At 70.4% G+C, this 57671-nt stretch carries 46 protein-coding genes (2 of these 46 only partly in view); 26 read left to right on the top strand and 20 right to left on the bottom strand.

Annotated elements, in window-relative coordinates; all coding sequences use genetic code 11:
* Together agmC and NR810_RS12410 are read right to left on the bottom strand one after the other, a co-directional pair.
* A protein-coding gene (agmC, locus tag NR810_RS12405) for an adventurous gliding motility protein AgmC (RefSeq protein ID WP_257451725.1) crosses the window boundary here: on the bottom strand, positions 1 to 784 show its start. 989 nt of this gene lie to the left of the window's left edge; only the first 784 of its 1773 coding nucleotides appear in the window; it begins with the start codon at positions 782 to 784; its stop codon lies off the left edge, out of view.
* A gap of 82 nt (positions 785 to 866) precedes the next feature.
* Positions 867 to 1637, bottom strand: coding sequence for a hypothetical protein (locus tag NR810_RS12410; protein ID WP_257451726.1), 771 nt, complete (start codon positions 1635 to 1637; stop codon positions 867 to 869).
* Positions 1638 to 1847: 210 nt separating this feature from the next.
* On the opposite strand from NR810_RS12410, the gene NR810_RS12415 reads away from it, so the two are divergent.
* The 3 genes from NR810_RS12415 to NR810_RS12425 all read left to right on the top strand — a co-directional run bounded on the left by NR810_RS12415 (position 1848) and on the right by NR810_RS12425 (position 8615).
* Positions 1848 to 5585: a serine/threonine-protein kinase gene (locus tag NR810_RS12415; protein ID WP_326522499.1), complete on the top strand. Its 3738-nt coding sequence runs from the start codon at positions 1848 to 1850 to the stop codon at positions 5583 to 5585.
* 162 nt (positions 5586 to 5747) lie between these two features.
* Positions 5748 to 7190: a hypothetical protein gene (locus NR810_RS12420; RefSeq protein ID WP_257451733.1), complete on the top strand. Its 1443-nt coding sequence runs from the start codon at positions 5748 to 5750 to the stop codon at positions 7188 to 7190.
* Positions 7191 to 7208: 18 nt separating this feature from the next.
* Positions 7209 to 8615, top strand: a complete 1407-nt coding sequence (locus NR810_RS12425) for a serine/threonine-protein kinase (protein WP_257451734.1) — start codon at positions 7209 to 7211, stop codon at positions 8613 to 8615.
* A 3-nt stretch (positions 8616 to 8618) separates the two neighbouring features.
* Here NR810_RS12425 and NR810_RS12430 read toward each other — a convergent pair whose 3' ends face one another.
* Positions 8619 to 9998 (bottom strand): sigma 54-interacting transcriptional regulator, encoded by a 1380-nt coding sequence (locus tag NR810_RS12430; RefSeq protein ID WP_257451744.1) that lies wholly within the window; start codon positions 9996 to 9998, stop codon positions 8619 to 8621.
* 116 nt (positions 9999 to 10114) lie between these two features.
* Entirely contained in the window at positions 10115 to 10960 is an 846-nt protein-coding gene (locus NR810_RS12435; protein ID WP_257451747.1) for a hypothetical protein, read from the bottom strand.
* Positions 10961 to 11332: 372 nt separating this feature from the next.
* Between NR810_RS12435 and NR810_RS12440 the strand changes: the two genes are divergently transcribed.
* On the top strand, positions 11333 to 11668 hold the full coding sequence (locus NR810_RS12440; protein ID WP_257451749.1) for a TerB family tellurite resistance protein: 336 nt from the start codon (positions 11333 to 11335) through the stop codon (positions 11666 to 11668).
* Positions 11669 to 11683: 15 nt separating this feature from the next.
* On the opposite strand, the gene NR810_RS12445 is transcribed toward NR810_RS12440, so the two are convergent.
* Positions 11684 to 12841 (bottom strand): dienelactone hydrolase family protein, encoded by a 1158-nt coding sequence (locus NR810_RS12445; protein WP_257451751.1) that lies wholly within the window; start codon positions 12839 to 12841, stop codon positions 11684 to 11686.
* 124 nt (positions 12842 to 12965) lie between these two features.
* Positions 12966 to 13661, bottom strand: coding sequence for a DUF4476 domain-containing protein (locus NR810_RS12450; protein WP_257451753.1), 696 nt, complete (start codon positions 13659 to 13661; stop codon positions 12966 to 12968).
* A gap of 121 nt (positions 13662 to 13782) precedes the next feature.
* On the opposite strand from NR810_RS12450, the gene NR810_RS12455 reads away from it, so the two are divergent.
* The 4 genes from NR810_RS12455 (at position 13783) to NR810_RS12470 (ending at position 15514) form a co-directional block, all read left to right on the top strand.
* On the top strand, positions 13783 to 14250 hold the full coding sequence (locus tag NR810_RS12455) for a ribosomal maturation YjgA family protein (protein ID WP_257451754.1): 468 nt from the start codon (positions 13783 to 13785) through the stop codon (positions 14248 to 14250).
* Positions 14251 to 14482: 232 nt separating this feature from the next.
* Positions 14483 to 14689, top strand: a complete 207-nt coding sequence (locus tag NR810_RS12460) for a cold-shock protein (protein WP_043411966.1) — start codon at positions 14483 to 14485, stop codon at positions 14687 to 14689.
* A 90-nt stretch (positions 14690 to 14779) separates the two neighbouring features.
* The gene (locus tag NR810_RS12465) at positions 14780 to 14962 is read left to right on the top strand and encodes a hypothetical protein (RefSeq protein ID WP_257451758.1); all 183 of its coding nucleotides are present in this window, start codon (positions 14780 to 14782) and stop codon (positions 14960 to 14962) included.
* A gap of 303 nt (positions 14963 to 15265) precedes the next feature.
* On the top strand, positions 15266 to 15514 hold the full coding sequence (locus NR810_RS12470; RefSeq protein ID WP_257451760.1) for a hypothetical protein: 249 nt from the start codon (positions 15266 to 15268) through the stop codon (positions 15512 to 15514).
* Between the two features lie 36 nt (positions 15515 to 15550).
* On the opposite strand, the gene NR810_RS12475 is transcribed toward NR810_RS12470, so the two are convergent.
* From NR810_RS12475 to NR810_RS12505, 7 genes are all read right to left on the bottom strand, one after another.
* The gene (locus NR810_RS12475) at positions 15551 to 15973 is read right to left on the bottom strand and encodes a hypothetical protein (RefSeq protein ID WP_257451762.1); all 423 of its coding nucleotides are present in this window, start codon (positions 15971 to 15973) and stop codon (positions 15551 to 15553) included.
* Positions 15974 to 16152: 179 nt separating this feature from the next.
* Complete coding sequence (locus NR810_RS12480; RefSeq protein WP_257451764.1) at positions 16153 to 16785, bottom strand: RNA polymerase sigma factor; 633 nt, start codon at positions 16783 to 16785, stop codon at positions 16153 to 16155.
* 45 nt (positions 16786 to 16830) lie between these two features.
* Complete coding sequence (locus tag NR810_RS12485) at positions 16831 to 20808, bottom strand: protein kinase domain-containing protein (RefSeq protein ID WP_257451775.1); 3978 nt, start codon at positions 20806 to 20808, stop codon at positions 16831 to 16833.
* Positions 20809 to 20927: 119 nt separating this feature from the next.
* Entirely contained in the window at positions 20928 to 22409 is a 1482-nt protein-coding gene (locus NR810_RS12490; RefSeq protein ID WP_257451788.1) for a Dyp-type peroxidase, read from the bottom strand.
* Positions 22410 to 22438: 29 nt separating this feature from the next.
* On the bottom strand, positions 22439 to 23773 hold the full coding sequence (locus tag NR810_RS12495) for a hypothetical protein (RefSeq protein WP_257451791.1): 1335 nt from the start codon (positions 23771 to 23773) through the stop codon (positions 22439 to 22441).
* Between the two features lie 217 nt (positions 23774 to 23990).
* Positions 23991 to 24515, bottom strand: coding sequence for a WbuC family cupin fold metalloprotein (locus tag NR810_RS12500; protein ID WP_257451794.1), 525 nt, complete (start codon positions 24513 to 24515; stop codon positions 23991 to 23993).
* A 40-nt stretch (positions 24516 to 24555) separates the two neighbouring features.
* The gene (locus tag NR810_RS12505) at positions 24556 to 28590 is read right to left on the bottom strand and encodes a protein kinase domain-containing protein (protein ID WP_257451810.1); all 4035 of its coding nucleotides are present in this window, start codon (positions 28588 to 28590) and stop codon (positions 24556 to 24558) included.
* 313 nt (positions 28591 to 28903) lie between these two features.
* Between NR810_RS12505 and NR810_RS12510 the strand changes: the two genes are divergently transcribed.
* From NR810_RS12510 to NR810_RS12535, 6 genes are all read left to right on the top strand, one after another.
* Complete coding sequence (locus NR810_RS12510) at positions 28904 to 29359, top strand: response regulator (protein WP_257451812.1); 456 nt, start codon at positions 28904 to 28906, stop codon at positions 29357 to 29359.
* Positions 29360 to 29454: 95 nt separating this feature from the next.
* Positions 29455 to 30012 carry an RNA polymerase sigma factor gene (locus NR810_RS12515; RefSeq protein ID WP_257451813.1) on the top strand — a complete coding sequence of 186 codons (558 nt, stop codon included), beginning with the start codon at positions 29455 to 29457 and terminating at the stop codon, positions 30010 to 30012.
* 99 nt (positions 30013 to 30111) lie between these two features.
* The gene (locus NR810_RS12520) at positions 30112 to 32148 is read left to right on the top strand and encodes a sensor histidine kinase (RefSeq protein ID WP_257451815.1); all 2037 of its coding nucleotides are present in this window, start codon (positions 30112 to 30114) and stop codon (positions 32146 to 32148) included.
* 202 nt (positions 32149 to 32350) lie between these two features.
* Positions 32351 to 32911 carry a hypothetical protein gene (locus NR810_RS12525; RefSeq protein WP_257451817.1) on the top strand — a complete coding sequence of 187 codons (561 nt, stop codon included), beginning with the start codon at positions 32351 to 32353 and terminating at the stop codon, positions 32909 to 32911.
* A gap of 183 nt (positions 32912 to 33094) precedes the next feature.
* Positions 33095 to 34384 carry an SGNH/GDSL hydrolase family protein gene (locus NR810_RS12530; RefSeq protein WP_257451819.1) on the top strand — a complete coding sequence of 430 codons (1290 nt, stop codon included), beginning with the start codon at positions 33095 to 33097 and terminating at the stop codon, positions 34382 to 34384.
* Positions 34385 to 34514: 130 nt separating this feature from the next.
* Positions 34515 to 36077 (top strand): phytoene desaturase family protein, encoded by a 1563-nt coding sequence (locus NR810_RS12535; protein ID WP_257451821.1) that lies wholly within the window; start codon positions 34515 to 34517, stop codon positions 36075 to 36077.
* Here NR810_RS12535 and NR810_RS12540 read toward each other — a convergent pair.
* From NR810_RS12540 to NR810_RS12550, 3 genes are read right to left on the bottom strand one after another with little or no spacing between them, the layout of a single operon-like run.
* Positions 36008 to 37417 carry a deoxyribodipyrimidine photo-lyase gene (locus NR810_RS12540; RefSeq protein ID WP_257451823.1) on the bottom strand — a complete coding sequence of 470 codons (1410 nt, stop codon included), beginning with the start codon at positions 37415 to 37417 and terminating at the stop codon, positions 36008 to 36010. The two genes, NR810_RS12535 and NR810_RS12540, sit on opposite strands and share 70 nt — an antisense overlap.
* A gap of 3 nt (positions 37418 to 37420) precedes the next feature.
* Positions 37421 to 38293, bottom strand: a complete 873-nt coding sequence (locus tag NR810_RS12545) for a hypothetical protein (RefSeq protein WP_257451825.1) — start codon at positions 38291 to 38293, stop codon at positions 37421 to 37423.
* Positions 38294 to 38304: 11 nt separating this feature from the next.
* Positions 38305 to 39501 carry a HEAT repeat domain-containing protein gene (locus tag NR810_RS12550; protein WP_257451827.1) on the bottom strand — a complete coding sequence of 399 codons (1197 nt, stop codon included), beginning with the start codon at positions 39499 to 39501 and terminating at the stop codon, positions 38305 to 38307.
* A gap of 215 nt (positions 39502 to 39716) precedes the next feature.
* On the opposite strand from NR810_RS12550, the gene NR810_RS12555 reads away from it, so the two are divergent.
* Entirely contained in the window at positions 39717 to 40607 is an 891-nt protein-coding gene (locus tag NR810_RS12555; RefSeq protein ID WP_257451828.1) for a YeiH family protein, read from the top strand.
* Between the two features lie 7 nt (positions 40608 to 40614).
* On the opposite strand, the gene NR810_RS12560 is transcribed toward NR810_RS12555, so the two are convergent.
* On the bottom strand, positions 40615 to 41484 hold the full coding sequence (locus NR810_RS12560; protein WP_407653769.1) for a LysR substrate-binding domain-containing protein: 870 nt from the start codon (positions 41482 to 41484) through the stop codon (positions 40615 to 40617).
* Between the two features lie 55 nt (positions 41485 to 41539).
* Positions 41540 to 44272: a bifunctional acetate--CoA ligase family protein/GNAT family N-acetyltransferase gene (locus tag NR810_RS12565; protein ID WP_257451830.1), complete on the bottom strand. Its 2733-nt coding sequence runs from the start codon at positions 44270 to 44272 to the stop codon at positions 41540 to 41542.
* Positions 44273 to 44414: 142 nt separating this feature from the next.
* On the opposite strand from NR810_RS12565, the gene sitA6 reads away from it, so the two are divergent.
* Together sitA6 and sitI6 are read left to right on the top strand one after the other, a co-directional pair.
* A complete protein-coding gene (gene sitA6, locus NR810_RS12570; protein WP_257451832.1) occupies positions 44415 to 45086 on the top strand; it encodes a SitA6 family polymorphic toxin lipoprotein in 672 nt (223 codons plus the stop codon).
* A gap of 9 nt (positions 45087 to 45095) precedes the next feature.
* Positions 45096 to 45812 (top strand): SitI6 family double-CXXCG motif immunity protein, encoded by a 717-nt coding sequence (gene sitI6 / locus NR810_RS12575; RefSeq protein WP_257451834.1) that lies wholly within the window; start codon positions 45096 to 45098, stop codon positions 45810 to 45812.
* Positions 45813 to 45833: 21 nt separating this feature from the next.
* On the opposite strand, the gene NR810_RS12580 is transcribed toward sitI6, so the two are convergent.
* Positions 45834 to 46469 (bottom strand): NAD(P)-dependent oxidoreductase, encoded by a 636-nt coding sequence (locus NR810_RS12580; RefSeq protein WP_257451837.1) that lies wholly within the window; start codon positions 46467 to 46469, stop codon positions 45834 to 45836.
* A 213-nt stretch (positions 46470 to 46682) separates the two neighbouring features.
* On the opposite strand from NR810_RS12580, the gene NR810_RS12585 reads away from it, so the two are divergent.
* The 7 genes from NR810_RS12585 (at position 46683) to rsgA (ending at position 54309) form a co-directional block, all read left to right on the top strand.
* Positions 46683 to 47171 (top strand): hypothetical protein, encoded by a 489-nt coding sequence (locus tag NR810_RS12585; protein ID WP_257451840.1) that lies wholly within the window; start codon positions 46683 to 46685, stop codon positions 47169 to 47171.
* A 157-nt stretch (positions 47172 to 47328) separates the two neighbouring features.
* Positions 47329 to 47736, top strand: a complete 408-nt coding sequence (locus tag NR810_RS12590; RefSeq protein WP_257451843.1) for a hypothetical protein — start codon at positions 47329 to 47331, stop codon at positions 47734 to 47736.
* Positions 47737 to 47783: 47 nt separating this feature from the next.
* Entirely contained in the window at positions 47784 to 48563 is a 780-nt protein-coding gene (locus NR810_RS12595) for an SDR family oxidoreductase (RefSeq protein ID WP_257451845.1), read from the top strand.
* A gap of 100 nt (positions 48564 to 48663) precedes the next feature.
* Positions 48664 to 50157: a GDSL-type esterase/lipase family protein gene (locus NR810_RS12600; protein ID WP_257451847.1), complete on the top strand. Its 1494-nt coding sequence runs from the start codon at positions 48664 to 48666 to the stop codon at positions 50155 to 50157.
* Positions 50154 to 52109 carry a serine hydrolase domain-containing protein gene (locus tag NR810_RS12605; protein ID WP_257451850.1) on the top strand — a complete coding sequence of 652 codons (1956 nt, stop codon included), beginning with the start codon at positions 50154 to 50156 and terminating at the stop codon, positions 52107 to 52109. The genes NR810_RS12600 and NR810_RS12605 overlap by 4 nt, the downstream gene beginning before the upstream one ends.
* Before the next feature lie 126 nt (positions 52110 to 52235).
* Entirely contained in the window at positions 52236 to 52940 is a 705-nt protein-coding gene (locus NR810_RS12610; protein ID WP_257451852.1) for a hypothetical protein, read from the top strand.
* A gap of 286 nt (positions 52941 to 53226) precedes the next feature.
* Complete coding sequence (gene rsgA / locus NR810_RS12615) at positions 53227 to 54309, top strand: ribosome small subunit-dependent GTPase A (protein WP_257451862.1); 1083 nt, start codon at positions 53227 to 53229, stop codon at positions 54307 to 54309.
* A gap of 49 nt (positions 54310 to 54358) precedes the next feature.
* Here the strand turns inward: rsgA and NR810_RS12620 are convergent, their stop codons facing one another.
* Entirely contained in the window at positions 54359 to 54865 is a 507-nt protein-coding gene (locus NR810_RS12620) for an ABA4-like family protein (protein WP_257451864.1), read from the bottom strand.
* Between the two features lie 492 nt (positions 54866 to 55357).
* On the opposite strand from NR810_RS12620, the gene NR810_RS12625 reads away from it, so the two are divergent.
* Both NR810_RS12625 and NR810_RS12630 read left to right on the top strand, forming a co-directional pair.
* Positions 55358 to 56554 (top strand): major royal jelly family protein, encoded by a 1197-nt coding sequence (locus tag NR810_RS12625; protein ID WP_257451867.1) that lies wholly within the window; start codon positions 55358 to 55360, stop codon positions 56552 to 56554.
* A gap of 201 nt (positions 56555 to 56755) precedes the next feature.
* On the top strand, positions 56756 to 57671 hold the 5' end (the start) of the coding sequence (locus NR810_RS12630; RefSeq protein WP_257451870.1) for a molybdopterin oxidoreductase family protein. The gene runs 1343 nt beyond the window's last position; 916 of the gene's 2259 nt are visible here — the first part of the coding sequence; it begins with the start codon at positions 56756 to 56758; the stop codon falls past the right edge of the window.

The following is a 57671-nucleotide window of genomic DNA, read 5'->3' on the forward strand; positions in this document are numbered from 1 at the left end:
CCGCGTCGTGGCAGTTGCCGCCGCCTCCTCCGTTGGCGAACCGGGCGTACCCGTGCGAGAGCGCATCGAAGGGGATGCTGACGAACCCCTCGCCCTTGCGCGCACCGCCCCCCCTCGTCGCCGGCCCGTCCTGCTCCGCGCAGTCGTAGAGATACAGGGCCACGTCCTTCTCGGCCTCGCCGCCGCGGAAGCCCGTGCCCTCCGCGTCCAGTGAGCCCTGGTTGAAGACGGTCTCGCTGGCGAGGAAGGCCAACACCCCGCCGCTGCGCCCGTTCCAGGGCGGAGCCCGCAGCGAGCCGGTGCTCGAGACGCGCACATCCGTGTGCTCGGGCACGCGCACCACCTGGGACGGAAGGGTGAAGTCATTCACGAGCGGCGCGGAGAGGCGCAGCATCCCGGTCGAGACACCCGCCAGGCGCGCCAGTTCCCAGCGGCCCGTGCGCGAGCCCTCCAGGTCGAGCGCGTCCACGCGCGACTGCTCGAGCGACAACCGCTCCCCCACCTGCAGCACGAGCACCAGCTCGCCCGCGGCGAAGGCCGACGCGTCCTCCACGCTCAGCTCGGTGGCGCCCACCGGCGACATGGCGGCGAGCGCCGTGGAGGCATTGATGACGATACCCGGGTCCCTCACCTGCAGCGAGCCATGCTGGCCATTGCCCAGGCCGAAGACATCCTTCTCGGCGAGGACCGCGCCCGGCAGCAGCACGAGCCCCACGGACAGGAGCCCGAGCAGGGCCCTCCGTGGATTCTCCGGGACGAAGCGACGCGAGGCGGCAGGCGACACGGGACTCCTCCAGTCTCCACCGCTCGTCATAGGAGGGAACGAGGGAGGACGGCAACCCACGCGGCCCGTGCGGCCTCCGACCTCAGAACCGGCCCTGCGCGAGCGAGAACACGGGCATCATGCGGCCCGGGCGCGAGACGTCCGAGGTGATGACGGGAAGCGGCGCCCCCAGGGAGACGCGCTTCCCGTCGACGTTGAGGAGCGCGGGAGAGGGAGCCCTGGACGCGAAGGCACGATCCGGCTCCTTGGTGAGGTTGATGAAGACGGTCTGCACCAGGGCGACGAGCAACCAGCTGGCGACGTGGGTGGGCCAGAGGACGAGCTCGAGGCCCCCGTTGCGGTGCGGCCGGCTGTACTGCACGGCCCAGAAGACACCGTAGGTGGCGACACCGGAGAGCCACGTCCAGATGAAGCTGTGGGAGTAGTCGAGCTCCGTGGCGGCGATGAGCCAGATGGGGATGGTGCTGAGGAGCGGGAGGACGGCGCCGTTGAGGAGGATCATCGCGTGTGTGCCCGCGCCCAGGACGAAGTCCACGCCCTCTCCGCCGGTGAAGGCGGAGGTGAGGACGGTGGCGCCGAAGAGGGCGACGACCTCCACGGCCCACATGCCGGTGCCCACGAGGAGCTGCGTGCCAAAGCCGGTGAAGAACTCACCCAGGGGCCGCAGGAGCGAGAAGGACGAGTGCCGGGCGGGGACTCCGGGCACGTGCTCATGCGAGAGCAGCCCGTAGCCCGAGGGCGCGGCGAGCGTCGGCGCGAGCAGGCCGAGCGCACGAGGCTCCCGGGCCTCGAGCCGGGGAGCGTCCACCGGGGAGAACTGTAGGACGGAGAGGACGAGCAGCGTGGTGAGCATGGTGGCTCCGGGATGAAGGCGCCGGGAAGGCGCGAGGTGGAAGTATGCCGCGCCACCGGGAATCAACGCTTCTGCTAACCTCCCACCCCGGCGGCTCCCCACCGCCCTCCCATGCGCTGCCCGGTCTGCCATCGTCGCCTCGCTCCTGGCGCCGCCTGCCCCGTGCACGCGGAGCGGCCCCGGCCCTCCCTGGAGCCCGAGCCCCTCCCCGTGCCCGGGCTGCCCGGCTTCCACTCCCTGGCGCTCATCGGCTCCGGGGGTTTCTCCCGCGTCTTCTCCGCCCGCCGCGACGAGGACGGACGCGAGGTGGCCCTGAAGGTGGCTCGCGGCCCCTTCGGCCCTCGCTTCGCCCGCGAGGCCTCCGCCCTGCGCCGCGTGGGCCCTCCCATCGTCCCCGACGTCCTCCACGAAGGCGCCCTCGACGCCCAGCCCTACCTCGTCCTCGAGCGCCTGCGCGGCCAGACACTCGCCGCCTGGATGGCCGCGCTCCCCGGCTCTGGCGCCGCTCCCCTCTCGCACGTGCACGAGCTGCTCGCCGGACTGTGCGGCGCCCTGGAGCGCGTGCATGGCGCGGGGCTCGTCCACCGCGACCTCAAGCCCGAGAACGTCTTCCTCCGCGAGGGCGGCGCGCTCAGCCTGCTCGACTTCGGCCTCGCGCGCTTCCTCGATGACTCCGACCCCGGCGAGCCCGAGGCCTCCGTCAGCCTCACCCGCACCGGCCAGCGGCTCGGGACCGCCGTCTACATGGCTCCCGAGCAGTGCCTCGAATCCCGTGACGTGGATGCGCGCACGGACCTCTACGCGCTCGGCGTCCTCCTCTTCGAGCTGCTCACCGGCGCACCGCCCTTCACCGGTGGGGCGGACGAGGTGCTCCGGGGCCACGTCAGCCTCCGGCCGCCTCGCGTCTCCGAGCGCGCTCCCGTGCCGCCGGCCCTCGATGATGTCCTCCTGCGGTGCCTCGCCAAGGATCGCACCGCGCGCTTCGGCTCCGCCTCCGAGCTCCTCGCCGCCTTCGATGCCGCCCGCCGCACCGACACCTCCGCGCCCGGTGCCGCCGAGGACGCGCTCGCCCCCGCACGGCCCCGGGGCCTGCGGCTGATGGCCGTCCTCGGGGTGCGCGGCGAGCTGCCCGTGGACCAGCTCGTCTCGACCGTGGCGCCCGAGGGCGGGCTGCTCGCGCGCGTGCACCCGGGCCGCTACCTCATCGCCTTCCCCGAGCACCCCTCGGCCGAGGCGGGACTCCGCGCCGCCGCGCGCTCCGCCCGGCAGCTGCTCGACGAGCCCGGCACCACCGCCGTCCTCCACCTCGCGGAGCTGCGCGTACGCCCCGGTGCCACCGTCACCCGCCTGGCGGGCACCGCGCTGGAGCAGCCGGACTCCTGGTGGCCCACCGGGGCCTCCAGTGGAGACACGTTGCTGCTGGCCACGCCCGAGGCCGCCGCACGGCTCGGAGAGGGCGCGACGACGCCTGGCCCCTCGGGCTCCCTGCTGCTCACCGGGGACTCCGCCATCACCCGCGCCCCGTCAGCGACCGAGCCGCCGCCCCTCGTGGGCCGCAACGCGCTGCTCGACTCTCTCCTGGCCGACGCGGCCCGCTCCTTCTCGGGCCATGGCCCCGGCCTCTCCGTCCTCACGGGCGAGGCGGGCCACGGAAAGACGCGCCTGCTCGACGCGCTCGCCGCCCGGCTGGAGTCGGAAGGCCGGGCCCGGGTGGTGCGGCTCGCCGCCCCCCACCCCGACGAGTCCTCCGCGGATGCGCTCCTGAACGCGCTCTGGGCCCAGGCCCACCCGGACACGGCCACGCCGCCCGCGCTGCCCTCCAGGGCCCGGCGCCACACCCTCGCCCGCGCCGTGGCCGAGGCCCTGCGCCAGCTCGCCACCCGGCAACCCCTGGCCCTCCTCCTGGACGATGCGCACCAGGCGGACCCCACGTGCCTGGACGCGCTGGAGGTGGCCACGCTCGCCGCGCCAGAAGTACCCCTCTGGGTGTGCGCCGCCGGCCGTCCCGAGCTGCTCGGCCTGCGCCCCCTCCTCGGAGAGCGGGCCGGACACCTCGCGCGCCATGTCCTGCCCCCACTCGCGCCCGAGGCCAGCCGCGCGCTGCTGCTGTACCTGCTGCGCCCCGCCGAGTTCATCGCCGAGCCCGTGCTGGCCCGTCTGGAGCAGCTGGCGCAGGGCGTGCCGCTGTCGCTGGTGGAGGTGGCCGAGGCGCTGAGGGCCTCGGGGGCACTGCGCGCCACGGCGGGCGGTGAAGGGTACGTGGCCGCGGACGAGCTGCTGCACGTCTCGGTGACGCCCCTCTTCGAGCGGCTCGCCGCGAGGGCCCTCTCCGTGCTGCCCGCGGCGCACCAGGGGCTGGCGCAGCTGTGCGCGGTGTTGGGCCAGGAGCTGACGGTGGCGCAGGTGGACGCGGCCCAGCGTCACCTCGATATAAAGGAGGACACCCCGCACGTGGCCGGCCTGGACGCGGGAGCGGGGCTCGTGAGGCTGGAGCGCGCGGGAGTGCTGCGGGCGGTGGCCGCGGACCGCTACGCCTTCCGGCAGCCCCAGCTGCGCGAGGCCCTGGAGCGAGCCCTGCCCACCCCGTGGCGCCGGGCCCTGCACGCGGCGGCGCTGCGAAGCCTCTCGGGAGGAGGCGCCACGGAGCAGCGCCGGCGCGCACGCCATGCCGCGGCCTGTGGCGCGCACGAGGAGTCCTTCACCGCCTGGTTCTCGCTGGCCGAGGGCGCGCGGCAGGCGCACCGCTACGTGGAGGCGGAGCAGGACTACACGCACGCCCTGGCGCAGCTGCCGGAGGGAGACTCGGAGCGGCGCGCGCGAGTCCTGGCCGGGCGAGGCCGGGTGCGCTACCGCACGCATCGCTTCCGAGAGGCCCTCGCGGACCTGAAGGCGGCGCGCGAGCTGGCCGGGGTGCTGGGCCACACCGCGCTGGAGGTGGATCTGCTGTTGGAGGAGGCCACCGTCCTGGACTGGCTGGAGGACGGCGAGGGCACGGCGGCGCGCACGCAGGAGGCGCTCGACAAGGCGGACGCGCTGGATGACCCGCGCCTCTCCGTGCGCTGCTCACTGGCCCGCGCGAGACAGGCGTGGCGGCAGGGGGACTGGACGCGTGCGACGCGGCTGCTGACGGCCACGGAGGAGTCCGCCGCGCTCCTCAGGGACACGGAGACGCGCGTCATCGCTCTAATGATGCGGGCCACGGGGCTGGCGCTCCAGGAGCAGGCGGACGAGTCCATGCGGGCCTTCGACGAGGGGCTCGCGCTGTGCCGCAAGGAGGGGGACACGCTGCACGAGGCGGCCACGCTCATCAACCGGCCCTTCCTCTGGCGCGTGCGCGGGGACGTGGAGGCGGCGCTGGAGGACCTGCGGCGCTCCTCGGCCCTGGCGCGCGAGCTGGGACACCCGCAGATAGAGCGGTGGGCCTCGGGCAACCTGGCCGAGTTCCTCCACTGGGCCGGGCGCACGGAGGAGTCCTGGCGGCTGGCGCGGCGCGCGCACGAGCTGGGCGTGCGCTTCTTCGCCGAGCACCCGGTGGCGGTGGACGCGGTGCTGCTGGCGCGCGTGTGCGCGGCGCGTGGAGACCTGGAGGAGGCGCGGAGGCTCCTGGCATGGCTCTCCGAGCACTGCCGCCGCGAGAGCGCCCCGCCCAACACCCTGGTCCTGTGGCGGCTGGTGGAGCTGCAACTGCGCGAGGCCGATACCGGCACGAGGAGCGCGGAGGACTGGAAGGCGCTCGTCGCGGAGGCCGAGCCGAACACCTCGGGCGACGAGCTGACGGAGGTGCTGTACCAGGCCACCCGCTCCGCGCTGGGGGCCGGGAGCCGGGACGAGGCCGGCGAGTGGCTCACCCGGGCCGAGCGCACCGCGGCGGCCTCTCCCCTGTGGCGCGCGCGGCTGGACGCGCTGCGCGTAGCCTGGGAGGCAACACCCGCCCCTCCGGCGCTGTAGCCTCCAGGGCAACAGCGCCCCCCTTCCCCACCGTCCACCCGAGGACACGAAATGCCCGCTCCCCATGGCCCGCCCCGTGCACACCCCGCGCACATGAATTTCACGTCCATCCGGCGGTCCTTCCGTTCCATGCACTTCCGGTTCCATCCCCTTGTACTGGGCGTGTCGACCCTGCTCGGCGGCCTGGCTTGCCAGCCCGAGCAGTTGGAGGAGAGCGAGGCACTGGCCGGGGTGGAGGCGGAGATGCGCGTGGCCAACTCCCTCACCACGCGGGCGCTCGTCTTCAACGCCATCTCCACCAACCGCCGGGCGAACGATCTGGTAGCGGGCAAGGGAGTGCCGTCCGAGGGGATACCGGGCCAGGGACTGGCGGACCTGTTCGACCCGGAGACGGGCGACGGGTACCTGCAACTGCAGCTGCGGGACGAGGATGCGCAGCACTTCATGGAGTACCTGGTGGGCTGCGCGCTCGACGAGACGCAGGCCCTCACCTGGAAGGAGCCGCTCAGCGGCGAGGTACGCCAGTGGAAGGGCAAGGCGGGCCTGTGCACGCAGTGGCGGGAAGGGGTGCCGACGGAGGAGTGCAGGCGCCGGGTGTCGGCCTGCATCCTGGCGCGCAACAACGCCTTCGGCCGGAGGGTGGAGCTGTCCATCCGCGGCGAGGACCCGGAGGACCTCACGCGCTTCGAGATGGAGTCGCAGACGGGCGCGGTGGACTACGACCCGGACCTCGCGCAGTACGTGCCGAGCTTCCTGGGCTGCACCACGCTCCAGAGCGGAGCGAACCGGAACTGTGGCTGGCGGCCGGGCCACATCGGCCGGTGCGTGCCGGGCCAGACGGTGCGGCTGGGAGCGGGAGGGCGGGCCCCGGACCGGTGCTCCACGGGCCCGGCGCTGGGCGTCACCACGAGTGGCCGCTCGGTGCTGCGCGTGTGTGCCGGCATCATCGGCTGTGACTCATCCCACTCGCGCCGGCTCGCGCAGAGCGAGGGCACGTGCGCGGCGACCCCGCCAGCGGTGACGTTCACCTGCCCCGCGTCGGGGGACTTCAACGTGATGCTGGCTCCGTACAACAGCTGGCTGGGGAGCACGGCCAGCGTGGGGGTGGAGACGGGCACGGCGGCGGCAACGGCCTACGCGCTCTCCGAGGGCGAGGTCTTCCGCTACCGGGAGGGCGCCTTCTACGGGACGATCTTCGACTCGGCTGCGCTGAAGGCGGAGGTGTCCGTCACCAAGGAGGGCCGCATCGTGGGCAAGGATCAGCACATCAACGGCTCGGTGTACCGGAAGATGTTCTCCTGCTACGCGCCGGAGTGGACCCAGGGCTCGGCGTACGCCACGCATCGCGTGTGCGCGCTGCCCGGCTCGGGAGCCGACTGCGCGGCCACGGTGACGGGTGCGTGCATCGACCCCTCGAACCCCTCCGCCTCGAAGTGCCTCGTGGAGGACGGGCCGCTCGTCAGCGGGGATGGGGACTTCGAGCTGTGCCAGGACCCGGAGCAGGAGCAGTGGACGGAGCCCGTCACCGTCTACCTCCACGCCCCGTGCGAGCTCCAGACGAAGGACACGAGCCTCTGTCAGTGGTGGCCGCGCCCCAGGAAGTAGACTCCCGAGCCCGCGACCATGACGAACCCGAAGGACGGCGAGCACTCGCTCTATGGAGAGGAGCTCTCACCGGGAGCGCAGGTGGGCGGCTACATCGTCGAGAGCACCCGGTTCCGGGGCAGTGTCTCGACGCTCTATCGCGCGCGTGAGGCCCGCACCGGGGAGCCCGCGGCGCTGAAGGTGATGAGGCCGCAGTTCGCCGCGGCGCGGGGGGCGCTGCGCCGCTTCCAGCAGGAGGCGGAGACGCTGCGGCGGCTGAAGCACCCGCACATCGTGGACGTGCTCGAGCACGGGACACTGGCGGATGGCCGGCCCTTCATCGCCATGGAGTGGCTGGAGGGGAGGGACCTGGCGGCGGAGCTGGCGGCGCGAGGGCCCTTCTCGGCGCGCGAGGCGTTGGAGCTGCTGGAGCAGGTGGGCTCGGCACTGAGGGCGGCGCACGGGGCGGGCATCGTCCACCGGGACCTGAAGGCCCAGAACGTGGTGGTGCTGCCGAGGGCGATGGGGCCGCTGGTGAAGCTGGTGGACTTCGGGGTGGCGAAGCTGCTGGCGCCGGAGGAAGCGGGCTCGATGGTGACGAGCACGGGCATGGTGCTGGGCACGCCGCTGTCCATGGCACCGGAGCAGATCCGCGGGGAGACGCCGGACGCGCGGACGGACCTCTACGGGCTGGGCGTGTTGTTGTACCAGCTCGTCACGGGACAGCCGCCCTTCCAGGGGACGACGCTGGTGGAGCTGGAGGAGCAGCACCTGCACGCGCCGGTGCCGAGAGCGAGCGAGCGTGCACCGGTGCCAGCGGCACTGGACGCGGTGGTGGGGCGCTGCCTGGAGAAGCGGAGGGAGGACCGGTACCCGGACGTGGACGCGGTGCTGGAGGAGTTGCGGCGCGCGGTGAGGGGGACGGGGCCGGGTCGCTCGAGGCAGGTGCGAGCGCTGGGGTTGTACGTGGAGGCACTCATCGAGGGGCAGATCGACGACGCCACGCTGGACGTGGTGGACGCGCTGCTGGAGGGAGCGCGGGCGAAGGCGGACGCGGTGGGGCTGACGGTGATGGTGGAGGGGAGCAGCTTCCTGCTGGGGGTGGCGGCGCTGCCGGAGGACGCGGGCGCCGAGCGGGAGTTCCGTCGCCGGGTGCTGGAGCTGGCGCTCTCGCTGGCGGAGGAGCCATTGCAGGATCTCCGGCTGGCGCGGGTGTTCCTGGCGCCCACGCTGCACGTGGACACGGCGACGCTGAGGCCGGACGCGAGCGGCAGACAGGGCCTGGGGGGTGGCCGGCTGCTGCGCCTGTCGGCCTGGACGACGGGGCACCCGGGCCGGGGCGTGGTGGTGACGGAGACGGCGCTCGAGGGGCTGGAGGACACCTTCCAGGTGGCGCCGCTCCCCGGGAAGGAGAGCCTGCGCCACGTCACCCGGCGCGCGGCGTGAGGCTCACTTGATGCCGTGCCGGCGCAGCAGGCGGTACAGGTACACGCGGTCCATGTCCGCGCTGGAGGCCGCCTGGGACACCTTGCCCTGGTGCAGCTCCAGCAGCGCGCGCAGGTAGCGCCGCTCGAAGTCGTCCAGGGCGAGCCGCCTCGCCTCGGCGTAGGGCACCTTCGGATCCACCTCGAAGCGGCTGCCCGTGGGCGCCACGTCCGACAGCGCCAGCGTGTCCTCGAACACGAGGCAGCGCTCCAGGTAGTTGCGCAGCTCGCGCACGTTGCCCGGCCACGCAGCCTGCTCCAGCCGGGAGATGAAGCCGTGCGAGCGCAGCGCCTTCGTCCGCTCGGGGTCCGCGCCCAGCGAGCCCAGTATCTGCTCCACCAGCAATTGCAGATCCTCGGGGCGCTGGCGCACCGGCGGCAGGGGGATGCGCAGCACCGCCAGCCGGAAGAAGAGGTCCGAGCGGAAACGTCCCGCGTTCACCTCCGCGCGCAAGTCCCTGTTGGTGGCGGCGATGATGCGCACGTCCACCGGCGCGTAGGTGTTGGTGCCCACGCGGCGGATTTCGCGCGTCTCCAGCACGCGCAGCAGCTTGGGCTGGAGCTCGGCGGGCAGCTCGCCGATCTCGTCGAGGAAGACGGTGCCGCCATGGGCCTCCTCGAAGGCGCCGATGCGGCGGGAGGCCGCGCCGGTGAAGGCGCCCTTCTCGTGGCCGAACAGCTCGCTCTCCAGCAGGTCCGGCGGGATGGCGCCGCAGTCCACGGTGAGGAAGGGCTTGTCGCGGCGGGCGCACTCCTGGTGGATGGCCTGGGCCGCCTGGCTCTTGCCGGTGCCCGTCTCGCCCTCCAGCAGCACCGTCACGTCGCGGGCCGCCGCGCGCTCCAGCAGGGCGAAGCACATGCGCATCGGCACCGACACGCCCACCAGCGAGCCGAAGCGCGTGCGCTCGGACACGGGGAGCCGGTTGCTGTCCGAGCTGTAGTCGAAGCGCACCACCGCGCGGCCCAGCCGCAGGAGGCTCCCGCCGCGCAGGTACCCCTCGGCCACCTGCACACCATCGAGGATGACGCCGTTGGTGCTGTCCAGGTCCCTCACCCGCGCGCCCTTGGGGCCCACGCGGATGTCGCAGTGGAAGCGGGACACGGTGGAGTCATCGAGCGAAACGTCATTGCTCGGGTGCGAACCGATGGAGCACGCATCGGACACCGAGTCCCAGACGGTGCCAGCCCCGGGACCCTCCACCACGGTGAGGAGGAAGCGCCGGACCGCGGGCAGCTCCGAGGAGCGGTGGGCGTGCGCGTAGGGCCTCGTCACGCTGACGTCCTCGGCCGCGGAAGCCTCGGGAGAAACGTCGGTGGTGCCACGAGTACGCTCGATGGAGGACATGAACGAACGTTAACACGACAATTCCCCGACACGACGGGGGCCCTCGAAAAGCAGGACGCCCCGGCCCGGCTGCTCGGCCGATCCGGGGCGTCTGGGGAACTGGCGCGCGAGGGGGGTTACGCGAGCACGGCGATGAGCTTCGCCAGGCACCAGGCCTTCTTGACGCAGTTCCACGGCTTGTACCACTTGCACGCGCCGGTGCCGTTCCAGCAGCCCACGAAGTCGTTCCAGGCGTTGATGACGACCGGGCCCGCGTTGCGGATGCAGTTCACGCACGCGCCCCAGTTCTTGGCCACGCAGGGCCGCACGCAGCGGGCGATCTGCGCCGCCTCGGCGGTGGGGATGAGCAGGTTGCCGATGACCGAGGCCGCCTCCTTGCAGCTATTGGCGAAGGAGCTCTTCTCCTGCTCACCGAGCGCCGCCAGCTGGAGGAAATCGGGGCGCAGCACGTCCCGGTTCGCGAGCTGCTGCTGGCCCTCCTGGGTGAGCTGCTGCACGGGGCTCGGGGTGCCCTGCGGCAGCGTCAGGTGGGCCTCCTTGATCTCCCCCTGGGCGATGGCGGCGTGGATCTTCTCCCACTTGAGCGCCAGCGCCACGGTGCGCGTCTCGTGCTTGGAGGCGAGCAGCTCGAACTCGGCCGTGAGCCGCGCGTCACCTTCCTTGCCCTCGGACTTGCCCGCCGCCTCGGCCGCCGTGGAGACGATCTGATAGGCCGCCATCATGCTCGAGGCGTAATCATTGGTGAGGGCGTCGTAGCGCTCTCCCTCCGCGTCGGACAGCACTCCCTTCTCCAGGATGCCATCGGCGATCTTCTCCAGCTCGATGAGCTGGCTCTCCGCCTTGGTGGAGACCGCGTCGTACTCCCCACGGTCGAACAGGCTGCACTCCTGCGCGGAGGCCTGCGTCGACAGCAGCAGGACGCAACACACCAGGGACAGCAGCACGTGACGAATCTGGGCCATGGAACCAACTCCTTGGAGAATGAGAAACGAGGGCGGCCGTCCAGCGCCCGCGCATGAGGGCTCGCGACGGCGGACGAGGGTTTGTGCAGCCGATGTGCCAACAGCTGGACAGCCTCGCGCTCCGAGGGAGCTCCGACCCCTTGGCTTAGTCGGGATAGCCGGACGGACAACACGCGAGACGGGAGGCGTGTTGTCACCGCGGCGACAAGGCACGACGCGTACCGGGAGCGGCCCCGCCGGGAGGACCTCCAGAGTGGGGAACGTCGCCCGGACGGCTACAACGGCCCCTTCCCGAGGCGGGGGGCGAGCCACTGCCCGTCCGTGGACGGGCGCACTGGAACGAGCGACGCTCGGGGGCCGAGAGACACGCGGATGACGACACCGAGCGACGACCGCTTCCACATCGAGCTGCTCAAGCTGCTGCTGCACGTGGCCTGGAGCGATGACGAGATCGACCCGCGCGAGGCCCGGGCCCTGCTCGGCGCGGCCCGCCGGTGGAAGGTGCCCCTGCCGGAGCTGCAGCGGCTGGAGTCCTGCCTGGAGTCGGGCGAGCCCATGCCGGCGCCCAACCTGGGCCTGCTGCGCCAGCGCCCGGACGAGGTGCTCGCGACGGTGCGCACGCTCATCGAGAGCGACACCCAGGTGAACCTCTCCGAGGAGGAGATGCTCGCCCAGATTCGCGAGCTGCTGGGCCTGCCCCCGGCCTGACGCGGCGAGGGCGCGCTACTCGTCGAGCAGCGCCGACCAGAAGGCGGAGAGCCGCCAGACTTCGGTCAGGTCCGTCTGGCGATCGAGCGCGGCGTGGGAGAGGAGGGGCGAGAGCAGGAGGCGCACCCGGGTCCGGGGTGCCAGCCAGTGCGCGAGGAGCGTGGACTCGACGGCGGGGATGACGGTGTCGTCCGTGCCGTGCAGCAGGAACACGGGCGTGCGCGGGGCAGGCGAGCGCTCGGGCGAGAGTGCCGGGTCAGCGGCGAAGTCCTTCACGTGCGGTAGCAGCAGCGACCCGAGCGCGGCGACATCCCGGTCGTTCACGTGACGCATGAGGGTGGCGGCGGGCTCGGGTAGCAGCGACTGCATCCGCCGGGCCTCGGCGAAGGTCTCGAGGGCCCGCTGCGCATCGTGCATGGCGAAGTGCGAGGCGCGAAGGAAGGCGAGGAGGCCCGCGCGCAGCGGCTCCACCTGCTCGGGGGGGACGAGCTGGCCGGCCATGTTGAGCAGGAGGATGACCACGCCGTAGTCATGAGGCTTGCGGCGCTGACCGTCGGACTGGACGCCGGTGCAGAGGAAGGAGAGCACGCGCGACAGGTCCCCATGCCCTCCGAGGGAGAAGGTGAAGGCGACCCTGCCCGCGAGCGAGGGCCGGCCCGCGGCGACGACGGAGAGCCCGCCGGCGAAGCTGATGCCCATGAGGCCCACGCGCCCATCGGGTGCGAGCTCCGGCCGCGAGGAGGCCCAGAGGGCGGCGTCTTCGATCATGTCCGGCTCGCGCGGGGTGAGCTGGTAGCGGAGCAGGTCGGGCAGTTCGAGGGTGATGACGGTGAGGCCCCCGGCGGCGAGGTTCCGGGCGAAGGCCGTCAACCGGGGCTCGTCGATGCCGTCCGCGTGCACGCCGGGGGTGAGGAGCACGGTCCTTCCATGGGGGTGCTCGGGCCGGAAGACGCGGGCGCGCAAGGGGCCGTGGCGCGAGGGGATGCGTGCGTCCTCGACGGAGAAGGGGCCGGTGCCCCAGCGGGCGATGCGCCCGGCCGCGCCCCCCTGCATGCCGGCGGCCCTCGCCACGAGGGACAGTCCCCGGAGCAGGCCCGGGACGACGAGCAGTGCGAGGAGCAGGAGCCCCCCCAGCACGGCCAGGAGCGTCACTCGGCGGGTGCGCGGGCGCATGAGCGGGGCCATTCAACCAGCGAACGTGCCCGCGCGCACGGTTCCGGAAAGCCGAAGGGCCAGACCCGCCGGGGCATCCTCGCCCCACGAGCCTGGCCCCTGGAAGGCCACCGCGAATCCGGGCTCAGCCGGAGATGATGCGCTTCAGCTCTTCCTTGTCATTGGAGAACTGGAAGGCGTTGTAGAGCTGGAAGCCGTTCTGCCGGTCGAGGACGCGCGACCACAGCATCCGCACCACCTGCAGCCGGTCCTTGGAGAACTGGAACTGGCCCAGCACCTGCTGCACCTGGCCGACGAGGAAGTAGTTGCCCTCGGCGCCGTCCTCCAGGACGTTCATCTTGTCCTTGCCGAAGGGCTCGCGCGCCATGGCGTTCAGGATCTTCTGCAGCCTGCCGTCGGCGATGGGCTGATACGCCGGGACGGGGGGAGGAGGCGGCGTGGGGCGCGGGCCGCGGCCACGCAGCTCGGGGGCCTCGGCGATCACCTCGCGGATGTCGTTCAGCTCCTCGTAGGCCTCGCGGAGCTTGCCCTTGCCGCTGCCCCGCCCGCTGCGCTCGAAGGCCTCACCGAGCAACCGCTCCAGCCGGGCGAGGCGCTGCTCCAGGTCCTCGCGCTCGACGACCACCGGAGTGCCGCGACGGCCGCGCCAGAGCTCGTTGTCGTCATCACCCCGGAAACCGGAGGCCATCGGGGGCGCGCTGCCGGTGGCCTGGCCCGGAGGCGGCGCGAGCGCCGGAGCGGCCTGTGAGGGAACGGGCGCCGTCTGGGCGGAAGCGGCGGCGGCGGTGAGGAGGGCAACGGCGGCGAAGAGGGCCTTCATGGGAGTCATCCTTCTGGGTGATGTCCTTGCTGCATCTGTCCACTCAGACGGCCAGCGAGCGTCATCATTCAAACGCATGACTCCTCCAGGGCGGGGACGCGCCAGCGGTACACTGTACCGCATGAGCCCCGGTACTCCGGCCCCCGAGCAACACCCTCCCGCGCGCGGGCGGCTGCTCCTCGTGCCCCTGATGCTCCTCGTCATCGCGCTGGGCCTGGGCTCGCGCTCGGCCCTGGCGGCGGTGTACCTGCCACCTTTCCTCCGGGCGTACACGGGTGACACGTTGTGGGCTACCATGGTCTATCTGTGCCTCGTCTTCGCGCGGCCGCGCATCCCGGTGCGCCGGGCGGCGGCCTGGGCCCTCGGCATCTCCGTGCTCGTCGAGCTCAGCCAGCTCTTCCATACACCCTGGCTCGATGCGCTCCGGGCCAACCGCTTCGGCGCCCTCCTCCTGGGCCGCGGCTTCGTCGGGTCCGACCTGCTCTGCTACGCGGCCGGCGCGGCGCTCGCCGCGGGCGTGGACCTGCTGTGGGCCCGCTGGCGCCGTCCCCTGCCGCCCCACACCGTGGCGAGCGGCACCCGGAGCTGAAGGCCTTTATTCCCCTGGGGTCGTCCGGACCCCCTGTCGATTCCTTGGAACAGGTGCCCGCCCATGAGTGTTATGTGGTGGATCGCGGACCTGCATCCAACAGTGCGAAAGCGGGACGGGGAGGATTTCCCGGCTCGACTTCGCCCCCTGGACAGGTGTAGGCCCGGTTATCGCTCCAGTGAGCGAGCAGTTCGTCGATGGACGCCGGACTGCAAGGGAAAGAATCAGAGCAATGGCAAGTGGAACTGTGAAGTGGTTCAACGACGCGAAGGGCTTCGGCTTCATCACCCAGGACAGCGGGGGCCCCGACGTGTTCTGCCACCACACCGCGATCCAGACCGACGGGTTCCGCACCCTGGCCGAGGGCCAGAAGGTGGAATTCGACGTGAAGAAGGGCCCCAAGGGCCTGCAGGCCGAGAACGTTCGCCCGATCGGCTGATCGCGCGCCTCCGGCTCCTTACCTTTCATTCACGAGGCCCGGCCTCCCTTGAGGCTGGGCTTCTTTTTTCACCCTTTCCCCGGAGACCCCATGCAGGGAAGGTCGACAAAGCGACAGAAGGAAATGGCTCGCCAGCAGAAACAGCGCGACAAGGAGGCCAAGAAGGCCGAGCGTCAGCGCGACAAGGACGCCAAGCCCCCCAGGCAGCCGGGCGACGAGGATCCCGACATCGCGGGCATCGTGCCTGGCCCCCAGCCGCCCCTCGAGATGTGAAACAGCCAGCCAGGCGCCAGACAGGCGTCCAGGGCCCGGGATCGCGAGACGGTTCCGGGCTTTCGTCTATCTGGCGACCCTTGCCCATCCCCCTGTCAGGCGCCATGCATTAGGCCAGGGACGCGGTAGGTGGAGGTCCGGTGCCGCGCCAGTCAGGAGCAGATGATGGGCAAGGGTGATGAACGCGCCCACGGCGCATCCGAGGAATACGAACCCCACGAACCGTCCTCTACGGGTGAGAAGCGCGTCTTCGACCAGCCCGCCACACTTCGGGAGCCCGCGGCGCCTCGTGTCCCCCGGGTCATGCCACCCTCGGCCGTGGCGGTCATTCCCCTCTCCGGCGAGGAGCGTCCACGCGCCGCCGAGGCCCGGCTCACGACGCTCCAGCAGGCGCGCGAGGCCACCGATGCGCTGCTCCACGAAATCTTCGAGGAAGAGCTCCTGTCGGCCCCGTTGGAACCCGACACCGCCAGGCGTGTCCCGGCGGCGCAGCCCAGGAAAGAAGAAGACTGGCCCGCGGAGCTGCACTCACTCCCCCTGAACGAGGAGTGAGGCGCCCCACGTGCCGAGGCTCACGCGGCTTCGAGCCTACTGCTCGTCACGCTGCGGCCGCGGGTCCTCGCTGGACCCCTCCGGGTCACGCTCGTCGCCGATGCCGTGCGGGGCCGTCTGCTCCTCGGGTGCGGTCTTGAAGCCTTCCTGGTCCGGCTGCGGATTCACGTCCACCGGTTGATCCATCCCGGAGCCGCCCCGGCCCTGGTCGTCGTCGATGCCGTGCGGGGCCGTCTGCTCCTCGGGCGCGGTCTTGAAGCCTTCCTGGTCCGGCTGCGGATTCACGTCCACCGGCTGCTGCTGGGACCCGGACTGGCCCGCGCCGCCCGTGCCCTGATCCTGTGACGGGACGTACTGCGGTCCCTGCTGACCCCGCTGCTGATCGCGGCAACCACCCGCGAGAAGCAGGGCCGTGGCCGCCGTGCCAAGAACCACCGCGCGCTTGAAACCCTTCATCATCCTGGCCTCCTTGCTGGGAGCCGTCTTTGGCTTCCCACAAGGCTTTGGCCTGTCATGCCCCGATGCAGCCGCCGAGCGGGCTCACGCCACTCGTCCGCCCCGCGCGAGGGCATGGGAGGGCCTGTCCGGTCGCTCGCGATCGTCTGGACGAGATGCTCGGCCACCATCTGGGATTGGATTCACACGTGCGTGGTGGAATCCCCCGAGGCGATCAATCCCTCTTCCTCTGCGAGCGAGCGCAGGTGTGTCTTGATGCGCTGGAACTGCTGCCGGAGCGCCGCCGCCTTGCGCTTGAGCGCCGCGTCCGTCAGGTCCTCCTCACCCTCGGACATCACCCGCGCCACCTCTTCCCAGGACAGCCGCTGGTCCACCCGGAGCAACAACAACATCCGTTCCTGTGGATCCAGACTCTCGCGCAGCGCGCGGAAACGTTCCTTCACCGAGGTGCGCTGCCAGGGCCGTGTCTCCGAGCGCGGCTTCATCGCCTCGTCCGGCAGCGCCGACATGCTCACCGGCTGCTCCCTCCCCGCGGGTGCGTGCATCACCTGGTAACACGCGTTGCGCGCCAGCCGGTACGCCCACGTCCGGAAGGAGCTCTCCCAGCGAAAGCCCGACAACCCCCGCAGCAGGTTCTCGCTGAAGAGACTGAAGGCATCCCGGCTCCGCTCGTAGTCGTGCAGCACCGATGCCATCAGCCTCATTATTTCCTGCCCATATCCCTCCAGCGCCCGCTCCACGGCTCCAGCCAGCTCGCCCCGGCCGCACAGCTCACGGATCTCCTGCTCCAGCTTCTCGCGCTCTTCCAACTGCATGGTGGCTCTCCCTCGTCCTGGACCGTCGGCTTCCATGTCTTCCTCTCACACCGGGCGCGGAGCCTCCGCACCGGCGCCTGGCTCCCCTGGCGATGACTCCATGGCCAGCAAGGCGTGCCGCTCGTACCCCCCGGCCCCCTGCTCGCGCGCGATGCGCACCGCCTGGAGGAAGCCCTCGCGAGCCTCCTCCTCGTGGCCCAACGCCCGCTGGGCCTCGGCGCCAATCCGGTGCAGCTCCGCCTCATAGAAGTGCTCGCCCACCGCCTCGCCCCACTTCAATCCCTCGTGCACCGAGAGCAGCGCCTCTTGGGGCTGCCCCAACCGCAGGTGCACTTCCGCCAACAGCCCGAGGTGGTGCGGCATGCCGGCCCGCAGGCCCACCATCCGCCACCTGCTCAGCCCATCACGCATCTGTTCCAGCCCCTTCTCGGCCTGCCCCAGCTCGGCGAGCGCCCAGCCTCGCAGCAGGCCCGACCACACCAGCCACAGGCGGAACCAGTGCTCGCGCGAGAGGGCATGGCACTCCTCGGCCAGCTCGAGCGTGCCCCGCGCGTCGCGGCACAGCTGGCAGGACAGGGCCGCGTACAACAACACATACGCCCGGGTGTGCACATGGCCGATGCGCCCGGCCAGCGCCACCGCCTCGACGCGGTACTGCCGCGCCTGCTCCAGCTGGCCGAGCACGGAGTGGACGACGGCGGCGTGGATCAGCGCCATGGACCTCGGGTCCACCCAGTGCCGCACGGCCAGCTCGCGGTGCTGCGCCAGGGTGAAGTCCGCGCAGGACACCGCGCGCTCCACGAACTCGCGCGCCTGGCCCATCCGGCCCCAGATGAAGAAGTCGGTGGCCATCATCCGGTAGCCCAGGGCCAGCAGCTCCTGGTTGTGCTGACGCGAGCCCAGCCCCACGAGCTGCTCGGCCAGCTCGTGCGACAGGCGGTACTCGGCCCGGGCGAAGTAGTAGGCGTAGGGCCCCCAGTAGGACAGCTCCAGGCCCGGCAGCGCCTCTCCCACCAGCCCGAAGAGCTCGCGCGCCCTCACGTACGTCTGCTTCACCTCGGGCGAGCGGTAGCCCTGTACCTGGGAGAGCGGAATGCCGAGCGCGATGAGCAGCTGCAGCTCCTGCTGGATGCGCTGTCCGGCATCGGGCAGGGAGCGCAGCAGCTTCAACGCCTGCCGCAGATGGCTCACCGCTTCCTGGTTCGCCGAGTGCAGGCTGGCGCGCATCCCGGCCTGCATCCACGAGCGGATGGCCGGATCGTACTCGCCCGCCTCGGTGTAGTGGTGGGCCAGCAACTCCGGCTGCGTCTCCACCACCTCGGGGAACTGCTCCACCAGCGCCTGGGCGATGCGCCGGTGGTGCTGGCGCCGGGTGTTGCGCAGCAGGGACTGGTAGGCCGCGTCCTGGAGCAGGGCGTGGCGGAAGTGGTAGCGGGGCCCCTGCCCGTCCTCCTCCTCGCGCTGGAGCAGCCCCGCGGCCACCAGCTCCTCCATGTCCTCCAACAGCGCGGAGGAGTCGCGCCGCGTCAGCGTGGCCAGCAGCGCATGGGAGAAGTCGCGCCCCACCACCGCGCACACCTGGGCCAGGGCCTTGAGCCGCTCCGGCAGCCGGTCCAGGCGCGCCAGCAGCAGCTCGTGCAGGGTGACGGGAATGGAGGACAGGGTGCCCCCCTCCAGCACCATGCGCGTCATCTCCTCCACGAAGAGGGGGATGCCATCCGTCTTGGCCACCAGTTGTTGCACCTGCTCTCCGGACAGCTCGCGGCCTCCCGCCGCCTCCTGCACCAGCGTGGCGGTGAGCCGCGCCGGCAGCCGGTCCAGGCAGAGGGTGTGGAGCCGCTCCGGGACGGGCCAGGTGTGCTGGAAGCCCGGGCGGGCACTCAGCACGAGCATCACGCGCGAGCCGCCCACCCGGCCCAGCACGTGGCCGAGCAGATCCAGCGTGGACGGGTCCGCCCAGTGCAGGTCCTCCACCACGCCGAACACCGGATGCTCCCGGGCCATGCGCAGCAACAGGACCGCCAGCGCCTCGAGGGTGCGATCCTTCTGCCGGTCCGGTGAGAGCTGGAGGACGGGCAGGTTCTCCTTCACCGGCAACGAGAGGAAGGCGGCGATGAGGGCCATGGCGTCTGGCTCCATGCCAAACGCGCCCAGGCTCGCCTCCAGCCTGGCCAGGTTGTCACGTGGCGAGCCCTCCGGCTCCAACCGGAAGAGGTGCTGCAGCATGTCGATGATGGGGTGGAAGGCGCTGTTGCCGAACTGGCTCCAGCACTGGCAACGCAGCCGGATGCTGGTGGCGGGAGACACCCGCTGGCGCAGCTCCTGGATGAGGCGGGACTTGCCGATACCCGCCTCGCCCTGGACGAGCACGAAGGAGCCCCTGCCCTCACGGGCCTCCTCCCAACGGCCCATGAGCATCCCCAGCTCGCGGTCGCGGCCCACCAGCGGGGAGAGCGCACCGGTGACCAGCGTCCGATCGAACCGGAACACCGCCTTGCGCGCGTGCGTCACGCGCCAGGCCTCCATGAGACGCGCTCCGGACAGACCCTCGAAGGTGCTCGCGCCGATCGCCTCGGACTCGAAGCCGCGCTGCACCAGCGTATGCGTGGTGTGGCTGAGCACCACCGAGCCGGGCTTCGCGCGCCGCGCCAGCCAGGCGGCGATGCGCGGGGCCTCGCCCTGGATGGTCGGGGTACGCCCCCGCAGCTCCGGGAGGATGTCGTCGAACACCACCATCTCGGTGTGGATGCCCACCTGCACCGCCAGCGAGCCGATCAACTCCAGCCCCGCGCGCACCGCGTGCTCCGAGTCCTCCTCGCGCGCCACCGGGTAGCCGAAGCAGGCCAGCACCTCGTCTCCCAGGCAGGTGGTGATGGAGCCGCCGTGCCCCTGGATGATCTCCGAGCAGCGCTTCTGGAAGGCCGCCTCCAGCTCGCTGAAGTCCTCCGGGTCCAACCGCTCCGCGAGCCCCGTCAGGCCCACCAGCCGACACGACACCAGCGTCACCGGCCGGCGCTGGGGCACCAGGGACCGTGGCTCCTCACGCCAGGGCCCCAGCCGCTCCTCCAGCCGGCGCAGCCTGTCACGCAGCTCGGTGGCCGAGCGCAGACGCCTCCCCGGATCCTTCACCAGGGCCGAGGCGGTCAACGCCGCCACCTCCTCGGGCAGCTCCGGACGGCGCTCGCGCACCGAGGGCACCGGCTCGGGAGACACCACCTTCGCGCGCAGCTCCTCCAGGGTGGCGCTCGGATAGGGCAGCTCGCCGGTGAGTATCTCGTACAACATGACGCCAGCGGACCAGAGGTCCGTGCGCTCATCCTGCTTCTCGCCCGCCCACTGCTCGGGGGACATGTACGGCGGGGTGCCGGCGGAAGGCAGGTACTGCCCGGCGGCGGCGACGCCGGACGTCAGCCACGCGAGCCCGAAGTCGAGCAGCTTCACCGTGCCCTGAGTGCCCAGGTAGACGTTGCTGGGCTTGAGGTCGCGGTGGACGATGTGGCGCTCGTGCGCGTGCTCCAGCCCCGCGGCCACGGCGATCATGATGTCGAGCGCGCGCCGCACGCCGAGCCGCTTCTCCCGGTGGAGCAGCGCGGCGAGCGACTCGCCCTCCAGGCACTCCATGATGAGGAAGGGAATGCGCGGCTCCCATTGCGCACCCACCCATTCGGAGACGTCGAAGATGCGGACGATGTTCTCGTGGTCGAGCTGCGCGATGGCCCGGGCCTCCTGGCGCAGCAGGTTCATCATCCACCGCTCACCCCGGCCCTCGCGCGGGAGGAGGAACTTGAGGGCCACCACGCGTTGCAGCTCCTCGTCGCGCGCGCGGAAGACCCGGCCCATGGCCCCACCCCCCAGCTCCGCGAGGATCTCGAACCGGCGGCCATCCGAGCCCCCCAGCCTCTCCCCGCGAACCGGCTTGCGGAACGGTGGAGGCTGCTGCGCCACCTCCTTCAGGAAGGAATCGCCGAAGTCGCCATCGTCGACGTGGGACGTGTCCAGATTGTGACCGGTCTTGTCTTGCATTCCCTACTCCCCGGTCGACGGGCCCTCTCTCCAGAGAGCCTTGATGAATGAAGTTATGGGTCCCATGGTCACCGGGCAATGCAACGGGTCGGGAGGGCAGGAGCAATGTCGGGGGTCGGTCACGAAGCCAGGAAGCGCAGCGCCCGGATTCCCGGCAGGAAGAAGTAGCCGCCGCCCCGCGTGTGGACGAAGCGGGGCAGCCCGGTGAGGCGCTGGCGCACCGGCTCGGCGGGAATGGTCACCGAGTAGGCATGGGGATCGCTCCCCTCCACCGCCGGATCATGATTGTCCCCGGCGATGGGATCCCTGCTGTCGTAGTGCCCGGCGAACTTCGGATTGTTCATCCAGGTCTGCTGGACGAACTCGAACTGGCGCCGGATGTTGGCGTTGAGGGCGAGGAACATCAGCCCCTGCTCGCCGTCCGGGTCCTTGTACGGCCGGCCGCGCCGCAGGAGCTGGTGGCGGTTGGAGATCTTCAGCGACTCCTTTGGATCTCCGGGAATGAGCCCATCGCGCGGGTTGCTCCGGCGCACGTGCGCGTTGAGGGGGCAGCGCAGCCCCTTCGGGTCCGACGCGAAGCTGAAGTCGTTGTTGCGCGAGGGGTCCTTGCCGAGCCCCGGGTCATCCTTCGCCGGGCACAGCGAGAGCGGCGCGCCACTGCGCCACCGTCCCATCATCTTGGCCGCCAACAGCTCCTTGCGCGCCGCGTCTCCCTCGGGGTCCTCGGGGTCGTGGCTGTGCTCGGACAGGAAGCGCTCGAAGGCGTCCACGTCCTGCCGCAGCTTGCGGATGACCAGGTAGGAGCCATTGCGCCCCAGGTCCTTCGCCGTGGAGCACTTGACGTCGAGCACGGGCAGCAGCCCCTGGGGGTCCTGTTCCGCGGGCACGACGGGCGTGAAGGGCAGCTGCCCGTACTCGTTCTCGTAGCCGAGGATGAACTCCCCCGCCTTGACGGGCGCGCTCTGCCCCGGCTTCAGAGGGGCTCCCTCGAAGGTGGGCTGCGTCATGCCATCCCGGTAGCCGAACGCCTCCCGGGAACCCTCCTCGGTGCCATCGTCCCGGACCATGGGCTGCAGGTAGGCGTCCTGGATGAAGACCTCGCGCAGGCCATGCGCCTCATACCGCTGGCGATGCCGCTGGTGATAGGCGTCCATCGACCCCGACTGATCCAGGTTCCCATGGGTGAAGAGCATGAGGACGAGGTGGATGTCCTGCGCCCCTCCCTCGTCCGGCCGGCCGAACTGCCAGTTCGCCGGCGCGCTCGTGCCCGTGTCACCGAGGGCGCGGGCCCGGTACTCCTCGGCCATGCCCTTCACGAACTCGGGTAGGAAGGAGCCCACCACCTGCTCGCTCAACCCGAGCTTCCGCAGGCCGCTCGCGGAGAAGGCCACGTGCAGCGCGTGGCGCTTCTTCTCTCCCTTCGCCTTGCGCATCTCGAGCGCCTTCTGGGTGGTCACCTCCTCCGAGGCGATGTCCCTCAGCCACTTCTTCGCCCGCGCCACGTCCCCCATCTGGAGGAAGAGGTAGCGCGCGCGCCGAAGCTCCCCATAGCCCGCGAAGAGCAGCGCCTGGATGTCATGTGTTTCGAATGGTTGCTTCATGTTCTCCGTCTCCCATCCACCGCGCGGCGCTACAGACACAGCAGCCATTGCCTCGTCCGCTCCGGGCTCATCCGCACCCGGACCCTCGAGCGGATCTCCCTGTTGTTGGCGATATTGCTGATGCTCTTGTCCGGGTGCCGGGTGAACCAGGCCTGGGTGGGCACCTGGTGCTGACGCACCCACTGCTTGAAGGCCTCCTCGCGGTCCGCGCCCAGCTCCAGGCGGAAGGGCCGCCGCAACAAGCGCGTGCGCGGGAAGCCCTCGGTGTTGCACCAGATGGTGGTGAGGCCGATGCTGGCCCGGTCCACGAAGCTGCCGAGGTAGCTCTCCCAGCTCCCGTCGTAGTTGCTGAAGAAGAGCACGCGGTACTTCGCGCGGCGCAGCAGCCGCCGCTTCCCGCCCTCCTGCCCGTCCTTGACGAGGACCCAGCGGGCGAAGTGGATGCCCTCGATGCCCCCGAGCTTGCCCTCGTCGAAGTAGTACGTCGCCAGGTAGCCCCAGTAACGGAACGCCAGCTTGATGAGCGGCAGCCGCAACAGGCCCGGTTTGAGGTCCACGACGTGGGTGAGCTGGTTCTGCGTCGCGAAGTCCTCGTGCCCGAGCAGCTCGCCCAGCCGGCTGGCGTCCTCATCGCCGTAGGCGTGCACCACCGGCTCGCGCCTGCCCGCGAACGCCCTCACCTTCTCCGTCGCCACCTCCAGGGCCTCCTGGCACAGCAGGGCCAGTCCCAGGGGAATGCCCACCGGTAGCGAGAGCCCGGCCAGGAACGTGCGCACGAACCGCGTCCGCAGCAGCCGCGTCTTCCACGGCAACGGCTCCGGGTCGAGCCGCGGCACCGGCTGGGCCCGTTCGAGGTACCGCCGGATGTCCTCCTGGAGCTCTCGCCCCTGCCTCAAACGGCCCTCCCGGGGGAGCGCGAGATACTCGTTGATGAGCTCGCGCACCCGGGCATCGTTGTCGATGCTCTCCACGGTCAGGCCCGGATAGCCCCGGTAGAAGAGCGATTCCGGCAGCGCGTGGTCGAGCAGGAAGCCCTGGAGCTCCTCGTCCGAGGCGTCCCGTGGGAGGTCGCAGTGGCAGTAGATGCGCTCCCTCAGCGTCTTCCCGGCCACCCGGATGAGGTCGTCGAGGAACTCCCCCACGGAGCCGTCGAAGTTGGCCTCGAAGGCCAGCATCCGCCGGCCGCTGCCCGGCACGATGACCCAGCGCAGGAAGTGCGTGGCCTTCAAGGAATGAAAGGGGATGTGCGGGTTGTGCAGGGTGTCCTGGCCGATCTCCTTCAACACCGTCTCCAGCCGCCAGCACCCCTCGATGTCGGTCTGGATGGGCACGAGCACGGTCAGCGCGTTGCACCTCGCGGCCACCCGTGCCCTGGCTCGTTGCTGACGGGGTGACACCTCCGGGCGAGGCGCGAGCCCGCCGACCGACCCCTCTGCCTCTCGAATTGGAAATACCCGTGCGCTCGTATCGTCCATGTGCAGTGCTCCCATGGACGTTGGAGGGCTCGACGCGCGTTCGTGACACACTTGCCGGAGGAGCTTCCCCGTCAGCCTGCTCCGCCGGACCCCAGGCGGCCAGCCGCTAGGGGTGGCGCCGCCGGAACTCCTCGCTCAGCCGGGCCAGGTAGCTCGCGGCCTCCGGGGTGCCCTCCGCGGGCGCCCAGGGTGCGAAGGACTTGTCATTGGCCGGTGCGTAGGGGCCGTTCTTCACCTCGTAGATGACAGTGTCCGGAGCGAGCGCCACGAGGCCATGGAAGATGCCCGGGGCGAGGTCCACGCCGAAGTGCTCGCCACCGGCCTCCAGCGCCAGGCAGTCGCGCACGCGGCCATCCTCCTCGAAGGTGAAGAAGGCGACCGCGCCCCGCAGCACCACCCAGGCCTCCGACTTCGGCGGCTCCAGGTGCCGGTGGGGCCGCACATAGCTGTCCGGTTGGATGACGTTGAGCATCCGGTGCAGCGTCTCGGCCTCGGCCTTGTGGAAGGGCAGGATGATGCGGCGGCGGGGGCTCGTCCGGGAGACCTCGGTAGCGTGCTCGACGAGAGCGCGGGAGAGGACCACCAGCTCACCCTCGGGTGCATCCAGGGCGCGTCGGGAAGAAGGGCTCATGGCCCCGAGCGGAGCACAGGCGCTCCCCCCTGGCCACGTGTCACGGGTGCATCGGCTCCTCGCCGCGCGAGCCCATGTCCTGAAGCTGACGGCGCAGACTCGCCTGGGCCCGCTGCTCGTAGGCGAGCATCTCGTGCTCGCGGGCGAACTGGATGGCCTGGAGGAACTCCTCGCGGGCCTCCTCCTCGCGGCCGGCCCGCCGCAGCAGCTCGCCCCGGGCGCGGTGCAGCTCGGGCAGGTAGGAGTACTCCTCCGTCACCGCCGGCCACGTCAATGCCTCGTCCACCACGGCCAGTCCCTCCTCCACCTCTCCCAACCGCAGGTGGAGGATGGCCTGCATGCCCAGGTTGTGATGCATGCCGGCGAGGAGGCCTGACTGCTTCCACTGCTCCATCACCTCGCGCATCAGCCGCAGTCCTTCCCGTGGCTGTCCCAGCTCGCCGAGGGCCCAGGCCTTCATCGCGGAGGGCCACAGGTACCACAGCAGGAAGCGGTGCTCGCGCGCGAGCGGGATGCACTGCTCCGCCAGCGCGAGGGTCGTCCGCGCGTCCCACCGCAACTGGGCGCCGAGCGAGCAGTACGTTAGCGCGAAGGCCGTCGTATGCGGGTGGCCGATGCGCCCGCACAGCTCCAGGGCCTCCCGCGAGAAGCGCTCGGCCTCTTCCCCCCGTCCCAACACGGAGAGGATGACGGAGCCATAGGCCAGCGCCGACGCGCGCGGGTCCACCCAGTGCTGGACGGCGAGGCGCCGGTGTTGTTCGAGATCGAAGTCCGAATACGCCAACGACTGCTCCACGTGCTTCAGCGCCCAGGTCATCTCCCCCCAGGTGAAGAGGTCCGTGGCCATCATCCGGTGCCCCATGGCGAGCAGCTCCCGGTTGCCCTGGCGCTCGCCCAGGCCCACCAGCAGCTCGCCCACCTCGTGCGCCTCCCGCGTCTTGCCTCGCGCGAAGTAGTAGGCGAAGGCGCCCCAGAAGCTCAGCTCCAGGCGGGGTAGCTCGTCGGCCACCTGCAGGACGAGCTGCCTCACCCGCGTGTACGTGCTCTCCACCTCGGAAGAGCTGAAGCCCTGCACATACATCAGCGGAATGCCCAGGGCGATGAGCAGCTGCAGCTCCTCCGCCGTGAGCGTCTCGGCATCCGGCAGGGCCCGCAGCAGCTTCAGTGCCTGGGTGAGGTGGCTCACCGCCTCCTGGTTGGCCGAGCGCAGGCTGGCGCGCACGCCGGCGAGTCTCCAGTAACGGATGGCGGGCTTCACCTCCCCGGCCTCGGTGTAGTGGTGGGCCAGCAACTCGGGCCGTGTCTCCGCCACCTCGGGGAAGTGCTCCGCCAGGGCCCGGGCGATGCGCTGGTGGTACTGCCGCCGCGCGCTGCGGGGCAGGGACTGGTAGGCCGCCTCCTGGATGAGGGCATGGCGGAACTGGTAGCCGGGCTCGGCCTCCTCGTCCCGCGACTGGAACAGCCCCGCGGACAGCAGCCCCAGGAAGTCCCTGCGCAGCGCGGCCTCGCCCAGCCCCGTGAGGATGACGAGCAACGCGTGCGAGAAGCTCCGCCCCACCACCGCGCACAGCTGCGCGAGCTGCTTCTGCCGGCGCGGCAGCGAGTCCAGCCGGGCCAGCAGCAGCTCCTGCAACGTGACGGGGATGGACGCCGCCGCCCCGCCCTCCAACATCACGCGCGTCATCTCCTCCACGAAGAGGGGGATGCCGTCCGTGCGGGCCACCAGGTGCGCCACCACCTCGTCCGGCAGGCCCTGGCCCCGCGCCACCTCTTTCACCAGCCGCTCCGTGCACGCCGCCGGCAGCCGCTCCAGGGAGATGGACTGGAAGCCGGAGCGCTGCGCCCAGGGCGGGCGGAACTCGGGCCGGGCGCTGAGGACGAAGAGCAGGCGCGTCTTCTCCACGATGCCGAGCAGGAACGTCAGCAGTTGCAGCGAGGACGGGTCCGCCCAGTGCAGGTCCTCCACCACCACCAGCACCGGGCGCTCGCCCGCGTTGCGCACCAGCAACGAGGCCAGGGCGGCCAGCGTCTCGTCCTTCTGCCGCTGCGGGGTGAGACGCTGGTGCGGCGAGTCCTCGGCCACGGGCAGTGACACCAGCGAGGCCAGCAGGCGCACCTGCACCGGCCTCAGCCCGCGCTCCTCGAGGAGCCGCTCCACCGCGTGCAGGTTCTCCTCGGGCGTGCGCTCCGGGCGAAGCCACATCCGCTGTAGCATCTCGATGACGGGGTGGAAGGCGCTGGTGCTGAACTGGCTCCAGCATTGGAGCCGCAGGTGCATGGGCTTTTCATTCAGCACCCGCTCGCGCAGCTCCTGGATGAGACGGGACTTGCCGATGCCGGCCTCGCCACTGACGAGCACGTAGCCGCCATGTCCCTCGCGGGCCCGGCCCCAGGCCTCGAGCAACGCCTCCAGCTCACGCTCGCGGCCCACCAGCGAGCTCAGCTTCCCATCCCGCTCGAGCGTGCGCTCGAAACGGATGACGGCCGCGCGCGAGCGCAGCACGCGCTGCACCCTCAGGGTGCGCCGCCCCTCGAAGGCCCGGTCCCCGAGCGGCTCGGTGTCGAAGGCACGCTGGACCAGGCTGTGTGTATTGGGCCCGACCACCACCTCGTCCATCCCGGCCTGCCGCGCCAGCCAGGCGGCGATGCGTGGGGCCTCGCCTTGAATGGTGGGCGTGTGCCCCCGCAGCTCCGGGAGGATGTCGTCCAGCACCACCATGTCCGTGTAGATGCCCACCTGCACCGCCAGCTCCGGGTTCGTCCCCGGCGGCAGCCTGGTGCGGAGCGCCTCCTGCACGGCCTTGGGCAGATCCAACCCCGCGAGCACCGCGCACTCCGCGTCCCCCTCCTTCGCCACCGGATAGCCGAAGCAGGCCAGCAGCTCGTCCGCCATGCACAGGGTGACGAAGCCGCCGTGGCTCTGGATGACCTCCGAGCCAGCGCGATGGAAGGTCGCCTCCAGCTCGCCGAAGTCCTCCGGATCCAACTCCTCGGCCAGCGCGGTGAGCCCCGCCACCCGGCAGGAGACCAGCGTCACCTGACGGCGCTGGGGTGCCACCAGCCGCCGCGACTCGCGTCCCGGGCGCAGCAGCTCCTCCAGCTCGCGCAGCTCGTCCCTCAGCTCCGCGGCGGAGAGAAGACGCTTCTCGGGATCCTTCGCCAGCGCCACGGACAGGAGCGACTCCAGCTCCCAGGACACCTCCGGGTTGCGCTCGCGCGGTGACGGTACCGGCTCCGGCGAGAGCGCCTTCTCACGCATCTCCTCCACCATCAGGCCCGGGTAGGGCAGCTGTCCGGTGAGCAGCTCATACAGCATGATGCCGGCCGCCCAGACGTCCGTGCGAGCGTCCACCCGCTCGCCCAGCCACTGCTCCGGGGACATATAAGGAGGCGTGCCGGCCATGGGCAGGTGCATGGCGCTGCCCGGGGTGACGAGCCACGCCAGGCCGAAGTCGAGCAGCTTCACCGTGCCCTGCCGGGTGATGAAGACGTTGTTGGGCTTGAGGTCGCGGTGGATGATGTGGTGCTCGTGAGCGTGCGCCAGCCCGGCCGCCACGTCGCGCATGATCTCCAGGGTGCGGCGTAGGGGAGGCCTCCGTTCCCGCATCAGCAGGTCCGAGAGCGACTCACCATCCAGACATTCCATGACGAGGAAGGGGACGGTGGGCTCGCCAGGTCCCCCCTTCCACTCGGACACGTCGAAGATGCGGACGATGTTCTCGTGGTCGAGCTGCGCGATGGCCCGGGCCTCCCTCAAGCCCATGCCGGCGAGCTCCTCGCGAGGAAAAAGGAACTTGAGGGCCACCACGCGCTGCAGCTCGTCGTCGCGGGCACGGAGCACCTGGCCCATGGCGCCCTCGCCCAGCGCCTCGATGATTTCGAAGCGGCGGCCGTCCGCGCCCCCCAGCCGATCCCCGGGGAGCAGCCGGCGGAACGTCGACGCCGGGCCATAGCTGGCCACCTCCATCAGGAATGAATCGCCGAAGTCGGACGCCACACCGTCCGCCTCGGGCTCCACTTCATCCCAATGGGGATGCGCCGACCTCTGGCCGTCCTGATCGCCGGTCTGTCCCATGGCACTCCCCCCGCCCCTCCACCAGAAGCTAGGGGTGCACGAGGAGCCGAGCAACGCATCCGTCCGACAGGGTGGGGGCAGCGTCTTATTTCGTTCGCGGCGGGCCACCTCGCGCGCTCGCGGGCGCGTCCACCAGCAAGGCGAGCGGGCCCTGGTGACGCGACCATGGCCATCTCGTGCAACGCGCACCAAATCTCACACATCACACCAGTGAGTCGTGGACTCCACCGTAATAAGAGGCGGGGAACGGAGCTCCCAACTGGCGAGGCCCATCCCGCTTTCACACCGTCCACAGAAAGGAGCAGGTGAAGTCATGAGTACCATTCTTCTTGTCGATGATGAGCCGGAGCTCCTCGACCTCTACACGGAAGTTCTGGAGCTGATGGACCACCGCGTCCTTCGTGCACATGATGGACGGGAGGCCCTGGAGATCGCCCACGAGCGGCGGCCGGACCTCGTGGTGACGGACTGGCAGATGCCGCGGATGAGCGGGGTCGAGCTGTGCCGGCGCCTCGTGCAGGACGAAGAGCTGCATGACGTTCCCATCATCATGCACAGCTCGGCGACGGACCCGCATGCGCCGGGCGTCCGGGCCTTCCTCTCCAAGTGCTCGGAGCTGACCGAGTTTGAAGAGGTGGTGAACAGGACCCTGACGGACTCGTGCGCGAGTCAGCAGGGTCCGCCCTCCCGGCACATCACCCTGGAGGACCTCTCGCGGGTGGCTCGGACGACCTGGGAGACCGATAGCGGGTGTGCGACGGTCCACTGAGGTCCCTTCATCAGAGAGCAAGCGGGCCGGAAGATTCATTTTCCGGCCCGCGTGCTTTTCGAATCGAGCCTCCTCTACCGGTGCGGGAGGTTTTCATGCAACGGACTCTCGCTGGGGATGACCAGCACTTCCAATCCCTCATCGGCCCGCATCAGCCACTCCTGCTCGGACTCGCACGCAAGTTGTGCCGCAATGGTGGCGCCGCGGATCCGGAGGATCTCGTCCAGGACACGCTGGAGCGCGCACTGCTCCACCTCGACCAGCTCCGCGAGTGGAGTGACAGCACGCGCCGCGCGTGGTTGTGCACCACGTTGCAGCGGAGATTCCTCGACCAATGCCGCCGCCAGCGCACCGAGAGCACCGAGGGCCCGAACCTGGAGCGCGTGGGCGCCCCGGTGCTCGTGCGCGAGCCCCGCGCGTGGCACACCTGGGAGCAGGTCTCCGACGAGGAGCTGCGGTGGGCCATCACGCGCCTGCGCCCTCCTCTGCGCACCGCCTTCGAGCTGCACCTCGCGGGGCTGCGCTACAAGGCCATCGCCGGGCAGCTCGGCACCTCGACGGGAACCGTGGGGTTCTGGCTGCACCAGGCGCGGCGCGAGCTGAGGGCCCTGCTGCGCCCCATCGCCACCGCGCACGCCGAATCCCCGAGCTAGGCGAGCGGCCAGCCGTGTATCGGACGGCTTGCGTTTCTGGAGCACCGTCCCAGACAGGGGGACATGGAGTAGCGGGCGTTCACGGTTTGTAGAAACACCGTGCACTTGGGTTCCGAGATGGTCGCGGGAAATCTGCTCGGGTGCCTTCGGTGCGCCGGGGAGCACATCGAAGGAGCCCATCACCCGGGCCTCGTGCTGCTCTCCATCCTGATCGCCGTGGCGGCGTCCTATACGGCCCTGGACCTGGCGGGCCGGGTGGCGGGGACGTCCGGAATGGCGCGGCGGATCATCCTGGGCAGCGGCGCGGCGATGATGGGCGTGGGCATCTGGTCCATGCACTTCGTGGGAATGCTGGCCTTCCGCATGCCCATGCGGACGAGCTACGGGCCCGGGCTCACGGCGCTCTCCATGGGGGTGGCCATCCTCGGGGCCTGGGCGGCCCTGTTCGTGGTCAGCCGCAGCCTCGTCACGCCGGAGCGGCTGGTGATGGGGGGCGTCTTCATGGGGCTGGCCATCTGCGCCATGCATTACATCGGCATGGCCGCCATGCGCATGGAGGCGACGCTCCAGTACGAACCGCTGCTGTTCGTGCTCTCGGTGCTCATCGCCATCGCCGCGTCGGTGGCCGCGCTGTGGCTGGCCCTGCGGTTCCAGCGGGAGCAGCGCGCCTGGACCTGGCCGAAGCTGGTCAGCGCCCTGCTCATGGGCATGGCCATCTCCGGCATGCACTACACGGGAATGGCGGCGGCCCGCTTCACCCCCACGCCCATGCCAGCCGGGTACATCGCCAGCGGCTTCGAGATTGGCGGGCTGGGCGCGGCGGCCATCGGCGTGGCCACGCTGGGCGGACTGGCGCTCACCCTGATCGGCTCGCTGGTGAACCTCGAGCAGCGGCGAGCCCAGCGCACCTTGACGCTGCTCGCGGACACCAGCGCCCTGCTGGGACGCAGCCTGGACATCCCCACCATCGCGGAGCTGATGGCGGGCCAGGTGGCGCCGGAGGTGGGCGACGGGTGCCTGGTGGACCTGTTCGAGGAGGACGGCGTCTCGCTGCGCCGCATGGCGGTGCGCTACCCGAGTCACCGCGAGCGGGAAGAGCGCTACCGGTGCACCCGCTACGTCCTCGATGAGCACTCGGAGTCACCGCTGCAGAAGGTGCTGCGCACCGGGCAGTCCGAGCTGTTCTCGCCCCTGCCGCGCGGCGTGCTGGAGCGGCTGGCCAGCGGGCCCGAGAATCTCACGCTGCCGAGGGACGCGGGGGCGCGGGCGCTGCTCATCGTGCCGCTGATGCACCGTGAACGGGTGCTGGGCGCCATCACCGTCTTCACACGGGAGCACCCGCTGGCGGATCCGGAGCTCGCGCTGGTGCACGAGCTGGGGCGGCGCGCGGGCAGCGCGGTGGAGAACGCCCGGCTCTACCACGAGGCGCAGGAGGCCATCCGCGTGCGCGACGAGTTCCTCTCCATCGCCTCGCACGAGCTGAACACGCCGCTCACGCCGCTGTTGATGAACCTGCAGCGGCTGCAGCGCACGGTGGCCGGTGGCGAGGGCACACAGGCGCTGTCCGACGAGCAGTTGCAGCGGATGGTGGGCGTGGCGCAGCGCCAGACGAAGCGGCTGGCGCGGCTGGTGAGTGAGCTGCTGGACATCTCGCGCATCCGCCTGGGGCGGCTGGAGCTGAGCCGGGAGGAGCTGGACCTGGGGCAGGTGGTGCGCGGCGTGGTGGAGGGGCTCGGCGAGGAGCTGGTGTGGACCGGGACGAAGCCCACGCTGCACGTGGAGGGTCCGGTGGTGGGGCAGTGGGACAGGGCCCGCCTGGAGCAGGTGGTGGGCAACCTGCTGGCCAACGCCGCGCGGTACGGACAGGGCAAGCCGGTGGACGTGACGGTGCGCGGATACGAGGGCGAGGTCTGTCTGGTGGTGAAGGATCGGGGCATCGGCATCGCGCCCGAGGCGCGCAAGCGCATCTTCGAGCGCTTCGAGCGCGCGTCCTCGCACAACTTCGGTGGGCTGGGGCTGGGCCTCTACATCGTGCGGCAGATCGTCGAGGCCCACGGCGGCACCATCGGGGTGGAGAGCGAGCTGGGGGTGGGCTCCACCTTCACCGTGAAGCTTCCCCGGCGGCAGACACACTGACACCCGGCATCACGCTCGGCCGCACGTGGATCCGCTCCCAGCGGATTCGCGGGCGCGCGGGTGTCCAGCCGAGAAAGTCCGGGAAGGAGCTACAGGCCCTCCCAGCCTCCCACCAGGCAGGGGACCGAGGTTGCCGAGCCGTCACACGGAGCATGCGTAGTTTCACCCCCGCACCACAAACGCAGCAAGGAGGGGTTGAACCATGCCCACACCGACTCTCACGACCAGCGCCTACGTTCTCCACAACCTCGGTCTCGCCTCGGGCTTCGGCGGCTCGCTCTTCGGCCGCATCGCCCTCAACCCGTCGGCCAGGCTCATTTCCGACAAGCAGGACCGGGCGAAGATCGTCAACGCGGCGTGGAACGGCTACAACATCGTCAACGCCATCGGGCTGGGGACGTCCGCCCTCACCTGGTTCTTTGGTCGCTCCAAGGTGAGCGGCCGGAGCATCTCGCCGACGGCGCGCAAGCTGGTCATCGCCAAGGACTTCCTCATGGGCGCCACGCTGGTCAGCGGCCTCGTCAACCTCATCGGTGGCGGCTTCCTGGCCAAGCGCTCCCTGCAGGAGGGCATCCCCATGGAGTCCGGCAGCAAGGCCTCGGAAGAGGCCCCGCAGGACGTGAAGAGCGCCACCAAGCTCGTCAACTGGCTGGGTGTCTTCAGCCTCGCCACCATGGCCGGCCTGATCGGCGTGTCCACGTGGCTCGACAACGAGGCCCAGACCAGCTCCAAGTGGAGGCTGGTGGCCAACATCCTGCCGTGACCGCTGGCACCTGAAGCCACGCACTCCCCGGCCTCCGCGCGCGCTCGCGAGCGGGGGCCGTGGTGTCTGGACGCTCGCCCGTCCCACCCGAAAGGACGGGGTGAGCGCCCGGTATTGAACGGTGTGCCCTCTACCCGTTGGCCCGGGAGGTGCACACCCTTACGCGCCAACGGAGGGGATGGAATGGAAGGAAGCCAACGGACGCGAGTCCTGGTGTGTGCATGGGCAATCCTCGTGGTCGCCTGCGGGCCCGGCGGGGACGGGTGGGAAGAGTCCTTCCCTTCCGAGCCCGGCGCTTCCGAGGAGGTGGCCACCGAGGCGCCCCTGCCCAACGGGGGGCTCGAGGTGGCACCCGTCCACGTGGAGACGGAGGTGGGAGAGCCCCGGGCGGTACCCCCGCTGTTCCAGCCGGGCTACCACGCGGCGCTGCGCTGGTCCCACAGCACGGGCAACGTGACGTTCCGCCTGCGCGTGCCGGTGGGCCGTGCGGGGCAACGGGTGCGGCTCGCCTTCCGATCGGGAGATGGAAACCTGGTGCTGCGCCGGGCCACCGTGGCGCGCGCCGGGCCGAACGGCTCGCTGGCCTCCGCGCCCGTGACGGTGACGTTCTCCGGCACGCAGGGCTTCTCCGTGGGGGCGAGGAAGCGCGTGGTGTCGGACCCCGTCCCCTTCCCGGTGGGCTTCCGTGACGAGCTGGCCGTGTCCTTCGAGGTCCAGGGCGCGCTGGGCGTGAGCGCCATCGAGACGCTGCCCGGCAGCTACGTGCGCTCGGGGGCCTATACGGGCACCACGGGCGCCATCGGTGGCTCGGCCTGGGCCCGCGCGGTGGGGCTCGCCACGGTGGACGTCGAGGGCCCGCCCGCGCGCGCCTTCGTCGCCATCGGGGACAGCATCACCGAGGGCTACATCACCGAGCGCGACGACACGCGCCTGGCGTGGCCCTCGCTGGCCGAGGCCCGGCTGGGCGTGCCCGTCGTCAACGCCGGCGTCTCCGGCCAGGGCTTCTACGAGGAGTTGGAGAACCTGGATCAGGAGGTGCTGCCGCTGCAGGGCATCACCGACTGCATCGTGCTGCTGGGCACCAATGACCTGAGCTCGCTGGGGCTGGAGGGATTGCAGACGCGGATGAACCTGCTCCTCTCGCGGCTCGCGCCCCTGTGCCGCACCTGGGTGGGCACGCTGCTGCCCAAGGAGAAGTCCAACCACGGCGACTACGAGGTGGTGAAGAGGGACCGGCTGGCGATGAACGCGTGGATCCGGAGCACCTTCCCCGACGTCATCGACTTCGAGGCGGTGACGCGCCAGCCGGACAACGTGCACCTCTTCCTGGACGGGCTGGAGGTGGACGGCATCCACCCGAGCGCCGAGGGCCATCGCGTCATGGCCGCCGAGGTGGTGCGCGTGCTGCGCGAGCGGGGTGTCCAGCCGGAGCAGGGCGTACAGCCCCAGGGCGACGAGCCCCCCGCGCCCTGAGCCCCGGCGAGGGAGGGAGACGGCAACTTTCCAGTGCTCCCACCTCGGGCCGGTCCACGAGGAAATCGGGCGTGACCGGCCACGCCCGGGACGTTATCTCCTCGCCCGAGGGGACACCCGGCACGGGACGATGACGAGCACCTGGTACGACGCAGTGGTGGTGGGGGCGGGCTTCGGCGGACTGGCCACGGCGCTCGAGCTCACCCAGCGGGGCGCCCGCGTGGCGCTCTGCGAGACCCTCAATTATCCGGGAGGTTGCGCCAGCACCTTCCGGCGGCACGGCTACGCCTTCGAGGCGGGCGCCACCCTCTTCTCGGGGCTCGCCGAGGAGCAGCTCTTCGGGCGGTGGATGCGCCAGCTCGGGCTGGACGTGACGGTGGACTGGTTGGATCCGCTGGTGGAGCTGCGCACCCCGGGCATGCGGCTGGGCGTGTACCGCGAGCGCCAGCGCCTGATGGAGCAGCTCCTGGCCTTCCCCGGCGCTCCGGCCGATGCGCTGCGCGGCTTCTTCACGCTGCAGCAGCAGGTGGCGCAGGCGCTGTGGCCTCTCTTCGATGATCCCACGCTGCTGCCGCCGCTCGACCTTCGGGCACTGCTGCGACACACCTCGCGGGCCACGCGGTACCTGCCGCTGGTGCGCTGGATGGGACGGCCGCTCGGCGCCGTACTGGAGCGCTACGGACTGCTGCGCTTCACCCCGCTGCGCACGTACCTGGACGCGCTCTGCCAGATAACGGTGCAGTGCGGTGCCCTGGAGGCGGAGGCCCCCTTCGCGCTCGCGGCCATGGACTACTACTGGCGCGGCACCGGGCACGTGCGCGGTGGCATCGGACGGCTGGCGGGCGCGCTCGCGGGGGCCGTAGGTACCGGGGGAGGCGAGGTGCTGTTCGCCAACCGGGTGAAGTCGCTCGAGCCCGTGCCCGGAGGCTGGAAGGTGACGTCGCGCCAGGGAGAGCTGCACGCGCGCCACGTGGTGGCGAACATGCTGCCCCAGGGGCTGGTGCGCCTGCTGGGACTGCCGCCCGAGCGCGTGCCCTCGCACCTGCGAACGCTGGCGGGACGGGTGGAGGAGGGCTGGGGCGCGGTGATGCTGTACCTGGTGGTGCGAGCACCGGAGGAGTCCTCGCCGGGCGCGCACCACCTGGAGCTGGTGCAGAACGAGCAGGCGCCCTTCGTGGAGGGCAACCACCTCTTCGCCTCGCTCAGCGGCGAGGCCGATACGGGCCGCGCGCCGCCGGGACACCGGACGCTGACGGTGTCCACGCACGTGCCGCTGCGCTCGTTGATGGCGCGCTCGGAGGAGGAGCAGGCCCGCCTCGTCTCCACCATCCAGGAGCGGATGCGGCAGGGATTGAGGCGGCTGGCGCCCGAGTGGATGGAGAACGTGCAGCACGAGATGACGGCCTCGCCGCGCACCTTCGAGCGCTTCACCCAGCGCGAGGCGGGTGCCGTGGGAGGAGTGCCGAGGCGAGCCGGGCTGCACCACTACCGCACGTTGGGGCCGCGCGAGGTCCAGCGCGGGCTGTGGCTGGTGGGGGATTCGGTGTTCCCGGGGCAGAGCACGTTGGCCACGGCGCTCGGAGGGGTGCGCACCGCGGCGAGCATCGCGAGAGGGGTGAGGTCTCAGTCACCCTCGAAGCGGACCCCCGCGGCCCTGGCCTCGGACACCAGCCGGTCCACCTTGTCGACGTAGGCGTCCATGTCCGCCTTCCGCTCCAGGCCTCCCGATGACATGTAGCGCACGGTGCCGAAGATTTCGCGCTCACCCCAGGGCCGGTCGTGCAGGCCGAACACCCAGCCGATGTTGGCGTAGGAGTTCGCGTCCCGCCCGTCCAGGAGGTACTTGTTGTTGAGCTCCAGCGCCATGCGGTGCCCGTGCTCGGGGGTGCTGCTCCACTCCAGGATCTTCTTTCCCCAGTACATGCGCATGGCGTTGTGCATGTAGCCCGTGTAACGCATCTCGCGCATGGCGGCGTTCCAGTACGGGTCGTGCGTGCGCGCCCGTTCGAGCTGCTCCTTCGTGTACTGGTGGTGCCGCTCGTCGCCCCGGTGCTTCTCCAGCGTCTTCCGGGCCCACTCGGGCAGGCACTCGAAGGAGTCGTAGTGGGGCGTGTACTCGGCGAAGTTCTGCGCCAGCTCGCGCCGGACGATGAGCTCCTCGAGGAAGCTCTCGCGCTGGTGGTCCGCCACCTTCGCCTCGCGCGCGGCGAGCGCCACCTCCACGGGGCTCACCTGACCGAAGTGGAGATACTTGCTCATGTGCGAGACGTGGGTCGTCTCCGGGTGGGGGCGGCTCTCCTGGTACTCGGGGAGGTGCTCCGTGAGGAACTTGCGGAGCAGGCGCTTCGCCTCGCTCGTGCCGCCCTTGAAGCGGTGGCTCACCGCCGGCACGGAGCGGTCCAGGTCCAGCTTCGCCAGCACCGCGTCGAGGTCCTCCAGGTCGAGCCCCTTCACGCCGAGCCCCAGCGAGTCCGTCTTGAGCGGCGTGGGCGAGAGTTCCACGAGGTACGCGATCCAGAGGCGGTGGATCTTGGGACGAAGGGTGCGCGCGGCGAACTCGGCCTTGCCCGAGGCGGCCGCCACGGGAACCACCACGTCGCCCTCGACTTGAATCACCGGGCAGGAGGCCTTGTCGGCCACGGCCCGGCGCCACTGCTTCTGGTGCCGCAGGTAACCCCGGTCACACACCACCAGTGCCGCGTGCCGGGCGAGCTTCAGCGCCACAGCATCCGGGCCACCGCGCTGGACCACGAGGGGAATCTTCCGGCGAGCCAGGGCGCGCTGCGTGTCCTGGAGCCCCTCCAACATGAAGCGGTAGTGACGGACGTTGGCCTCGGGGTAGCCGTCCATCAGCCCGAAGCCCACCAACAGCGGCAACTTTGCCTCGTTGGCCCGCTGGATGGCGTATTCCAACGCGGGGTTGAACGCGGCACGCTGGCTCTGCTGCATCCAATAGAGGATGTACTCGCCACTCTTCGACTCGTGGGTGTTGAGCCGTTGGATGCGGCCCTCCTCGATGGTCCTGCTCGCCATGGCTCACCGGTGGAGGGACTGGGGCTCGCGCTTCCGGGAGCTGGCGGAGACCGGCAGGTAGCACTTGCCCTTGTACTCGGCCTGGCTCTCGTAGCATGGCGGGCGTTTGGCCAGTTCCACCCAACAGCCGCCGCGGATTTCCACCTCGCCCTCATTGGGTTTGCAGGGCGTCTTGGCCTGATCGACGAACGGCGCCTTGGGCAGGGGATAGGCGATGGGCGCCTGCCCCATCCTGGCCTTGTGGATCAACACGGGCGCACGGTGCGAGGCCATGGCCTGCTCGGCCCTCCACCGCTCCACGGATGAACGGCTCGTGTCCTGCTGCCCGTACCTGTCCCGCTCCACCAGATGGATGACCAGGCGCGCGGACAGGAGCACCAGGACGACCGCCGCGGCGGTGCGCCAGCGGCTGGCGCGCACCCACCGCCAGCCGGATACGGGCAGATGCCACAGGAACTCCAGCAACCCCATCGGCACGCGGGTGAGGTGGACGCGAGCCTCCTCATCGTTCGCAACCCGCCCGACGGCGGTGCCAAGCAACTCGAGCATCCCGCGAAGCTGGGACAACTGGCCGGAGGCCGGAGCCTTCTCCACCTCCAGCACGAACTGGGGAGGCATGGACTGGGAGCGCAAGCACACCCGCCACTCCTCTTGCGGCTCCATGGGAGCGCGCTCGCTCGGGAGCAGCACCAGAGCCGGGTTGTCCGTGAACGCGTTACGGGCCTCGTAGAGCCGGCCCAATTCCTCGGTGTCCGGCTCCGGCTTCCGGACCGCGTACCGCTTGAGGAGCTTGAAGCGCCCCAACCAGCCCCTGAAGAACCCCCTGTCCGCCATGTGCGCCTCCTCGCCCCGCTTCCTCAATGTTTGAAGACTCATCTCCGCACTCCTCACGATGCGAACAGGCCCATGTACCCGAGTGCTTCGGAAGCCGCATGGCGGAGGGCCGGGCCTCCTTCGCGCGCCAGCCGCGACAAGGCCGGTGCCGTCTCGGCCGCGAGTGGGCCGAAGAGCCCGAGCGCCACCACCGCATCATGCTTCAGCCCCGGGAGTGAGGACAGGCCACTGAACGCATCGAGCACGAGCCGGAAGGACGAGTCCGGCCTGTCCAGCAGGCGCGACAGCGGCGGAATGGCCTCGCGAACCCCGAGCCTGCCGAGCGCCAGCGCCACCTGACCCCGCACCTCCTCGGGGACGGAGGAATCCTCCAGCGCCACCAACAGGCTCGGTGCGAGTGCCTCCGTGGCAGGACCTCGAACCGACAACGCGGCGGCGGCCCTGCGCGCCACGGATGAAGAGGAATCGTGAAGTGAGCCCAGCAGCGCGCCAGCGACTTGCGTGCTCGTGGGCGAGAACCGCGCGAGCGCCTCGGCGGCGGCGGCCCGGACACGCGCCGTCCCCGCCCGCAGGGCCTCCAGGAGCACCTCGGACGTCTCGGGCAGGGGCTCGAGCCGGCCCAGGCGCCCGGCCGCCTGGATTCGCGTGCTCTCGTCCCCACCCGCCCGGAGCGCATCGACCGTGACGCCCCACAACCCGGGGGTGTCGTCGTCATCGGGCAGGAAACCGGCGGCGAGGTGGCGCACACCCGGCACGTCATCTCCGAGCAGGCGCTGGAGCTCGGTCCGCACGGACGGAGGCGCCGGAGGATGGAGCACGCGCAGCGCGGCCTCCCGGACCTCCGCGCGCTCCGAGCCCAGGTGCGGCACCAGGGCGCTCGTATCGAAATCGGCCTGCCGCAACGCCAGGATGCAGTCCTCCCTCACGCGGGCATCGTCGTCCGCCAGACAGCGGATCAACCCTGGAATCGCCGCGGCATGCGGACACGTCACGACAAGCCGCGCGGCGATGCGCCGGACCGCGGGCTGCTCGCTCTCGAAGAGTTCCACGACACGGCCGGGGAGTGCTTCCTGTAGGGGAAGGTGCAACCGGGCCTCGGTGAGCTGGAGCAGACGCTCGATGGCCATCCCCTGTTCGGTGGGAGGCGCATCCAGCACGGCATACACCAGGAGGGTGATCGCCCCAGGTTCCTTGCGAAGCGCGGCCACTGGCAGCGCGAGCGCTTCCTTCAGCCCAGCAAGTGGGTCCATGGAGATGGCTGCTAGCACACCCGGACATGACCAGGAAGGTAGTGCCTTGGAAACCGCCTTGAGTTGTCGACAGGGCGCCAGAGCGTAGACCCTCACCCCGGCCCTCTCCCAAAGGGAGAGGGTGCGCTCGGGAGCCTCCGAACCATCCAAAAAGCTGATGGCTCATCCCGTCTTCCGTCTGGTTTCCCCGAGGGCTCCGAACCCATCGTGAGGGCATGAACGCTCCCGCTGTCGCGCTCGTGGCCGGCATCCTCGTGGCCCTGCTCGTGGGCAACCCCTACGTGGAGTGGACCCGCCGCGTCACCCATCCCCTGCTGGCCCTCTCGGTGGTGGGGCTCGGCGCCGGCATGGATCTGCGCGTCGTCGCCGCCGTGGGAGCACACGGCGTCATCTACACCGTGGCGGGCATCACCGTGTGCCTGGTGCTCGGCACCCTGTTCGCCCGGGCGCTCGGCGTGTCCCGGGAGGCCGGTCTGCTCATCAGCGTCGGCACCGCCATCTGCGGCGGGAGCGCCATCGCAGCCATGGTCCCCGTGCTGCGCCCCAAGACACACGAGGTCTCCGTCGCGCTCGGCACCGTGTTCCTCCTCAATGCCGTGGCGCTCTTCGTGTTCCCCGCCGTCGGGCATGCCGTGGGACTCGACGCGAGCCGGTTCGGCCTGTGGAGCGCCCTCGCCATCCACGACACCAGCTCCGTGGTGGGTGCCGCCCTCCAGTTCGGACCCCAGGCCCTGGAGGTGGCCACCACCGTCAAACTGGCTCGAGCCCTGTGGATCGTCCCGCTCACCCTCCTGGTCGGCGCATGGCGGCGCAACTCGGGCGACGCATCGCCCCAGCAGGGCAAGGCGCGGCATCCCTGGTTCATCCTCGGATTCATCGCCACGGCGGCGCTCGTCACCTGGGTGCCCATGCTCCGGCCGGCAGGGCAGCTCGTGGCAGCCGCCTCCAGGCAGGCACTGGTCCTGACACTCTTCCTCATCGGCGCGAACCTCACCCGTGACGCGCTCCGCTCCGTGGGCGTGCGGCCCCTCGCCCAGGGCCTGGCGCTCTGGGTGTGCATGGCGGGCATGAGCCTCGGCGCCATCGTCCTGCGCCTCGTGGACTGAGGCGCGCTCAGAGGTGCAGCAGCGCCGGTGGCGCGGCACGAGCGTGGCGCAGGAAGCGGCCCGCGAGGCCCGAGGGCTCATCCACCGGCAGCACCCACGAGAAGGCCCGCTCCACGCTCAATCCCGGTACCGGCAGCACCCGCAGCCGGCCCAGCGCCAGCTCGTCCTGGATGCTCCACCTGGACAGGAAGCCCACGCCCAGGCCGAGCCTCACCGCGCCCTTGATGGCCTCGTTGTCGCCGAGCTGCAGGTCTCCCGCCTGAAGCCCCCGGCGCACGCCCGCCTTGCGCAGCGCCCGCTCCATCACGGCCCGTGTCCCCGAGCCCGGCTCGCGCCAGAGCAGCGGCACCGCGCGGAGCGCCTCCACCGAGCGCACCCGCAGCAACTCCGCCGGGGCCCGCGAGGAGACGACGGGCACCAACTCGTCATCCAGGTAGCGCTCCAGGCGGATGAGGGCGGCACGGGCGTGTCCCTCCACCAGGCCCAGCGGGGCACGGCCCTCGCCCACCCACGCGAGCACCTGTGTGGTGTTGCCCACCTCCACCCGCGCCTGCACGCTCCGGTGCGAGCGCAGGAAGGAGGCCAGCAGCTCCGGCACCACGTAGCTGGCGACCGTCGTGCTTGCCGCCAGCACCAGCTCTCCGCCGGGCTCCTCCTCGACGGAGACCGCGAGCGCCGCCTCGTCCAGCAACTGGTGGATGCGCTGCGCGTACTCCAGCAAGGCACGGCCCGCGTCGTTGAGGCGCACGCCTCGCGCGGTGCGCACCAGCAGCGGCTGGCCGCATTCGCGTTCGAGCTGGCGCACCTGCGCCGTCACCGCGGGCTGGGACAGGTGCAGCAGCCGCGAGGCCGCCGACACCTGTCCCGTGGTGGCCACTACCCTGAACGTCTCGAGCCGCCGCGGATCCAACCGTGTGAACAGAGGGCCCTCCTCACTCCAGCACCTTCACCGCCTTTACCACGCCATCTCCCACGGCCTCTCCCTGGTGGATGGTGAAGCCCAGCCTGCGGCAGACGTGCTGCATCGCCCCGTTGCCCGACAGGATGTCCGCGACGATGCGCCGCAGCCCCCAGTCCCGGCCCACCGTCACCAGCCGGCTCAGCAGCTCCGACCCCAGGCCCTGCCGCTGCACCGCGTCGCTGATGAGCATCGCGAACTCGGCGTCCTCCGTCCCCGGCAGCCGTGTGAGGCGCCCCACCCCGAGAATCTCCCCGCCGCGCCTCCGCTCCACCACCAGTGCCATCTCCCGCCCGTAGTCGTTGAAGCAGATGCGCGCCAGCCGCTGGTGCGCCACGCGCTGGTCCAGCTTCATCATCCCCGCGTACCTCAAGAACACCGTCTGCTCCGACAGCGTCTTGTGGAACTCCACCATCTTCGGCTCGTCCTCGGGCCGGATGGGGCGGATGTTCACCTCCTCCCCATCCTTCATCCTCCACCGGGCCACGTACTTCGTCGGGTACGGGAGGATGGCCAGCCGGGGCAGTTCCTCCTCCTTCACCTCCGGGCCGTGCAGCACCACGCGCGCGTCCAGCGCCACCAGCCGCCCCGCCGACGCCAGCAACGGGTTGATGTCCACCTCCTTGATGAAGCGCTGCTCCACCACCAGCTGGCTGAAGCGCACCAGCAGCTTCTCCAGCTCGACCAGATCCACCGGTTTGCGCCCGCGCACGCCCCGCAGGGCCTCGTGGATGCGCGTCTGCTCCATCATCCGCCGCGCCAGCGTCGTGTTCAGCGGCGGCAGGGCCAGAGCCCGGTCCTTGAACACCTCCACCAGCGTGCCACCCGCGCCGAACAGCAGCACCGGCCCGAACTGCGCGTCCAGGCTGCTGCCCATGATGAGCTCGTAGCCGTCCAGCTTCACCATCGGCTGCACCGTCACGCCATCGAACGCGTCCGCCTGGCCCAGCTCCTCCAGCTTCATCCGGATGCCATCGAAGGCGCTTCGCACCGCGTCCGCGTCGCAGAGGTTCAGCCGCACCCCGCCCACGTCCGACTTGTGCGTGATCCGCTGCGAGTGCAGCTTCAGCACCACCGGGTAGCCCAGCGACTCCGCCTCGCGCACCGCCTCGTCCACGCCCCTGGCCAGCCGGGTCTCCACGGTGGGAATGCCATACGCGGCCAGCAGCCGCTTGGACTCGTGCTCCGTCAGCAGCAGGCGGCCCGCGGCGCGCGCGTCGCGGATGAGGGCCTCGGCCTCCTCGCGCCGCTCCGGCTCCTCCGTCAGCACGGGCGTCTCGTACAGCCCCTCCAGGTTGTACGTGTAGCGCCACATGTAATTGAAGATGCGCGCCGCCGTGTCCGGGTAGCCGAACGTCGGAATTCCCAGGTCGTTGAGGATGCGCTCGCCCGCCGCCACCTCCGAGCCTCCCATCCAGCTGGCGATCACCGGCTTGCCCATCTTCACGTAGGGCTTGAGCCGGTCCGCCGTCTGCGTGGGCTCGGTCACGTCCTGCGGCGCGAGGATGACGAGCAGGCCGTCACTGTTCTCGTCCGCGCCCGCCACCTCGAGGGCCTTCGCGTAGCGCTCGGGGTCCGCGTCGCCCAGGATGTCCACCGGGTTGCCGTGGCTCCACGCCGAGGGAAGGATGGCGTCCAGCTTCGCCACCGTCTTGTCCGACAGCTTCGCCAGCTCGCCCCCGCCCATCACCAGCGCGTCCGTGGCGAGGACGCCCGGGCCGCCCGCGTTGGTGACGATGGTGAGCCGGCGGCCGTCCGGACGGGGCTGTTTGGCCAGCACCTCGGCCATGTAGAAGAGGTCCGCGATGGAGTCCACGCGCAGCACGCCCGTGCGCCGGAAGGCCGCGCTCAGCACCTCGTCACTGCCCGTGAGCGAGCCCGTGTGCGAGGCCGCCGCCGCCGCCGCCTGCGCCGTGCGTCCCGCCTTGATGACGATGATGGGCTTGTGCAGCGCCACCTCGCGCGCCGCCGACAGGAAGCCCCGCGCGTCACCAATCGTCTCCATGTAGAGGAGGATGCTGCGCGTGCGCGGGTCATCCCCCAGGTAATCGATGATGTCGCCCCACCCCACGTCCAGCATCGAGCCCATGGAGACGAAGGCGCTGAAGCCCACCGACTCGCGCATGCTCCAGTCGAGGATGGCCGTGAGCAGCGCGCCGCTCTGGCTGACGAAGGCCACGTTGCCCGATCGTGCCATGCCTCCCGCGAAGGTGGCGTTGAGCCCGCTCGGCGGCCGCATCACCCCCAGGCAGTTGGGCCCGATGATGCGGATGCCCGCCTCGCGGGCGATCTGACGGACCTCCTGCTCCAGCTTCACGCCCTCGGGGCCGATTTCCTTGAACCCCGCGGAGATGATGATGGCGCCCTTCACCCCTGCCTGCGCGCACTCGCGCATCACGCCGGGCACGGTGGTGGACGGCGTGACGATGATGGCCAGGTCCACGGGCTCGGGCAGTGCATCGAGCGACGGCCAGGCCCGGATGCCCAGCACGTTCGTGCGCTTGGGATTGATGGGGTAGACGGTGCCCCCGAAGGGGCTGCTGATGAGGTTCCAGAGGATGGTGCGCCCCACGCTCCCCTGCCGTTCGCTCGCCCCCACCACCGCCACGCTGCGCGGATTGAAGATGGCGTCGAGTGGATGACGGCCTCGCAGGTGCAGCAGGTCGTACGAGGGATCGTTGGGCGGCGGACGCTTCGTCTGGGCCATAGAGTCCGCTTTCTGGTCCCGAATGACCTCGGGTTCAACAGCAACCGTGTGGCGAGCACACGCCGCGTTACCTGAGCGGCAATGGAAACGGCGAGGACACGGGGGTGTGGCGGATGTGGAACAGGCTACGCTTCGCGGACCCATGAGAGCCCCGCCGAGAATCTGGCTGCCACTGCTCGGGCTGTTGGCCGCATGCGCGACCTCGAGCCCCGTTACGCGGGAGGAGAACCAAGCCCCGGAGGTGGTGTCCTCCTGGGAGGAGGGATGCGAGGACGAGCGCAGCCTCGTCCTGCTGTGCCGTGATGAGGGAGAGGAGTGTGGCTTCTTCCGCTGCCGGGAGGTGGTTCCCCGCGAGGTGCTGTTGGCCTACCGGGGCGGCGGCTACATCCCGGGCGCCTCACCCGCTTCTCCTCGCCGTTGGTGGGGCCACCCCGGAGGCTGGCCACGCAACAACGAGCCCGTCCTCACCTTCCGCTTCAACCGTCACTTCGACCCCAAGCCTCCTGCCTTCCTCCTTCCTCCGGGCCGTTGGGTTCGTCATCACCTCTTTCCCCAAGCCAGGGAGCTCAGGGAGTGGTTCCATCAGCGGGGGATACCTGACATCCACCAGTTCACTCTCCTCATTCCGGAACATGTCCACATCCGCATCCACAGCGGTGGACCTCGTGGGGGCCTGTGGAACCAAGCCTGGTGGGACTTCATGGAAGCCCGCCCCTATGCGTCACCCGAGGCCATCTACCGGCACGCGAGAGAGCTGATGTTCCGCTTCGAGCTGACGGGTCCCATTGTGCCGTATCATCGCGGAGGACGCTGAGGTGGCGAGATGACGAAATTCTATCGGCTCCGAGCACCGAGACCGTCACGGTACACCGGCAATCTCGACGCCAGGCACAAGTGGGGCAGCCTCCCTGGGCTTCACTGCTCCGAATGCGGAGCCACCTGGGCAGGCAGCGCGACCGCGTACCCAGGCGTGGACTTGTCTTCCATTCCCGAGCGCGGAGAGTATGAGAGGCCTCGACCGGAGCCCTTCGAGGAGTTCGTGAGGTTGCGGGAACGGGTGCGGCCACTCGTACCTCCTGGTGGCCAACTGCTCCCGGGTGCCGAGTTCGGTCCGCTGGTGGGCTCAGCCACGGGCACCTTCAGCCCACTCTTCCTCCATTTCGCACGAACGAAGTTGGTGAGCCGCGAGGCATTGGAGCAACTCCAGGCCGCGGGTGTCCGAGGACTGCGTGCATTCCCGACGGAGCTACGTTTCCGGCAGAAGAAACACCCGGAGATGCTGGAGCTGGAAATCCTGGCCCACGGGAAGCTGCATCCAGACTGCACGCCCCAGCGGTCTCCGCCTTGTGCCCGGTGTGGCTGGGATGACTTCGCCTTCCCAGAGGAGCCCCTGCTGGACGCAGCATCACTCCCCACGCACACCGACCTGTTCCGCCTGAGTGATTTCGAAACGATTCTCATCGGCACCGAACGCCTCGTGGACGCGGTGCGCCGCCTGAATCTGGACGGAGCCGACATCCACGAGGTGCCCGTGCGTTGAGGCCTCGAGCCTCCTGGCGCCTCAGTACGCCGCGGTGAAGCGGCGGCGCACGAACTTCGGCTTCTCGAGCTCGTCGATGAGCGCCACCGCGTAATCCTCGGCGGAGATGGCGCTGTTGCCCTTGGCGTCCGTCACCAGCTGGTCCGTGCCGGTGCGGTACTTCCCGGTGCGCTCTCCCGGCTGGATGAGCGCGGCCGGGGCGAAGAACGTCCAGTCGAGGTCCGACTGACGGTACACGTCGTACGCCGCGATGTGCGCCAGCGCGATGGGTTTCCAGGCGGCCGGGAAGGACGGCGTGTCCACCACCCGCACGCCCGGAGCCACCTCGAGACCCCCCGCCCCACCCACCACCACGAGCCGGCCCACCCCGGCGCGCTTCACCCCCGTCACGAGCGACTGCGCCGTGGCGGCGAGCGCCTCGGTGACGTCTCCCTGCCGCGGACCGATGGCCGTCACCACCGCGTCATGTCCCCCGGCCACCTGCGCCACGCTGGCCGGGTCTCGCGCGTCTCCCGAGACCACCTTCAGGTTCGCGTGCTTCAGGTCGAAGCCCGCGGCATTGCGTGCGATGGCCGTGACCTGGTGACCCCGCGACAGGGCCTCCTGGGCGATGCGGCGGCCAATGGTTCCCGTGGCTCCATAGAGTGCGATCTTCATGGTTCTTGTCCTTCCCTCGAAATGCTTCCCGCTCCTTCCGTAACCATCATGGTTACGGAATGGGGCAAAAAAAATCAGCCCGACGGCTGCTGTTCATCGTGTTCCGCTCTCTTTTCCGTAACAGGTATAGTTACGGATGGGACGGCTGTCAACCTGGAGTGGCCCGGGTACCGGCTACGCGGGAAGCCCGCTCGGCGGTAGGCTCGCCGGGCCATGGCTCGCCGCAAACAGGCCGATGAGACCACCGCCCGTGTCCGCAACCTCATCGCGCTCGACTCCGCCAACATCATGCGGAGACTCGACGCGCGCCGGGGAGAGATGTTCGTCCTCTTCTCCCGCCTGCGCAGCCGCGAGCCCATGCTCAGCACCCTCTCTACCCGGTACGCCTCGGCCACCTTCCACGACCTCATGAACCTGCCCGCGCGCGAGCAGTCCGTCGTGGACCACTTCTACGAGTGCCTGGACTCGCTGCGCTGGTACTTCACCTACACCGAGGACATGCCCAGCACCGCCCAGCAGACCTTCAACACCCTCCACCGCCGGCTCGAGGAGGCCCACCGCCAGCTCGTCGCGACCATCGGCCACCCCGTCACCCCCGAGGGCACCACCGTCGTCGAGGGCGAGGTCCTCCGCCGCGAGGACTCCGCACCCGAGGCCGCGCTCGTCCGCGCCTCGCCTCCCCGCCGCCGCCGCGCGGAGTGACGCATCCGTCACCACGCGGCGGGTCGAGCCACCGTCAGACCGCATGCGCGCCTCCAGGGCCGAGGCCGGAGCGCTCGGCGGGACCAGCGCCCCTCACCGTGGGGCCCCCTCCTGTCTCCTGGAACACGACGAATCTTCATCGTCAGGAGGAAGTCCGATGCGAGCTCCGCGCCTCATCCCCCCGCTCTGTTGTGCGCTGTGGCTGTTCCAGGCCCTGCCGGCGAGCGCCGCCCCACCCACTCCAGGAGGAGAGCCTCCAGCGGGGCTCATCCAGGCCAATGCCGAGGCCCTCTGCTTCTTCATGGAAGAGATAGCGGCTCAGCCCAAGCAGCCGGACTGCGAGGAGAAGACAGCCCAGGAGCTCTCCGCGCTCTACCCCAGCCTGCCACCGGCTCAGCGCGCACAGCTCCAGCAGCTCCAGGCCGAGTGGCCGACGCTCCGCCAGCAATGGCTGGCGCTCGATGAGACGCAGAAGGAGACCATCCGGAGTCAGTGGGCGGCGATGGCCCAGGAGCAGCAGTCCCAACAGGGAGTGGGAGGCTCCGGACCTTCACCCACCCCGTAGCGGCCATGTGTATAAGGAGGGCGCTCAGCAGGAGGAGACCCTCTGGTATGGACTTGCAGCTCTCTGGCAGGGTGGTGTTGGTCACGGGTGGTTCGGAGGGGCTTGGCGCCGCCGTGTGCGACCGGCTCGTCCGGGAGGGGGCACGCGTGGCGCTGTGCGCCCGGAATCCGCGGCGGCTGGAGGACACCGCGGCCACCCTGCGCTCGCTCGGAGGCGAGGTGCTCGCGGTCCCCGCCGACGTGTCGCGCGCGGAGGACCTCGAGCGCTTCGTGTCCGCCGCGCACGAGCGCTGGGGACGCGTGGACGCGCTGGTGAACAACGCCGGCTCGGCCTCGGCGAAGGCCTTCCTCTCGGTCACCGACGCGGAGTGGGAGGAGGATCTCCAGCTCAAGCTGTTCGCGGCGATGCGCGCCGTGCGGCTGACGGTGCCCCACCTGCGCGCGGCTGGAGGCGGAGCCATCGTCAACGTGCTGTCCATCAAGGCCAAGGAGCCCGGGAAGAACACCACGCCCTCCTCGGTGTCCCGCGCGGCGGGGATGGCGCTGACGAAGGTGCTCTCCAAGGAGCTGGGGCCGGAGGGCATCCGCGTCAACGCCGTGCTCGTGGGGATGATCGAGAGCGGCCAGTGGGAACGCCGCGCCCAGGCCGCGGGCAAGCCGCCGGAGGTGCTGTACGCCGAGCGGAGCCGGGAGGCGGGGGTGCCTCTCGGGCGCATGGGCCGGGCCGAGGAGTTCGCCGACGTGGTGGCCTTCCTCGTCTCGTCGCGCGCCTCCTATGTGACGGGCACGGCCATCAACGTGGATGGCGGCCTGTCCGGCGCCGTCTGAGGAGAGGAGGCGAGCGGGAGAGCGCCAGACCGCCCGGCGCGGGGGCTTCGCGGCCGGTTCCTGTCTCGGTCCGGAGCTTTCGTCTAGAGTCCCGGGCCGCATGCTCGAAGCTTCTCGTGGCCGGCGGTGGGCGTTCATCCTCACCCCGTTCCTCCTCTGTGCGCTCGGCGGGGCCCTCTGGCACTCCGGGTCTCCGAATCCTGTGCGCCGGCAGTCCCGGACTCCGCACACCGTCAGGTCCTCCGCGCAGCCCGGCAAGCCCTTGCGGCTCGCTCAGGCCCCCCTGCCCGCGCAGCCCGCTCAGGCCCCCGAGCCCTCCATCCGCCGCGCACTGCCCCCGCCCTCGCCCCGGGCGCTCAAGCTCCACCAGCTCGGAGAGAAGCTCGGCGTGCGCCCGGAGATCCGCCTGGAGAACCCCTGCGTCCTTCAGTCCGGGACCGCCTGTGCCCGCACGGCCCTCACCCCCTTCTTCGAGTCCCTCGACACCCTCTCCGCCGGCAAAGCCTCCGCCCCCGCCGTCATCTCCGCGTTCGGCAACTCGCTGATCGCCGGAGATCGCATCGTGGACGTGGTGCGCGAGGAGCTCGGCGGTGCCTTCGGTGACGGCGGCCGCGGCGTGCTCTTCGTGGACCGGCTCGCGCCGTACGGACCCCGTGTCCGCGCTGGCTTCGCGAAAGGAGGCTGGGAGGCGCGCACCCTGGGAGAGATGAAGCTCGCCGAGCTGCCCTTCGGGCTCACCGGCGTCTACCACCTGGCCACCGCCGCCAAGGCCAGCAGCCGCTTCCAACTGACGGGCGAGCCGCGCGGCACCCTGTGGTGGCTCGACGTGCCCCGCGCCGGCCGGCTGTCCGTCCACGCCGATGGCAAGGAGCTCGCCCGCGCCGAGCCCCAGGGCAACGGCCAGGCCCAGGCGCTCACCTTCGACATCCCCCCCGGGGCCCGCAGCCTGGACGTGGTCGCCGAGGGCCGTGGCGCCGTGGTGCTCGGCGTGGTGCTGCAACACCAGCGCCCCGGCATCGTGCTCGACACCCTGGGGGTGCCCTCCGCCGACGCCAACCTCTTCCTACGCGCCCAGGAGGACATCTTCCGCGCCCAGCTCGCCGAGCGCTCGCCGCGCCTGCTCCTGTTCATCCTCGGCGGCAACGAGGCCAAGCGGCTCGAGTGGGGCCGCTCCAACCTGGCCGAGGTCGAGGAGGGTCTGCGCACCTTCATCCGCCGCTCGCGCGCCGCCAGCCCCGACAGCGCCTGCCTGGTGATGGGTCCCATCGACGCCGTGCGCGGTGGCAACGGGCCCAACAAGCTCACCCAGCGGCCCTACCTCGACGAGGTCATCGGCATCGAGCGGCAGATCGCCCTGGCCGAGGGCTGTGCCTTCTTCGACATCTTCTCCGCCATGGGCGGCCCCGGCTCGCTGGCGCGCTTCGTCCAGGCGGGCTTCGTGCACGACGACCTCGTCCACCCGCGAAGCCACGGGCTCGATCTGCTCGGCCAGCTCCTCAACGACGCGATGCTGCGTGCCTGGGTGGAGTCCGGAGACCCCAGCCGTCAGGCCACCCTGGCCCCGGCGCTCCAGGCCTCGGAGGAAAACCGGTGAGGGCGCTCCCCGTCGCGCTCCTCTTCCTCGGATTCACCGCGCTGGCGGACCCTCGTCCGGCCCCCTCGCGCGCTCCGGCCGCCTCCACTCCCGCTGCCACCAGGACGAAGGACAAGGCCTTCCCCCCGGAGGTGCAGCGCGCGCTGGATGCCGTCATCCGCGCCGAGCTCGCCCGGGGGCCCTACGCGGGACTCTCGGTGGGGGTGCTCCACGGCGGCATGCGTTGGACGCGCGGCTACGGGCTGCGAGACCTCGCCCACAAGCTGCCCGCCACGCCCCGGACGACGTACCGGATGGCGTCCATCACCAAGTCCTTCACCGCGATGGCGGTGCTGCGACTGGCGCAGGAGGGCAGGCTGGACCTGGACGCGGACATCCGCACCCTGGTGCCCGGCTACCCCGAGAAGCCCTGGTCCGTCACCGCGCGCCAGTTGCTGGGGCACCTCGGGGGCGTGTCCCACTATGACGGCCCCGAGGCCGCGGAGAACACGCATCGCCTGGACACGGCGGGGGCCCTCGCGCTCTTCGCCGACAAGCCGCTCGTCGCCGAGCCCGGCACGAAGTTCGTCTACACCACCTGGGGCTACAACCTGCTCGGCGCCGCCGTGGAGACGGCCTCGGGGCAGCGCTTCGGCGAGTACCTGAAGGCCCATGTCTTCGGCCCCGCGGGCATGAAGCACGCGGCGCTGGACGACTACCGCACGCGCGACAAGCAGCACGCCCTCGGCTACCGTCATCACAAGGGGCAGCTCGTCGCCTCGCACTACCTCGACGTGTCCAGCCGCTTCGGCGGCGGCGGTGCCCGCGCCTCGGTGGAGGACCTGCTCGCCTTCGGTCAGGCCGTGCTCCAGAGCACCCTGGTGACGCCCGACACCACGCGGCGGATGCAGACGTCCATGAGCACCCGTGAGGGACAGCTCACGGATTACGGCATGGGCTTCGCCACCTATCCGCTGCGCGGCCACTACGTGGTGGCCCATGCGGGTGGCCAGCCCGAGACGACCACGCTGCTGCTCATGCTGCCCGCGGAGGACGTCGTCATCGCGCTCGCCACGAACCTGGAAGGCGAGGCGAAGCGGCTGCGGCGCATGTCGCTGCGCATCATCGAGCTGCTGCTGGAGGACGGGCAGGTGCGCCGAGACGCGCACGCCGTGGACGAGGTGGATGCCGTAGTGCACGAGGGCCTCTCCCGCGTCTTCACCTACGGGCTCGCCTGGCACGTCTGGGCCACGCGGGGAGCCGGCACACTGCCCGAGCCGGGAGAGCTGCCCGAGGCCTTCTCGCGGGTATCCGCGCTGCTCGACCGCGCCACCATCGCCCAGGAGCCTCCGGCCGCCCTGGCGAGGGTACGTACGGCGCATGAGCCTCGCGGGGGCTCGCTCTTCATCCGCGTGGGCGCGCAGATGGCCCGGACGTTGGAACAGGCCCTGGGGTCCGAGAAACTCCGTGAGTACCCCGCGCGAGGCCCGCTCGCCTTCTTCACGGATTACCTCGCGGCCTGCGAGCAGGTGGCATGCCCCGCGGAGCTGCGCTTCAGCGAGGCCCTCCAGAACGAGGTGCGGCACTTCGACGAGCAGTGGAGACACTCGCTGGTGGATGAGCTGCGGCGGACCCGGCTGGATGAGACGCCGGACCCGGAGATGCTCTGGCCTGCCTTGGAGGAGGCCACCACGGGCGCCGCGCTGCACCCGGACTACACGGAGGAGATGCTACGCATCGCCGCTCGCTACGGCCGCAGGGGCAAGCACGAGGAGCAGCTGCTCTGGCTGGAGCGCGCGGTGGCGCTCCACCCGCGCTCGGAGGAGGCCCGTCAGGCCCTCGCCAAGGCCCAGGGAACGGAGGAGACGCAGGACGCACCCGCTTCCGCCACTCCCGCCCGCGCGCCCGACGGCAGCCCCGTGCCCGACAACGCCGGGCTTCCCTCGCAGAAACGGGCCGGCTCCCACGAGTGAAGACGGGGCTCCATGAGTTCTGGAGCTTCGGTCTGGCGCAGGAGTGTTCCCACTCGGACGGACGGTGCCCTGGTGCACTGCAATTCGAGTGCGGCTCGAAAACGGGCGGAGATTAAGCTCCGCGCCATGCGCGTGCTTGTCCTTCTGCCCTTGCTCCTCGGTGTCTCCGCTCGCGCGGATGCGCCGCCAGATGACCTCCTCCAACGCCTGGGCGAGGCGGAGGAGCGGAAGCTGGCCATCCCCGCTTGCCGCACCGTGGAGAGCGCGGTCACGGAAGAGTTGGACAAGGAGGGCAAGGTGAAGGGGCGGCTGACTCGCAGCTACGAGATCACCCGCTCCGGAACCACGGTGGTTGCGCGCAAGCTCCTCTCCCAGAAGGAAGAGGGGGACCTGACCAGCCAGCTCAAGGCGGAGCCGAAGGACCCACCGAAGAACGAGGACGACAAGGCGAGGCTGTCCCCGTTCCATCCGCGAGCCAGGGCGGATTACCGCTTCGAATCCGCACCGGGTCCGAGCGAGGGGCTCGTGACCGTGAAGTTCGCCCCCTTGAAGGCGGACAAGAAGCGGATGAAGGGACAGGCGGTGGTGGACGCGCGGGCCGGGAAGATGGTGACCCTGCGCATGTCCCCCTCCGACATGCCTCCCATGTTGGATGAATTCCAGATGGACTTCCTGGCCTACGCGGACACTCCATGCGACCGGCAGCCCACGCAGCTGAAGATCGCCGGCTCGGGCGGGGTCCTCGTCTACAAGGTGCGCTTCCGGACGGAGGTGACGGTCACCGGGCACCAGAAGGTGGCCGAGCCGGGCACCGCGACCGGAGCGCGCTGACGGCTGTTGACCCCCGGAGAAGCACTCAGAAGGGGGATGACCTGACACCCGGAAGCCTGTTATGCCCTGGAAGGCCGAGCGGCGATGAGCGCCGCCCCGCGAGTACCCGGAGGCACCCGATGATGACGCCCATTGTCCCCGCCCTGGTCGCTGTCCTGTTCGCCCAGAGGGCGTAGGACGCCTGGCTCGGCTCCGTAGGTTCCGTCGCAGCGCGTTCCTGACTCCCCGCTGGGTGCCCTGACGAACCAGGTGCGCCACAGGCACCGCTCTGCCCGGAGTCCTTTCAGTGTCACTCGAGTCCCTCGGCTGGGGTCCAGACCTCGGCCACGCGTTTTCCCTTTTGCTGTCCCAGTCCTCCCTTCCCCTCGTCCCTGGCCGCGTAGTGCGCCAGGAGCGCGGGCTCCTCACCGTCCAGACGTCCGAGCGGGCCTGGCTCGCACGGCCCTCGGGACGGCTCCTCCACCACGCCACTGACGCCGAGGCCCTGCCCACCATCGGCGACTGGGTGGCACTGCTGCTGCCCTCCGGCGAGGGCGAAGCCCTGCTCCACTCCCTCCTTCCCCGCCGGGGCGTCCTCATGAGACGCGGGGCGGGAGGCGAGCACGAGGGCCAGCTCATCGCCGCCAACCTCGACGTGGTGTTCCTCGTGACCGGGTTGGATGGGAACTACAACCCGCGACGCATCGAACGGGCACTCACCGTCGCCTGGAACAGCGGCGCCGAGCCCGTGGTGGTGCTCAGCAAGGCCGACCTCCACGAGGACGTCTCCGCCCGCGTCCTGGAGGTGCAATCCCTGTCCCCGGGAGTCCCCGTGCTCGCGCTGAGCGCGCAACAGGGCACGGGGCTCGAGGCGCTGCGCGAGCGGCTTCCCGCCGGGAAGACCGGAGCGCTCCTCGGCTCCTCGGGCGTGGGCAAGTCGACCCTCGTCAACCGGTTGCTGGAAGAGGCGCGGCTGGCCACCCAGCCCGTCCTGCCGGACGACAAGGGCCGCCACACCACCACCCACCGGGAGCTCTTCGTGCTGCCCCATGGCGGCCTGCTCATCGATGGACCGGGGATGCGCGAGCTCGGGTTGTGGGGAGAGGAGGATGGCCTGGACCAGGCCTTCGCCGACATCCTCACGCTGGCCGCGGACTGCCGCTTCTCGGACTGCACACACCAGCGCGAGCCAGGGTGCGCGGTGCGAACAGCGGTGGACACCGGGGCTCTCACCCGGGAGCGGCTCAAGAGCTTCGAGAAGCTCCAACGCGAACAGGCCTACCACGCGCGGCAGGTGAGCAGCGCCGGGAAGCGCGAGCACAAGCGCATCGAGCGCAACCTCACCCGGGAAGTCAGGCAACACTTACGAGCGAAGCGACGCGGAGACTAGACGGTGACCCACTGCGCTGACGAAGCCGCCAGCGCAGTGGGTCCACCTGTCACACATTCACCAGGTTCCCCGAGGCCGGAGTCTCCGCTGCCGGAAGAGCGGAGGCCTTCGCGGTCTCGGGCACCTCCTCGAGAGTGCTCACCCTCCGGGAGATGAACCGGACGATGACGTACATCAGCAACCCGAGCGGACCGTACATCCACGTCAGCAGGACACAGGGGATGACGGCCAGGTGGGGAATCTTGCGTCGGATCGCATCCCGGACTTCCCACGCGCCGACGAACAGATCGAACGCCAGGTAGTGGATCCAACACACCAACGCCGTCCACGGTTCCTGGAAGAGCCGCATGGCGCCTTCGAGGGTCGCGGCACTCGCCCCCTCTGGAGGGGAAGCCGCCAGCAGCAGGAAGCCAATATGGGCCAGGGCCAGCACCACCGGTATGAACACCGAGTGCACGAGCTTCTGGGTCCACTTCCAGCGAGGTGCGAACATCAGGAGCGCCCACGCGGGAAAGAGGCCATAGGTGAAAACGAGAAACAGGGTTTCGACTCTCATACAGTCCTCCGGTCATCACAGCGGTTCGGGTTCAGGACGAACCGACACGCGATGGGGCCGTGGCGCTGGATGTCTCTTGCCCGGGCTGCTCGCCCCGACGCCTTGTTGAAGAGCTCTGTCGGGTGACGAGCGAGCACGAGGCACCCACGCGGGTGGGCAACCAGGGCCTCGGTCCGTTCGCTTGTCGGCACCCCACTCCACCTTCACGGGCCCACGAACCGAGCCCACGCGGAATTCGCGGGTCGTCGTCGGCAACTGCGCACTCGCCACCCCAGAGGGTCGCGCGGCGGAGCGGTGGTTCTAGCGGGCAGAGATCATGAGAGACGCGGGTGGCGCGTCGATGAACAGACTAAGACCACGTCCCGGATTTGGCCAGCGGCTTTTCATCACCGCCCATCGAAAGGTCTGGGCACGGACAAGATACCGCGGGTGCTCGAACTCGTTCCGCGCACGCTAAACAGACGCCTACCCCATTCCTCGGAGGTTCGAACCATGTCGAATCGGTCGTGTACACCACGCGCGCTGCTGCTCCTGGGACTCCTCTCCACGGGCTGCGCCACGAGCGGAAAGACGTCACCCGGCGCGGAGCCCTCCACCCAGACGGCCCAGCAGAGCCAGTTCGCCGCGCTGGAGAAGCGCCCGTCCAACCTGGAGGTGGTGGCCCGCCTGGAGCAGACGCCGGGCAACATCGCCATCACCCCCGAGGGCCGCGTCTTCCTGAGCCTGCACCCGTTCGGCGGCCCCCAGTATTCGGTGGTGGAGTTGCTACCGGGCGGCACCACGCGCCCCTACCCCACCGAGCAGTGGGCCCGTGCCCCCGGTGCGGACGACGGCATCGGCCTGCGAACGGTGATTGGCCTCGAGTCCGACAAGGACGGCGTGCTGTGGATGCTCGACAACGGCAAGGGCGGCGGCGAGGGCGCGAAGCTGGTGGGTTGGGACACGCGGGGCGAGAAGCTCGTGAAGACCATTCCCCTGCCCCAGCCGGTGGCGGCGCCCAACTCCTTCCTGCAGGACCTGGTGGTGGACACGGAGCGAGGCGTGGCGGTGCTCGCGGACATGGGCCGGGGTGACCTGGTGGGCGAGAACATGCCCGCGCTGGTGGTGGTGGACCTGAAGAGCGGCCAGGGCAGGCGCGTGCTCATGGGGCACCCGAGCCTCGATGCCGAGAACGTCCCCATGGTCGTCGAGGGCCGGAAGCTGACCGTGCCCGACAAGCGGGGCAAGCAGGTGGAGCCGAGGCTGGGCCTCAACCCCATCGCGCTCGACCCGAAGGGGGAGTGGCTCTACTTCGGAGCGATGAACGGCCGCACGGTGTGGCGCGTGCCGCAGAAGGACGTGGCGGACCCGAAGCTGTCTCCGGCGGAGCTGGAGGGGAAGGTGGAGACGTACGGAGAGAAGGCGGTGAGCGATGGCATGAGCATCGACTCGGCGGGGAACCTGTACATCACCGACCTGGGGGCGGGGGCGATCGGCGTGACGAAGCCGGATGGGAGCTACAGCGAGTACATCAAGGACGAGCTGCTGCGCTGGCCGGACGGACTGAGCTACGGGCCGGACGGGTACTTCTACGTGACGGTGAACCAGTTGCACCGGCACGCGGTGCTGAACCGGGGGAAGGCGGAGACCCAGCCCCCCTTCCTGGTGGTGCGCTTCAAGCCGCTGGCGCCGAGCGCCGTGGGCCGCTGACCCCCCATCACCCCTCTCCCTCCGGGAGAGGGACGGGGTGAGGGTACCCGAGCCCGAACGAGCAGCACCGTTCACCCAAGGGCATCCAGGAGACGAACGAGCCCCGCTGCCGTCGCTGAGCGGACAACTCCGTGACGAGAGACACACAAGCGCGGTCAAAGCCTCCGGACCCGAGGTTGAGATACCGGGTCCGGAGGGAAGATGAACCTGACGAGGCGCGAGCTGCTCCAGTACTTCAGCCTGACGGCGGCGGCGGGCCTGAGCGGGCCCGGGTGCATCGGCTGGACACGAGAGGAGGCCATCCCGGTCGATTCCTGGCACAAGAGCGTGTGCCGTTTCTGCGGCTCTGGCTGTGAGACGCGGGTGGGGCTGCGTGGCGGGAAGGTGGTGAAGGTCGAGGGCCTGCAGTCGGGGTGGAACCAGGGTCGGCTGTGCATCAAGGGACTGCTCAACCGGGAGATCCTCTACGTCTCGGACCGGGCGCAGTACCCGATGGTGCGCAAGAACGGGCAGCTGGTGCGAACCAGCTGGGAGGAGGCGCTCGACGCGGCGGCGGCGGGCTTCCGCGAGGCCATCGCGCAGGGAGGGCCTGACGCGGTGGCCTTCTACGGCTCGGGGCAGCTCTTCACGCAGGAGAGCTACACCGCCAACAAGCTCTTCAAGGGGGGCATCGGGACGAACAACGTCGATGGAAACCCGCGCCTGTGCATGGCGTCGGCGGCGTTCGGCTACAAGTCGGTGTTCGGAGCGGACGAGCCCTCGGGGTGCTACGACGACATCGAGCACGCCACGCTCTTCTTCGTCATCGGCGCGAACATGGCCGAGTGCCACCCGGTGGTCTGGGAGCGGGTGCGAGACCGGATCCGCACCGCACCCGAGACGCGTGTCATCGTCGTGGACCCGAGGCGGACGCCCACGGCCCGCGATGCCACGCAGCACCTGCAGCTCCGCCCCGGCACGGACGTGGCGCTGCTCAACGCCATGGCCCACGAGCTGCTGAACACGAACCTCGTGGATCCGGAGTTCATCGAGAACTTCGTCACCTTCCGAAAGGGAACGGCCGACTCGCCGCCGCTCACGCTGGAGGACCTCCGGAAGTTCCTCGCGGACTACGCGC

Source organism: Archangium lipolyticum (assembly GCF_024623785.1).
GTDB classification, from domain to species: Bacteria; Myxococcota; Myxococcia; order Myxococcales; family Myxococcaceae; genus Archangium; species Archangium lipolyticum.

Bases quoted from the DNA above. Each gene is read 5' to 3' on its own strand.
- NR810_RS12485 (WP_257451775.1), bottom strand. From the start codon at position 20,808: ATGCAAGACAAGACCGGTCACAATCTGGACACGTCCCACGTCGACGAT.
- NR810_RS12435 (WP_257451747.1), bottom strand. From the start codon at position 10,960: ATGGCCCAGATTCGTCACGTGCTGCTGTCCCTGGTGTGTTGCGTCCTG.
- NR810_RS12595 (WP_257451845.1), top strand. From the start codon at position 47,784: ATGGACTTGCAGCTCTCTGGCAGGGTGGTGTTGGTCACGGGTGGTTCG.
- NR810_RS12500 (WP_257451794.1), bottom strand. From the start codon at position 24,515: ATGAGCCCTTCTTCCCGACGCGCCCTGGATGCACCCGAGGGTGAGCTG.
- NR810_RS12525 (WP_257451817.1), top strand. From the start codon at position 32,351: ATGCCCACACCGACTCTCACGACCAGCGCCTACGTTCTCCACAACCTC.
- NR810_RS12555 (WP_257451828.1), top strand. From the start codon at position 39,717: ATGAACGCTCCCGCTGTCGCGCTCGTGGCCGGCATCCTCGTGGCCCTG.
- NR810_RS12445 (WP_257451751.1), bottom strand. From the start codon at position 12,841: ATGCGCCCGCGCACCCGCCGAGTGACGCTCCTGGCCGTGCTGGGGGGG.
- NR810_RS12425 (WP_257451734.1), top strand. From the start codon at position 7,209: ATGACGAACCCGAAGGACGGCGAGCACTCGCTCTATGGAGAGGAGCTC.
- NR810_RS12545 (WP_257451825.1), bottom strand. From the start codon at position 38,293: ATGAGTCTTCAAACATTGAGGAAGCGGGGCGAGGAGGCGCACATGGCG.
- NR810_RS12440 (WP_257451749.1), top strand. From the start codon at position 11,333: ATGACGACACCGAGCGACGACCGCTTCCACATCGAGCTGCTCAAGCTG.
- NR810_RS12430 (WP_257451744.1), bottom strand. From the start codon at position 9,998: ATGTCCTCCATCGAGCGTACTCGTGGCACCACCGACGTTTCTCCCGAG.
- NR810_RS12625 (WP_257451867.1), top strand. From the start codon at position 55,358: ATGTCGAATCGGTCGTGTACACCACGCGCGCTGCTGCTCCTGGGACTC.
- NR810_RS12550 (WP_257451827.1), bottom strand. From the start codon at position 39,501: ATGGACCCACTTGCTGGGCTGAAGGAAGCGCTCGCGCTGCCAGTGGCC.
- NR810_RS12535 (WP_257451821.1), top strand. From the start codon at position 34,515: ATGACGAGCACCTGGTACGACGCAGTGGTGGTGGGGGCGGGCTTCGGC.
- NR810_RS12465 (WP_257451758.1), top strand. From the start codon at position 14,780: ATGCAGGGAAGGTCGACAAAGCGACAGAAGGAAATGGCTCGCCAGCAG.
- NR810_RS12490 (WP_257451788.1), bottom strand. From the start codon at position 22,409: ATGAAGCAACCATTCGAAACACATGACATCCAGGCGCTGCTCTTCGCG.
- NR810_RS12565 (WP_257451830.1), bottom strand. From the start codon at position 44,272: ATGGCCCAGACGAAGCGTCCGCCGCCCAACGATCCCTCGTACGACCTG.
- NR810_RS12455 (WP_257451754.1), top strand. From the start codon at position 13,783: ATGAGCCCCGGTACTCCGGCCCCCGAGCAACACCCTCCCGCGCGCGGG.
- NR810_RS12590 (WP_257451843.1), top strand. From the start codon at position 47,329: ATGCGAGCTCCGCGCCTCATCCCCCCGCTCTGTTGTGCGCTGTGGCTG.
- NR810_RS12460 (WP_043411966.1), top strand. From the start codon at position 14,483: ATGGCAAGTGGAACTGTGAAGTGGTTCAACGACGCGAAGGGCTTCGGC.
- NR810_RS12540 (WP_257451823.1), bottom strand. From the start codon at position 37,417: ATGGCGAGCAGGACCATCGAGGAGGGCCGCATCCAACGGCTCAACACC.
- NR810_RS12475 (WP_257451762.1), bottom strand. From the start codon at position 15,973: ATGATGAAGGGTTTCAAGCGCGCGGTGGTTCTTGGCACGGCGGCCACG.
- NR810_RS12620 (WP_257451864.1), bottom strand. From the start codon at position 54,865: ATGAGAGTCGAAACCCTGTTTCTCGTTTTCACCTATGGCCTCTTTCCC.
- sitI6 (WP_257451834.1), top strand. From the start codon at position 45,096: ATGACGAAATTCTATCGGCTCCGAGCACCGAGACCGTCACGGTACACC.
- NR810_RS12585 (WP_257451840.1), top strand. From the start codon at position 46,683: ATGGCTCGCCGCAAACAGGCCGATGAGACCACCGCCCGTGTCCGCAAC.
- sitA6 (WP_257451832.1), top strand. From the start codon at position 44,415: ATGAGAGCCCCGCCGAGAATCTGGCTGCCACTGCTCGGGCTGTTGGCC.
- NR810_RS12505 (WP_257451810.1), bottom strand. From the start codon at position 28,590: ATGGGACAGACCGGCGATCAGGACGGCCAGAGGTCGGCGCATCCCCAT.
- NR810_RS12610 (WP_257451852.1), top strand. From the start codon at position 52,236: ATGCGCGTGCTTGTCCTTCTGCCCTTGCTCCTCGGTGTCTCCGCTCGC.
- NR810_RS12410 (WP_257451726.1), bottom strand. From the start codon at position 1,637: ATGCTCACCACGCTGCTCGTCCTCTCCGTCCTACAGTTCTCCCCGGTG.
- NR810_RS12530 (WP_257451819.1), top strand. From the start codon at position 33,095: ATGGAAGGAAGCCAACGGACGCGAGTCCTGGTGTGTGCATGGGCAATC.
- NR810_RS12515 (WP_257451813.1), top strand. From the start codon at position 29,455: ATGCAACGGACTCTCGCTGGGGATGACCAGCACTTCCAATCCCTCATC.
- NR810_RS12480 (WP_257451764.1), bottom strand. From the start codon at position 16,785: ATGCAGTTGGAAGAGCGCGAGAAGCTGGAGCAGGAGATCCGTGAGCTG.
- NR810_RS12470 (WP_257451760.1), top strand. From the start codon at position 15,266: ATGCCACCCTCGGCCGTGGCGGTCATTCCCCTCTCCGGCGAGGAGCGT.
- NR810_RS12510 (WP_257451812.1), top strand. From the start codon at position 28,904: ATGAGTACCATTCTTCTTGTCGATGATGAGCCGGAGCTCCTCGACCTC.
- NR810_RS12600 (WP_257451847.1), top strand. From the start codon at position 48,664: ATGCTCGAAGCTTCTCGTGGCCGGCGGTGGGCGTTCATCCTCACCCCG.
- NR810_RS12580 (WP_257451837.1), bottom strand. From the start codon at position 46,469: ATGAAGATCGCACTCTATGGAGCCACGGGAACCATTGGCCGCCGCATC.
- NR810_RS12450 (WP_257451753.1), bottom strand. From the start codon at position 13,661: ATGAAGGCCCTCTTCGCCGCCGTTGCCCTCCTCACCGCCGCCGCCGCT.